At 52.6% G+C, this 53,831-nt stretch carries 49 protein-coding genes; 9 read left to right on the forward strand and 40 right to left on the reverse strand.

Annotation, left to right across the window (positions count from 1 at the left end; translation table 11 throughout):
* A partial coding sequence (locus tag R3177_RS01145; RefSeq protein ID WP_318969209.1) for a CHASE3 domain-containing protein occupies positions 1-505 on the reverse strand: 505 nt, incomplete at its 3' end.
* Between the two features lie 200 nt (positions 506-705).
* On the opposite strand from R3177_RS01145, the gene R3177_RS01150 reads away from it, so the two are divergent.
* Both R3177_RS01150 and R3177_RS01155 read left to right on the forward strand, forming a co-directional pair.
* The gene (locus R3177_RS01150; RefSeq protein WP_318969210.1) at positions 706-1,689 is read left to right on the forward strand and encodes an FAD:protein FMN transferase; all 984 of its coding nucleotides are present in this window, start codon (positions 706-708) and stop codon (positions 1,687-1,689) included.
* Positions 1,690-1,820: 131 nt separating this feature from the next.
* Positions 1,821-2,633 (forward strand): substrate-binding periplasmic protein, encoded by an 813-nt coding sequence (locus R3177_RS01155; protein WP_318969211.1) that lies wholly within the window; start codon positions 1,821-1,823, stop codon positions 2,631-2,633.
* A gap of 4 nt (positions 2,634-2,637) precedes the next feature.
* Here the strand turns inward: R3177_RS01155 and R3177_RS01160 are convergent, their stop codons facing one another.
* The 20 genes from R3177_RS01160 to R3177_RS01255 all read right to left on the reverse strand — a co-directional run bounded on the left by R3177_RS01160 (position 2,638) and on the right by R3177_RS01255 (position 24,622).
* A complete protein-coding gene (locus R3177_RS01160) occupies positions 2,638-4,215 on the reverse strand; it encodes a hypothetical protein (protein WP_318969212.1) in 1,578 nt (525 codons plus the stop codon).
* Between the two features lie 25 nt (positions 4,216-4,240).
* Positions 4,241-6,661 (reverse strand): LamG domain-containing protein, encoded by a 2,421-nt coding sequence (locus R3177_RS01165; protein ID WP_318969213.1) that lies wholly within the window; start codon positions 6,659-6,661, stop codon positions 4,241-4,243.
* A 2-nt stretch (positions 6,662-6,663) separates the two neighbouring features.
* Complete coding sequence (locus R3177_RS01170) at positions 6,664-7,872, reverse strand: hypothetical protein (RefSeq protein WP_318969214.1); 1,209 nt, start codon at positions 7,870-7,872, stop codon at positions 6,664-6,666.
* Positions 7,873-7,889: 17 nt separating this feature from the next.
* Positions 7,890-8,825, reverse strand: a complete 936-nt coding sequence (locus R3177_RS01175) for an AgmX/PglI C-terminal domain-containing protein (RefSeq protein WP_318969215.1) — start codon at positions 8,823-8,825, stop codon at positions 7,890-7,892.
* On the reverse strand, positions 8,822-9,346 hold the full coding sequence (locus R3177_RS01180; protein WP_318969216.1) for an ExbD/TolR family protein: 525 nt from the start codon (positions 9,344-9,346) through the stop codon (positions 8,822-8,824). The genes R3177_RS01175 and R3177_RS01180 overlap by 4 nt, the downstream gene beginning before the upstream one ends.
* Positions 9,343-9,867 (reverse strand): biopolymer transporter ExbD, encoded by a 525-nt coding sequence (locus R3177_RS01185; protein WP_318969217.1) that lies wholly within the window; start codon positions 9,865-9,867, stop codon positions 9,343-9,345. The genes R3177_RS01180 and R3177_RS01185 overlap by 4 nt, the downstream gene beginning before the upstream one ends.
* Positions 9,851-10,510 (reverse strand): MotA/TolQ/ExbB proton channel family protein, encoded by a 660-nt coding sequence (locus R3177_RS01190; protein WP_318969218.1) that lies wholly within the window; start codon positions 10,508-10,510, stop codon positions 9,851-9,853. The genes R3177_RS01185 and R3177_RS01190 overlap by 17 nt, the downstream gene beginning before the upstream one ends.
* Before the next feature lie 12 nt (positions 10,511-10,522).
* The gene (locus R3177_RS01195; RefSeq protein WP_318969219.1) at positions 10,523-10,891 is read right to left on the reverse strand and encodes a hypothetical protein; all 369 of its coding nucleotides are present in this window, start codon (positions 10,889-10,891) and stop codon (positions 10,523-10,525) included.
* A gap of 3 nt (positions 10,892-10,894) precedes the next feature.
* A complete protein-coding gene (locus R3177_RS01200) occupies positions 10,895-11,638 on the reverse strand; it encodes a tetratricopeptide repeat protein (RefSeq protein ID WP_318969220.1) in 744 nt (247 codons plus the stop codon).
* The gene (locus tag R3177_RS01205) at positions 11,625-14,501 is read right to left on the reverse strand and encodes a tetratricopeptide repeat protein (protein WP_318969221.1); all 2,877 of its coding nucleotides are present in this window, start codon (positions 14,499-14,501) and stop codon (positions 11,625-11,627) included. The genes R3177_RS01200 and R3177_RS01205 overlap by 14 nt, the downstream gene beginning before the upstream one ends.
* Entirely contained in the window at positions 14,501-16,357 is a 1,857-nt protein-coding gene (locus tag R3177_RS01210) for a hypothetical protein (RefSeq protein ID WP_318969222.1), read from the reverse strand. Before R3177_RS01210 ends, R3177_RS01205 begins: the two co-directional genes overlap by 1 nt.
* Positions 16,354-16,887 (reverse strand): AraC family transcriptional regulator, encoded by a 534-nt coding sequence (locus R3177_RS01215; RefSeq protein WP_318969223.1) that lies wholly within the window; start codon positions 16,885-16,887, stop codon positions 16,354-16,356. The genes R3177_RS01210 and R3177_RS01215 overlap by 4 nt, the downstream gene beginning before the upstream one ends.
* Before the next feature lie 12 nt (positions 16,888-16,899).
* Complete coding sequence (locus R3177_RS01220) at positions 16,900-18,039, reverse strand: DUF3570 domain-containing protein (RefSeq protein ID WP_318969224.1); 1,140 nt, start codon at positions 18,037-18,039, stop codon at positions 16,900-16,902.
* On the reverse strand, positions 18,026-18,274 hold the full coding sequence (locus R3177_RS01225) for a DUF4266 domain-containing protein (RefSeq protein WP_318969225.1): 249 nt from the start codon (positions 18,272-18,274) through the stop codon (positions 18,026-18,028). The genes R3177_RS01220 and R3177_RS01225 overlap by 14 nt, the downstream gene beginning before the upstream one ends.
* Entirely contained in the window at positions 18,240-18,731 is a 492-nt protein-coding gene (locus R3177_RS01230) for a TlpA disulfide reductase family protein (RefSeq protein ID WP_318969226.1), read from the reverse strand. The genes R3177_RS01225 and R3177_RS01230 overlap by 35 nt, the downstream gene beginning before the upstream one ends.
* 16 nt (positions 18,732-18,747) lie before the next feature.
* The gene (locus R3177_RS01235) at positions 18,748-19,389 is read right to left on the reverse strand and encodes an outer membrane beta-barrel domain-containing protein (RefSeq protein ID WP_318969227.1); all 642 of its coding nucleotides are present in this window, start codon (positions 19,387-19,389) and stop codon (positions 18,748-18,750) included.
* Positions 19,359-20,090, reverse strand: a complete 732-nt coding sequence (locus R3177_RS01240) for a hypothetical protein (protein WP_318969228.1) — start codon at positions 20,088-20,090, stop codon at positions 19,359-19,361. Before R3177_RS01240 ends, R3177_RS01235 begins: the two co-directional genes overlap by 31 nt.
* A complete protein-coding gene (locus R3177_RS01245) occupies positions 20,091-22,697 on the reverse strand; it encodes a hypothetical protein (protein WP_318969229.1) in 2,607 nt (868 codons plus the stop codon).
* 327 nt (positions 22,698-23,024) lie between these two features.
* Positions 23,025-24,068 (reverse strand): recombinase RecA, encoded by a 1,044-nt coding sequence (recA, locus tag R3177_RS01250; RefSeq protein ID WP_318969230.1) that lies wholly within the window; start codon positions 24,066-24,068, stop codon positions 23,025-23,027.
* Positions 24,069-24,121: 53 nt separating this feature from the next.
* Positions 24,122-24,622 carry a nicotinamide-nucleotide amidohydrolase family protein gene (locus R3177_RS01255; protein WP_318969231.1) on the reverse strand — a complete coding sequence of 167 codons (501 nt, stop codon included), beginning with the start codon at positions 24,620-24,622 and terminating at the stop codon, positions 24,122-24,124.
* A 32-nt stretch (positions 24,623-24,654) separates the two neighbouring features.
* On the opposite strand from R3177_RS01255, the gene mutS reads away from it, so the two are divergent.
* Positions 24,655-27,261, forward strand: coding sequence for a DNA mismatch repair protein MutS (gene mutS, locus R3177_RS01260; RefSeq protein ID WP_318969232.1), 2,607 nt, complete (start codon positions 24,655-24,657; stop codon positions 27,259-27,261).
* Positions 27,258-28,427: a benzoate/H(+) symporter BenE family transporter gene (locus tag R3177_RS01265; RefSeq protein ID WP_318969233.1), complete on the forward strand. Its 1,170-nt coding sequence runs from the start codon at positions 27,258-27,260 to the stop codon at positions 28,425-28,427. The genes mutS and R3177_RS01265 overlap by 4 nt, the downstream gene beginning before the upstream one ends.
* Before the next feature lie 24 nt (positions 28,428-28,451).
* On the opposite strand, the gene R3177_RS01270 is transcribed toward R3177_RS01265, so the two are convergent.
* From R3177_RS01270 to R3177_RS01320, 11 genes are all read right to left on the reverse strand, one after another.
* Positions 28,452-31,121, reverse strand: coding sequence for a M14 family metallopeptidase (locus R3177_RS01270; protein WP_318969234.1), 2,670 nt, complete (start codon positions 31,119-31,121; stop codon positions 28,452-28,454).
* Between the two features lie 188 nt (positions 31,122-31,309).
* Positions 31,310-32,311, reverse strand: coding sequence for an RNA polymerase sigma factor RpoS (gene rpoS / locus R3177_RS01275; RefSeq protein ID WP_318969235.1), 1,002 nt, complete (start codon positions 32,309-32,311; stop codon positions 31,310-31,312).
* A gap of 99 nt (positions 32,312-32,410) precedes the next feature.
* Positions 32,411-33,337 (reverse strand): peptidoglycan DD-metalloendopeptidase family protein, encoded by a 927-nt coding sequence (locus tag R3177_RS01280; protein ID WP_318969236.1) that lies wholly within the window; start codon positions 33,335-33,337, stop codon positions 32,411-32,413.
* Positions 33,315-34,205 carry a DUF368 domain-containing protein gene (locus R3177_RS01285; RefSeq protein ID WP_318969237.1) on the reverse strand — a complete coding sequence of 297 codons (891 nt, stop codon included), beginning with the start codon at positions 34,203-34,205 and terminating at the stop codon, positions 33,315-33,317. The genes R3177_RS01280 and R3177_RS01285 overlap by 23 nt, the downstream gene beginning before the upstream one ends.
* Positions 34,206-34,237: 32 nt before the next feature.
* The gene (locus R3177_RS01290) at positions 34,238-34,876 is read right to left on the reverse strand and encodes a protein-L-isoaspartate(D-aspartate) O-methyltransferase (protein WP_318969238.1); all 639 of its coding nucleotides are present in this window, start codon (positions 34,874-34,876) and stop codon (positions 34,238-34,240) included.
* Between the two features lie 2 nt (positions 34,877-34,878).
* The gene (surE, locus tag R3177_RS01295) at positions 34,879-35,631 is read right to left on the reverse strand and encodes a 5'/3'-nucleotidase SurE (RefSeq protein ID WP_318969239.1); all 753 of its coding nucleotides are present in this window, start codon (positions 35,629-35,631) and stop codon (positions 34,879-34,881) included.
* A gap of 52 nt (positions 35,632-35,683) precedes the next feature.
* Entirely contained in the window at positions 35,684-36,742 is a 1,059-nt protein-coding gene (gene truD / locus R3177_RS01300; RefSeq protein WP_318969240.1) for a tRNA pseudouridine(13) synthase TruD, read from the reverse strand.
* Positions 36,739-37,221, reverse strand: a complete 483-nt coding sequence (gene ispF, locus R3177_RS01305; RefSeq protein WP_318969241.1) for a 2-C-methyl-D-erythritol 2,4-cyclodiphosphate synthase — start codon at positions 37,219-37,221, stop codon at positions 36,739-36,741. The genes truD and ispF overlap by 4 nt, the downstream gene beginning before the upstream one ends.
* Positions 37,218-37,958 (reverse strand): 2-C-methyl-D-erythritol 4-phosphate cytidylyltransferase, encoded by a 741-nt coding sequence (gene ispD, locus R3177_RS01310; RefSeq protein WP_318969242.1) that lies wholly within the window; start codon positions 37,956-37,958, stop codon positions 37,218-37,220. The genes ispF and ispD overlap by 4 nt, the downstream gene beginning before the upstream one ends.
* A complete protein-coding gene (ftsB, locus tag R3177_RS01315; RefSeq protein WP_318969243.1) occupies positions 37,955-38,260 on the reverse strand; it encodes a cell division protein FtsB in 306 nt (101 codons plus the stop codon). Before ftsB ends, ispD begins: the two co-directional genes overlap by 4 nt.
* 101 nt (positions 38,261-38,361) lie before the next feature.
* Positions 38,362-39,021 (reverse strand): hypothetical protein, encoded by a 660-nt coding sequence (locus R3177_RS01320; RefSeq protein ID WP_318969244.1) that lies wholly within the window; start codon positions 39,019-39,021, stop codon positions 38,362-38,364.
* Positions 39,022-39,126: 105 nt separating this feature from the next.
* Between R3177_RS01320 and R3177_RS01325 the strand changes: the two genes are divergently transcribed.
* A complete protein-coding gene (locus R3177_RS01325; RefSeq protein ID WP_318969245.1) occupies positions 39,127-39,651 on the forward strand; it encodes a DUF1569 domain-containing protein in 525 nt (174 codons plus the stop codon).
* A 58-nt stretch (positions 39,652-39,709) separates the two neighbouring features.
* On the opposite strand, the gene eno is transcribed toward R3177_RS01325, so the two are convergent.
* Both eno and R3177_RS01335 read right to left on the reverse strand, forming a co-directional pair.
* Positions 39,710-41,002, reverse strand: coding sequence for a phosphopyruvate hydratase (gene eno, locus R3177_RS01330; RefSeq protein ID WP_318969246.1), 1,293 nt, complete (start codon positions 41,000-41,002; stop codon positions 39,710-39,712).
* A 59-nt stretch (positions 41,003-41,061) separates the two neighbouring features.
* Complete coding sequence (locus R3177_RS01335) at positions 41,062-42,699, reverse strand: CTP synthase (protein ID WP_318969247.1); 1,638 nt, start codon at positions 42,697-42,699, stop codon at positions 41,062-41,064.
* A 305-nt stretch (positions 42,700-43,004) separates the two neighbouring features.
* On the opposite strand from R3177_RS01335, the gene R3177_RS01340 reads away from it, so the two are divergent.
* The 4 genes from R3177_RS01340 (at position 43,005) to R3177_RS01355 (ending at position 48,114) form a co-directional block, all read left to right on the forward strand.
* Complete coding sequence (locus R3177_RS01340) at positions 43,005-44,819, forward strand: GGDEF and EAL domain-containing protein (RefSeq protein ID WP_318969248.1); 1,815 nt, start codon at positions 43,005-43,007, stop codon at positions 44,817-44,819.
* A gap of 164 nt (positions 44,820-44,983) precedes the next feature.
* Positions 44,984-45,754 carry a hypothetical protein gene (locus tag R3177_RS01345; protein WP_318969249.1) on the forward strand — a complete coding sequence of 257 codons (771 nt, stop codon included), beginning with the start codon at positions 44,984-44,986 and terminating at the stop codon, positions 45,752-45,754.
* A gap of 235 nt (positions 45,755-45,989) precedes the next feature.
* Positions 45,990-46,568 carry an NnrU family protein gene (locus R3177_RS01350; protein WP_318969250.1) on the forward strand — a complete coding sequence of 193 codons (579 nt, stop codon included), beginning with the start codon at positions 45,990-45,992 and terminating at the stop codon, positions 46,566-46,568.
* 88 nt (positions 46,569-46,656) lie between these two features.
* Positions 46,657-48,114: an HDOD domain-containing protein gene (locus tag R3177_RS01355; RefSeq protein WP_318969251.1), complete on the forward strand. Its 1,458-nt coding sequence runs from the start codon at positions 46,657-46,659 to the stop codon at positions 48,112-48,114.
* A gap of 60 nt (positions 48,115-48,174) precedes the next feature.
* On the opposite strand, the gene R3177_RS01360 is transcribed toward R3177_RS01355, so the two are convergent.
* From R3177_RS01360 to R3177_RS01385, 6 genes are all read right to left on the reverse strand, one after another.
* Positions 48,175-49,464 carry an APC family permease gene (locus R3177_RS01360; RefSeq protein WP_318969252.1) on the reverse strand — a complete coding sequence of 430 codons (1,290 nt, stop codon included), beginning with the start codon at positions 49,462-49,464 and terminating at the stop codon, positions 48,175-48,177.
* A gap of 78 nt (positions 49,465-49,542) precedes the next feature.
* Positions 49,543-51,846, reverse strand: a complete 2,304-nt coding sequence (locus R3177_RS01365; RefSeq protein ID WP_318969253.1) for a DUF5916 domain-containing protein — start codon at positions 51,844-51,846, stop codon at positions 49,543-49,545.
* A 164-nt stretch (positions 51,847-52,010) separates the two neighbouring features.
* A complete protein-coding gene (locus tag R3177_RS01370) occupies positions 52,011-52,949 on the reverse strand; it encodes a YihY/virulence factor BrkB family protein (protein ID WP_318969254.1) in 939 nt (312 codons plus the stop codon).
* 26 nt (positions 52,950-52,975) lie between these two features.
* A complete protein-coding gene (locus tag R3177_RS01375; protein WP_318969255.1) occupies positions 52,976-53,173 on the reverse strand; it encodes a hypothetical protein in 198 nt (65 codons plus the stop codon).
* A 42-nt stretch (positions 53,174-53,215) separates the two neighbouring features.
* Entirely contained in the window at positions 53,216-53,443 is a 228-nt protein-coding gene (locus R3177_RS01380; RefSeq protein ID WP_318969257.1) for a DUF2945 domain-containing protein, read from the reverse strand.
* Positions 53,444-53,480: 37 nt separating this feature from the next.
* On the reverse strand, positions 53,481-53,831 hold a 351-nt coding region (locus R3177_RS01385; RefSeq protein ID WP_318969256.1), incomplete at its 5' end, for a DUF3140 domain-containing protein.

Here is a 53,831-nt window from a genome sequence, read left to right on the forward strand (position 1 = left end):
CCGAGGCCGAATCATCCAGCAACCCTTTCATTTTTTTCAGATGATACAGCGCATTACCACCGTAAGAATCCAGTCTGCCGGGCGATTGCTGCCGGGCAGCAATCACGGGCTTAGCCACTTCATTCAGCCATTGATTAAACAGCTCTTCAAGCTGAGCAATTTCAGCAGTAGCGTCGGGTCTTAATGCTTTTAACCTGTTTGCAGTGTCAGTAAAGCGCTCTAATGCCTGATGATAAGGCCCTAAAAAATCCGACTTACCGGTAATAACGTACCCCCGCTCGCCGCTTTCAGCATTGAGCACCGCATTGAGCAGCATGTTGCGCAGCGCAATTGACATGACACTTTGCTGAACCTCCGTTGACTTAATCTCCAGCAGGCCAAGACTGCGATGCACCACATAGGATGACATACCAATCAGCATAACAGGCAGGATAAATCCGGCCATTAACTGGGCACGAAGCGGAATACGACGCCAGAATTTCCAGCCACCAGAGCGCTGATTCATAATAAAAGCCTAAACTAATTAACACGTTAAATATAGCTGATAACCCAGTTGCTGTCAGATACAGAATCGTTCGAGCTGCGATATGACTGCCAGAGCAAAGCAGCGGCCCGCTGCATAACAAAATGAGCAGCTGCCTGGCATTGAGTAAAGCCGCCTACTCTGCAACAATGCTGGTATTGCCGATACAGCCTGGATTCAACGTGTCACGATTCAAGTTTAAAGTTAGCAACTGCCTGTATTATCTGGCAATGTTTATCATGCTAAGTGCACCCGCCAGCGCCCAGTGGCACCGGCTGCCGTTTCAAACTATGGGCACTCAGGCCTATGTTGAGCTGTGGGCTGAAGACGATAATCTGGGCAAGGATTTGCTTATTGCCGTGCAGAATGAATTCGAACGGATTAATCAGCAAATGAGCCCTTACATTGCAAGCAGCGAGCTTAGCCTGCTAAACCGCGACGCCGCCAGCCGGCCGGTTACCGTTAGTAGCGAGCTTTACCAGTTATTACAGCAGGCAGAGCAGTTAGCGAAGCTCAGTGATGGTGCTTTTGATATCAGCTTTGCATCAGTTGGGTTTAGTTATGACTACCGGCAGCATATTAAACCGAGCGCAGAGCAACTGGATACTCAGCGGCCACTGATTAATTATCGGCATATAAAACTGCTGCCTGATAATCAGGTAAAGTTTGCTAAAGCTGGCGTTAAAATTGATTTGGGCGGCATAGCCAAAGGTCATGCCGTAGAGCAAGCCGTTGGTTTGCTGGCAAAAGCCGGTATTAAACATGCGCTGGTAACGGCCGGTGGTGATACCCGCCTGCTGGGCGATAAGCACGGCCGGCCCTGGCTGGTCGCGATTAAACACCCTCGTAAAAACGCAGATATCGTAGCGCAGTTGCCACTGACCGACAGTGCCATCAGCACCTCAGGTGATTATGAACGGTTTTTTATTGAAGACGGTGTGCGCTATCACCATATTTTAGACCCGAAAAGTGGCCAGAGCCCGTCCGGCCTGATGAGCGTAACGGTTATCGGGCCCGACGCCACCGCTACTGACGCTTTATCGACAACATTATTTGTTATGGGGCTTAAGCGCGGTATGGCGTTTATCGAGCAGCAGGCCGGATTTGAAGCCATTTTTATCAGCAGTGAACATCAGCTCTATTTTTCTTCCGGTCTGGCGCAATAATACCTGGTGTCGGGAACAGAGGCTTGCCGTCAGCGAAAAGCCCACTATACTGGTAAAACTGCTGAAAATTCAAACAACCAGATAAAACTCAGTAGTCAGAAGTCAGACTTTTTTATGACAGCGGAAACCTGATGCCAACAGCTGCGTTTAACTTTATTGTCCTTTTTCTGGCACTGTCAGCAATCTGGCAGCAGCACGCCGTCGCGTGTCAGCTCAGGCTGGGCGTTGAAACCCATTTCCCCCCGCATATTATTCAGAAAGAGCAGGGCTGGACCGGGCTTAGTATAGAATTAGTGCAGCGTCTGGCCAGAGAAATAGACTGTCAGGTTGTGCTGGTAGGCAGTCCGTGGCTGCGCTCTATGCGGCTGATTGAACAGGGTGAGCTTGATATCGTCAGCCATCTGACCTTCAGCCCCGAACGACAACAGATTTTTGCTTTTATCGGCCCGCATCACGTTGAGCAGATTTATCTGGTGGCCGATCCGACAGCTATTCCCAGCGTGACATCGATTGAGCAGCTGGCTGATGAAGTCGATCTTACTGCTATCGCCATGCTGGAAGGGGCATACTACGGAGAGGATTTTGCCAGACTGCAAACCCAGCCCGGTTTAAAACGACAGCTGGTTTATATCAGTAATAACCTTGATAAAATGGCGTTGTTAAATGCCGGCAGAGTCAATGCGGTACTGGAAGATATCTCCGTTCTGCGCTACTGGCAGAGTGAACACAGCACCACTGCAATACGCTACCAACCGCTACTGGCCATTCATAAAGGCCCGGTGTATTTTGGTTTTAATAAAAAAACCCTGTCAGATAAACAACTACAGCAGCTAAACAGTGCCTGGCTGAAACTGCACAGCAATGGCGAGCTGGCGGCTATTGTGGCCCATTATCAGCAACGTGATAATGCGCTACAGTTACCGCCTCCCCAGCCACAGCTATAATCGGCTAGACAATAGGCGCAAAGGCAGTCAGCCGGTCCTGGCTGGCAGCATTGCCCAAACCATGAAACGGTGCAACCTCAGCTAACCGGCCCTGCTCACCATGCAGGGCCAAATAATTAAGCATTACCGTCTGTACCAGTAAGTTAACATTGTTAGCCGCCATTGATGAGCCGGTTTCAACCGACGCATCCGGGCGCATAAAGCCAATTTGCTGATGCCGGGCCTGCTCTGCAGTACTGCCTCCCAACAGGGATGGCCGGCCGTTCGGGCTGTAGACCAGAATGGCAGAAGCAGCAGTGGACGAGTTATCTCCGGTCCACTCGCCTTTACCACGGCCATTTTCACTGTCGTCAATCCTGCCGTTACTGGCCACTGAACCATCTGAGTATAAGTAAATCATCAGCGGTTGGTTGCGTCTGGCGGCATATTCCAGACAAGCCCCAATACAGCGGCCGGCCCGTAAATCACGCAGCTCGCCGGTGCCGCGCTCGCCGGTATGATAATCATAACCTCCTATGGTCACAGTACCGGCACCGGCAAAACCATTTACCACCAGTTTCATCACTGAGGCTGTTTTACGAAACTCAGCATCGCCGTTAAATTCAGCACTACTGAAAATACCGCCATCACCGACAATATCCGGATCAGCCGCCGGGTCTAACGTGGCAGGGTTGCCAAAACGGTCGGCCAGATCAGCGCTTTTTACATAGCCGCAGCGCACCAGATCTTTAATCACCGCATCGCGGCTGATACCTGTGTTAACGCTGGCCAGCTTACTATCACTTAAACGCTGGATAGATTCCATTACCGCCACGGCATCATCCTGATTTAACAGCCCGAATAAATCGCCGACATCAACCAATCCCGTGACATCACTTGGCCGGTCAATTTTAGTTGGTCGCCATTCCGGGTTATAAAACTCAGCGGGGGCCATCGAATTAGCACCGGAATCCGAATTACGTGAGCCAATCAGCGGCATCAGCGAACCATTGGCACCGGCTTTGGCAATGGCAAACATTGGGTTATGCGGATTATTACCGGTGTCGTTTTCTGAGCGCGATGGAATAACAGCGCCATTGATCATCGCCTGAGTGGCCATGCTGGTCCGCTCAAGAATACCGGCCAGCATCTGCGAGTCACTATGAAACGCCAGCCCCAGCTGATCGTTGACAAAGCCCGCTACCGGATTGGCGGCATTAACTGCAGTAGGCACCATATCGGCTGGTAATCCCAGCTTACTGTAGCCCTGGGTAGACAGAAAATCGAGCTGGCCCCCGGCACCGCCCACCAGAATATTTGAACCGGCGATATTAGCACCGCCGGCTAAATCGAAACAGATAAACGGAATTTTACCGGCGCCCTCGACATTAATACCGCATTGATTCTTCAATAACTCCAGATCAGGCGATAAATCAGCAAAGGCCTTGGTCGGATTGGCAAACAAACTGAATACCGAACCCGTGGTCAGAATGCCCGCCCCGACACTCAGGCCGCAGGCAATAAAGTCGCGCCGGCTTATCGGCCGGCTATGGCAGGCGTGTAGCAGGGGCGCATCCGGGTGTAACGCTTTTTTTAATTTCATCACTGAGCTCCTTGGTATACCAGCATTAGTACACCAGCATCTGGGCACTGGCCAGCACAGCGGTGCAGGCTGCTTTGGCAATAGTCTGAGTGCGCTGGCTATCACAGCTACCATTGCACTGACTCAGACGGTCTATCAGATTATTCAATTCAGTCCTGGCTGCATTGCTATTGAGCGCTGTCGCCGGTTGCAGTGGTGCAAACCGGGTCAGTAACGGACTGATTAACGCATCACGGTTAGCCGGGCTGAGTGTGTCAGCGGGGTCAGCAGCAAAGTTGATACCCGGAAACCATGCACTGCGCAGTGCAGTATTGCTGATCGCAGCGTTACAATAAGCAATTCCCAGCTGGGTAATCGCCATTTGCTGGGCAGATATAAAAGTTTCAATATCACTCACTGCCGGTAACTGGCGGGTAATAGTCTGGTAAGTCGTCAACACAGCCGGTGAGGCCTGGGATATGCCGGTCAGCTGACTCATACTGGCATGAATAGCAGCAAAAGGCCGGATGCCGATATCGCTGCTGCTTGAATTAGCCTGGCTGATTTGCTGCAGCGGGAATGCCGGCTGTGAGCGGACATTGCTGTACTGGCCTATCCGGCCAAACGACAGGAAAAACTCGTCGCTGGCAGCACCGGCCTCAGCCGCAATAATGGTGCCAAGTGCGGACATCGGCACGGCTTCAGCAAGCGCTGTACCGCTGTCGAAGCTGAAATCCTGCCGGATCCAGGCCTGGCCTGACGTTACTTCACGGCCATTGATCGCCAGGGCCATGTCGCTAATGGTTAAATCAGCTGGCAAAGTCGCACCCTCCAGATTAATCAGGTAGGGCTGGCTGAACAAATAGGAGTAATTATCAAACTGCGCCACTTCAAATACCACGTAGGTTTGTGGCAGATCAATTAAGTGGCCGATAGCGAACGGCAGGTAAAATTTCTGGCCCACCCCGATACTGAAATTCTGGGCAACCTGGTCCGGGGTCAGTGCCCGGTTATGAATGGCCAGCAAGCGGATACTACCCTGCCATTGCCGGCTGCCATCGGCTTCATTGCCCAGCATCAGCGCAAAACTGCGATCCCAGTTACTTATTGCGGCAGGTTCACCCTGCACTCCGCTGTCCTCGCCATTTACGTAAATGCGCTGACCGTTAACCGGATCCTGGGTCAGCACCACATGTTGCAGGCTGGCCTGCAGCAACTCATCGGCATCGGCGGTACTCAGTGCCGGCATACCGGCAAAGTCACTATTGGCCCGGCGTAATAAGAAGTCGTAATTGTACTGGGTCTGGCCAAGGGTAAAATTACGGCTGATAGCACTGCCGGCGTAACTGACTATTGCTGCCGGTCCTTCCTGAATGACGTTAGCCGGAATAACCCAGGCTTCAATGGTCATTTCACCGGTGGCACTGATCAGTTCGGTCAGTTTGGCGCTACTTTGGGTCGACGCCTGGGCGCGGCCGCTGTTAATCTGCAGCCCCCATCCTGTCAGCCAGGCAAAATCGCCCTGCAAGGTTAAGTTTGCTGCTGGTTCAACCCCAGAGGTGTCAAAAGCCTGATTGCCCTCACCTTCCTTAAACTGATAAAACGCGATCTGGTTGCTTTCATACCGGCCGCCACTGGAGGCCACGACACCATCTGCCAGGCGCAGCGCTTTTGACGGCACCAGTTGCGGATCTAACTCAGTAGCCGGTACCGCATCGCTTATTGCGACAATAGCCGCCAGCATAACCGCCGCATCATTGCTGCAATCTGACCAGCAATTATGAAACTCACCACCTAGGCGGGCCACCAACCGCGACAGCTCTGGCCGGTCCAGATTAATCAAATTGCGACTGGCCTGATATGCCGCATCGATATCGCTGGCGGCAAAAAACGGCGCCTGGGCGACACTGGCATCCGGAGCATGACAGCCGGCACAGTGCTGCTGGACCAGCGGGTAAACCTCAGCGGCGAATAGCGCAGAACTTTCCGGTAATGCTTTACTGGCTCCGGGATCACGGATAACCGGTGCAACCAGGGTAACAGCGGCCTGCTCAGCACCTGAATTATTGCCCCAGTTTCTAAGCCACTGGCTAATCGTGTCGGCGCAGGCAGTATTGCTGCTCAGCCAGCAGTTGTGACCACCAGCCACTTTTTGCACGATGGCCGATTGCGTCGGATCAGCCAGGTTTACCAGAGGCATAGCCGCAGCGTAAGCCAGGTTAATATCATCACGGCGCACAAAAAACGGTGCGGTGTTGCCCTGCTGATGACAACTGCCACAGCGGTTATCGGCTACCAGATTGTCCCACAGGTTTAACTTAAATTGCTGTACATCGGCAGTCTGTGGGGCCGGACCATTGTAATTATTCGAATTATCCTGCACCGGCGGCGGCGGGTTTTGCTCTACTTCTGTGCCACCACAGGCCGTCAACATGATACTCAGCACAACCAGAAGCAATAGTCTCATGGTTACTCTCCCATACAGTAAGTGGCAGTGTCGGCAAACACCTGCTTTAAGTTATAACCGCTCTGACTGAACCGCTCGCTGCTTTGCTGAATGAGGTTAACATCGGCCAGCGTTTCCGGGGGCCGCAGGCAGGTGGTCTGGAATGCTTTTTTCACCTGACACTGAGCAAAGGCAACAGAATGCGCCAGCTCCTGCCCTAAACTTTTTGCGCCATAGCCCTCACCGGGTAAACTGCTATCCCAGCCAAGCGCCTGATTGCGGCCCTCACGCCAGTAATTTTGCCAGTGATCATTTTCTGTTTTATAGCCAAACGGAAAGTTGCCCGCGTTAATATGGTATTTTGGCTGCACCCGGCTGCCAGTCTGGCTGTTACTGGTGCCACTTTGCTGATAAAACAGCCTGCCGTTGTCCCCATTTTCATCGCTGAACTGGTAATCGTAATAAGCAAAGGCCTGTGCTAACGGATCCATACCGGCATGACAGCCGATACAGCGGTTGTGAAATATCCGGCTGTCCCCGCCGGGGCTGCGGCTGACATCCTGGCGAATGCGGTCTGCCGGGGTACTGGTATCTTTTAATGGTTCCAGATCGGTACACAGCTGGCTCATTAAAGTAAAACGCAACATCGCACGATTGGTACCCAGATAGAAAAACGCTTTGGCGCCGGCCCGGCTGGTCATTACACCGGCGCTGGCTTCAAAGGGGATACCCAGTAAACTGCTTTGGGATCTGGGCTCCAGATGTTGCTGCAAGTCGATTCCCTGCTGGTCAAGCGCCAGATAATGGGCATTATTGTCAGCGGCATAAGGCGGCAAGCCTAAGCTGTCTGCCCCGACATACAATACGTCAGTTTGCAGGATCTGCCGGAAATCAGCATTATCTCTGACCAGACCAATAATGGTGGCACTGTAGTCGTTTAACGGCTCAAAAATATCCTGGTCACGATTGGTGGCAGGCGTGGCAAACAGTTTCAGCGTGGTCCGGTAAAAGTCCGGGTGTTGCATTGCCAGTTCTGCTGCAGCCTGCGCATTACCCTGGCCGATTAAATCAGCCATCTGTTGCAGTGTTGCTGCATCCGCAGGCACGCCGGTCAGGCGGTCATGCAACCGGGTTGCCTGCTCCAGCGGGCCGGCGGCGAGCATGCCACTGAACCCTGCAGCAACGGCAACCGTCAGCAGGCGGGTCGCCAGCAGCTTAATATTGCTTTGCATATCTCTCTCCTGCCCGGCTAGCCGGGTAAAAACGCTATAGTCCACTTCGAACGGGTCGGCAGCACATCTGCCGCACCGAAATTCACGGCCTGCAGGCGCAGTGTCAATTGCCGCTCCAGCCGTTCATCTTTTAATTCACTCTCGACAATACTAACCTGTTGCAAGCTGCCATCCGGGTTAATAACCAGTTCAAACACGACTTTGCCCTTAAGCAGCGGATTGGCCCGCAGCGCCCGGTTGTAAAGGGTGTACAGGCTGCTTTTATTGGCTTCCAGCGTCTGGCGGATACTGGCTTCGGAGCGTCCGCCCTGGTTAGCGGCGTCATTGCTGGCGTTGCCGGTGCTATTAGCAGACACCGGGGCAGCTGACGCCAGACCGCGCAGCTCTGCCTCGGCCAGCTCGGTACTCGCAGCCCGGTTCAGATCAGCCCTTGCCACATCGGCACTGACCGCTGCCGCCGCTTTGGCGGCTGTTTTAGCCAGCTCAGGGTTGCTGATCCGCTCAGGCTCGACGGTCGCAGCACGTTGCTGGCCCTCCCGCTGCAATTGTGGTGCCTGCTGATTAACGGTAAAAGTCTGGCGCAACGCGGCCAGCTCATCCTGCATTGCCAGCAGGCCTGCCTGCTGTGCCGTTGCCCGTGCCTGCTCCGGGGTGACGGTTCTGGCTTCTACGACCTGCGGCTCAGGTTCAGGTTCCGGTTCCGGCGCGGGTTCAGGCTCCGGCTCGGGCAGTGCGATGGGCTCCGGCGGGGTAATGTCCCGCTGCTCCAGCATTACCCTGGCCAACTGCGGCGGTAACTGTTCTTGTTGTTGCCGGCTGCGTTCAGGTACCTGATACAGCGGTACTGCAATCGACAGCAACAGCAGTAACACCAGACCGCCGATAACTGCCCTGCTGAAAAACTGATCTTCCTGCTGCCAGCCTGTGCCAGCTTGCCAGCTTAGCGTCGTCATGGCGTTGCCTCCAGGGCGCTGCTGCGCTGCTCTACTGCCAGCGATACATCCCGGTACTCGGTGGCGGCACTTATCGCCATCAGTCGCCGCAACACAGCATACGGCGTTGTGGCATCGGCCAGAATCGTCAGCGGCCGGCCCAGAGCCTGCTGCTCAGCCGGCAATGGTGCGGCGCGCCCTGCCAGATAGGTCAGTTCCTGCTGCACCGCTGTTGCCAGCGGCTCCTGCCATTGCTCGGGTGGCTGCTGCCAGTCGCCCCGCCATACCGCTTTGCCCTGCACTAATACGCCGTTAGCGGTTACGGTTAACAATACCTGCTCCCGCGGTAATTGCTCTGACACAGACTGAGGCAACCGCATCTCTTTATTACTGGGCAATACCACCACATCAGACTGATTAACCATCAGGAAAAACACTAAAATGGTAAAAATATCCATCAGTGCAACCAGGTTCAGCTTCGAGCTTTGGGCCAGCCGCTGATTTTGCTTGACCATTCGTCTGGCACGAAATGATTGTTTCATTCAGGCCCCTCGCTCACTGCATCCGGTAACTGACCAAGCGAAATCACCGGGAATAATTCTGCATCGACCACCGAGGCCGCTACCACGGTTTTAAAAGCCCGAACCGTATCCATGGCGCTGACCAGGGTCTGGTAATCGAGCGTTTCCGGCGCCAGAATAGTGATATCCCGCTTGGTTATATTTTGCTGCTGCCAGGTGAGCTTCAGGTCCTGCAAAAAAGCTGATAAAGCGATAAAATCTGGCTGGCCCTGCTCGTTATGGGCGAATTCACGTAACAGCTGGCCTGCCGGATAATTCAGCCTTAACTGATCTGGCCGTAATTCCAGTTCCAGAATTTGCGGTTCATCCTGCTCCTGCTGCAGCAGTTGCTCGGTTTGCGGTGGCAATTGAATGTTCAGCACCCTAATCTGGGTAAATACCAGGCTTAACAACAATACCGGTACCAATACGATCATCAGATTCATAAAGGAGGTAATGTCGAGTTCAGCCTCATTCAGGCTGACTTTATGCTTTCTGATCATCCCGGCCACCCGTAAAACGTTGTCCGATACTGTTCATTAATTTGATGCCCGCCATTTCCATGGTATCGACAATGCTGGCTGTTTTGCTTTGCAGCAGCGCATGGACAAATACCAGCGGAATCGCCGTCATCAGACCAAAAGCCGTGGTATTCATTGCCACGGAGATACTGGATGACAATAAGCTGGCTTTTTCGGAAGGGTCGGCATTAGCGACCGCTGAGAATGCGGCGATTAAACCAACAATAGTGCCAAGCAAACCTAGCAAAGTGGCGACATTGGCCAGCGTGGCCAGAAAAGGGGTGCGTTTTTGCAGGCGCAGGCTGTATTCCAGCACGACTTCCTCCATCGCATATTCCATATCTTCGCGCCGGTGCGACGACGTTAGCCGGTTAACCCCACTGGCCAGCATCAGGCTAAGTGGTGTCTGATCTTTATCAGCGTACTGCACAATAGCCTGGGTATCTGCTGTGGCAATAGCCGGTTGCAGCTGACGATAGGCCCGCTGATTACTGGCGTAAACGGAACGGAGAAACCACCAACGTTCAATGGTGATGGCGATCCCTAAAATCAGAATAAAAGCGATAGGGAAAATAAAGTAGCCCCCTTCCTGCAAAAACCGCACTATGCTATTGACGAAATCCATGCTGTAAACCTCTTAATTATTTTCTGTTGATACGGTACCGGCAGGTTGCTGCTGGAGCGACTGTGCCTCGATAAAACGGAGAAACTGCTGGCGGTCCAGCGGTTGTATTGGCTCTGGGGGCACCTGAATGTCGGGGGCCGGGATCCGGATCTGGGCAATACTGTCCTGCCATGGCAGCACATATAACGTTCGGGGTTGCTGCTGATTACCACTGATCGTCGTGCTGATATTAACCTCTACGGCTGGCCGGCTGGCAGCAGACGGCATTTGTGATGGCGCCGGCTGCGGCGGTTGAGCTGCAGCATCGGTGACCTGCTGTGCCTGACTGGTGCTCATCAGCAATAAACACAGGGCGCAACTGCCCGTTCTGATCCACTTCATTAGTTACTCCTGCTGCTCCAGCAAACGCAACCAGGCTTCTGCCATAGGGTCGCCGGTAAGCTTTTGATATTGCTGATAGTGATGCCGGGCCTGTTCTGGCTGCGCCAGATACAGCTCATATAAAAACCCGAGATTCTTATGAGCACTGGCAAAATCACTGCGCTGGGCTAAGGCCTCAAGCCAGTAGCGTCTTGCCTGGTTAAAATTGCCTTGCTGGCGGGCAATAACCCCCAGTAAATTTGCCGCTTCAACATAATCTGGCCGGCGTTCCAGCAGCGGCGTCAGGGTCCGGAGCGCCTGTTCAGTTTGCTGCAGCTGCCAGTAAGCCACCGCCAGATTGTAATGAATACCCGGTGCGTCCGGCAGCTGCTGGGCCAACGGTTCAAGCAGGGTAATCGCCTGGCGGTAATCGTTCTTTCGCAGTGACTGCTTGGCCTGCTCAAACTGTTGCGCTAGTTCCGGTTGCAACTCAGGTTTTGGCGTAACCGGGGCAGTTAAACCAGGTTCAGTAACCGGCACTGTGATCTGACCGGGTGAGTGCTGTTGCTCAGAAAGGTGCTCTGCAGGCTGTTGTTGCGGTTCGGCACGAGAAGTCATCTGGTCAGCAGCCTCAGGAGCAGCATCCGGTGCGCTTAACTGCGCACAATGACTGAGCGATAACAGCAGCACCAGCGCCGTGCCCCCTCTTAATAACAGCTGGCTGGCCAGCAACAGGTGAGACCTGAACCGGCAGTTAGTAAGCTTCATCAGCAAGCTCCAGGTAAACCGCGGGTTTACGGTAACGGGCCGGCGATAACTCAGCCAGCTTGTGAAAACTCTCAGCAACCCATTTGTCATACAGTGGCTGACTGACCAGCGCTGCATTTTGCTGGTATATTTCAATGGCCAGCTCTTCAAACGGGTAAGCCTGCTCTTCGAGCAGCAACTCGTATTGTTCCAGCGCCAACGCATCCAGCCCTTTGGGTCGTTCAGAATTTAGCAGTGCCGCCGCCATCTGCTGATACAGTTCGCCAATCTGGTACTGAGCCTGACTATAAAAATCGGCAACCTGCCAGCTCATACTGGTTTGCAGCAATTTTATCGCCGTTGTCATATGGGTTTGCTTTTTCTTTAAATTGTCACGCAGTGGCTGGCGTAAAGTAACACCGTTAAATAACGTACTGTTATGCAGCCCCAGTTGTAATGCCGCATCAGCGGCCAGATACCGGCTGCGCTCAGTGCCATCTTGTTGCTGGCTGGCCAGCTGTTGTTCGGCGTTAACAATACGCTGGTACCAGAAATTACGCCGGCTGAGATCATGCTGCGCCTGATACAGCTCAACCAGCCTGGCGCGCGCTTCCTGTGCCGGCAAATGAGGCTCTGGGTACTGATTAGCATAGCTGCGGTAGGCCAGACGGGCGGCGTCAACGTTACCGGCCTGCCAGTAGTAATCTGCTGCTTTGTATAACAGCGCCTGCTGCTGCGCTCCCGCGTCAAGCGCGGCGACCTGCTGGCTGAGTAAGTCAGCAGCACTTTGCCAGTCTGCTAATTGCTCATAGCTGCTTAACAGCGCACTGCGGATGGCCGGCAGTTCCGCACTGTCCGGATAACGAGACTGATAAGTCTGCATCAGGCTGATGGCTTGGGGATACTGCTGTTCTGCCAGCAGCAGGCTGATTTGCTGGTAAGCTGCGCTTTGATGATACTCCGACTCTGGCAATGCTAATAACCGCTCTATATGCTGCAACTGCTCAGCGGCAGAAATACCGCCTTGCTGCGCCTGCTGATATACCGCCGAAGCCAGTTGGGTACGAAGTAAGCGCTCTCTGGCAGCCCCAGCGCTGCCGTCGATGGCTATCGCGTTATCTGCAGCATAAATAGCCAGCAATTGCTGCAGACTCTGCTCTGCCCGGCTATAGTCCTGTTGCGCCAGCGCGGTCTGGCTGACAATAAACAACGCTTCGTTCACCAGTTGCCGGTTAGTCAGTTCCGGGTGCGGCCAGTCGATGACGCGCCGGGCATAGTCTGCCACGTCGCTGTAGGCTTTTTGCTGATAAATGTCTGACAGTTGATTCAGGGCAACCTGCTGCGCCGCCTCGTGGCGACTGTGCCAGCGGACAAACTGCTGCTGTTGCTGCCACCAGTTATCCTTTGCTGCGCGGCTGGCATTATCGGCTTTAGCCAACGCTTCACTTAATAACAAGGCGCGGTAAGCAGCCTGCTCGGCAGTAAAGCTCTGTGCATTAAGCGCCGTCGTCGGGTAACCGAGCTGCTGATAGGCAGCAAGTGCCGCCTGTTGCTCACCACTTTCTGCCAGCGCTTCTGCCAGCAGATAACGGATATCATCCGGCCAGAGCAGGCTGTCTTGCCGCTCAACCTCTGATAACAATGGCTGCACCATCAATAATTGCTGCCAGTAGCGGACCAACTGACCAAACAGTGCGGGTTTGGCACTGCCGCTGGCCTGACGGGCCAGCTGATAACCTTTGCGGCCAAAATAATCCAGGTATTGTGCCAGCTGCGGTGCCAGCTCTGCCTGTTCGGCTGGCCGGGCTTGCTGCCAGAAAGCGCTGGCCGGACCAAACCGGTCGATAAAGCCCTGTTGCGCCTGCTGTGCTGCGTCAGCTTCGGCGTAATCCAGATGGTGCTGTATCAGCTGCAGTTGCATCCGGCCCGCTTCCACAGCCAGCGGCTGGTCAGCAATAAACGTGCGGTAAGTGTCAAGCGCGGCCTGATCCAGCTCTTTCTCAAATAAAAAACCCGCCAGTGCCTGATATAACGCCGCCTGATAGGCAACCGGCCGCTGCTGTGGCGGACCGTCGCGATAAGCAGCCCGCTGCAGCAGTGCCAGCAGGCTTGCCGCCTGCTGCTGATAACTGAGCGAGATGCTCAGTATCCTTGTCAGCTCCTCGCGCAGACTTTGCTGCTGATCAGCTATCAGCCGTTGGTGATAGGTCAGATCCAGTGCCTGTAAGAAAGCATCATCGGCCAGCGCATATTGCTGCAACTGGAAATGACTCCAGCCGGACATATACAACGCATGCTGACTGAGCTCCGGCCCGGCCAGCATCAGCACCTGTTCAAACGCAGCTAAGGCTTGTAAATAGTCGCTCTGGCTGTAATAAATATCGCCGATGCGAAACCATAATTCAGCAGCAAACCCGCTTTGTGGATATTGCCTGAGCAGCGCCTGCATCTGTTGCTGAGCCGCCTGACTGTCCCCAATCAAGTCAAGCGCCCGGGCCAGCTGATAATGGATCAGTTCGTTATTGGGGTCCTCTGGAAACTGCGCCAGCAAAGCACGGTATTCCGCAATTAACTTCAGCAGCGCCTGTCGCTCAGCGGCCGGTGTCAACTCGGCTAATTCCAGCTCCCGGGTATTAAGCTGCGATAAGCGGTAAAGCACTTTTTGTCTTACCGTCGCTGCCGGCGCCATTGCTAATAATTGCTGATACACCTGCTGCAGCTGAATGGCAGTTACCGGCCCGGACTCAGGCAGCGCCGCCTGGTTAAACGGAGCCAGTTCGGCCAGTGTCGGGCGGCGAACCATTTTATCGGGCGCACTGCCACAGCCTGCTAACAACGAAAAAACCAGGAAAGGGGGCAGCTTGCTAAACATCAGATGGCGCATTAGTGGCCCTCCTGTGAGGTCAGCAATAGCTGTTCCATCACCCTGGCAATGGCCTGGGTATTTAACCGGCGCAATTCAAGAAGTTGCTCACGCTCAGCCTGCTGTAGCTGGGCCAGGCTGCTATTAAGCCGGGCCAGCATCTGTTGCTGCTCGGTGGCCAGCATCCGCGCAAAGCGGCTTTCCCGGTCAGTCAGGGTCGCCAGTTGCTGCTGTTGCAGCAGTAAGCGTTCGGTTTTGCCATCCAGTTGGGTTAACCGCGCTAGCGCCTGCTCAATGTCAGTCAGCTCTGCAGTCAGTTGCTGCTGCTGTTTACTCAGTTGCCAGTGTCGCTCAGCACGGTTGTACTGATAATGCCACTGCAAAATGCCCGTCAGCCGCTCTAGCCGTACCCTGGCGGAACTGACATCGCGGCCGGCCGCAGTCAGTGCCTCGACCCGCTGTTGCGCCTTGCTTATCGTAGTTTGCCACCTGGCAAAATCCTGTTCAGCTGGATCCAGCCACAATTGCTGGGCCATTGGTTGCGATTTGGCAGCCGCTATCTGGCTGCTCAGCTGCTCGGCCTGCCATTGCAACGCTTGCTGGCGCGCGGTTAAGCCCGGCAGTGCCGTGTCCAGTAATTGCCGTTGCTGGGCAAGTTTGAAGCGGACAACCTCAGCGAGATTTTCCAGCCGGTTTAACCGTTGTTGCTGCAGTTGCTGCAATTGCTGTAAGCCTTGCAGCTGACTGCTCATATGAAACAGTGCTGGCTGCTGACGAAGCTGATAACGCTGCCAGCCAGTGAGTGTGTCAGATTTTGCCAGCGCCGTCAGGTTAACCGGTCGGGCATGCTCACTGTTATCAGCCAACTGCTGCTGATAATACTGATCCGCCCAGCGATATGCCGCCAACGCATCCTGCTGAGCCAGCGCACGCTCAAACTGATTACCCAGCTGGTGCGCTGCCAGCCAGCTGGCGACGGCATAGGGATAACGGGCAATCAGCTGCTGCAATACGGCCAATAGTGTGGGAATTTGCCGGTTTTCTGTCAGGATGTCCCGATACAATGTCATCGCAGCCAGAGTCAGTACGCTGTTACTGGCAAAATTGCGCAGTACCCGCTGGGCATCAGCCCATTGCCCTTGATCCACCAGCAATCCCGCCTGTAATAATTGCAGATAATCGGCAAGTGCCTGACGCTCCGTATTATCATTCAGTAACGGCGCTGGCCCGCCCCAGCTGAATAACTGTGACCAGAAACCGGTTTGCTGCGGTGGCTGTAATTCGTTATTCAGCTTTGCCAGTAACGATAACGCCTGCTCAGGTTGCTGTTGCTGGCGTAAAGCCAGAATGTGATTGATCACCACATAAGGTAATTCACGTTGCCCGGCAAGCCGGTCAAATACCTCTGGATCAGTTGTCTGGCTGGCCGGCCAGTTCAGTAACTGTTTTAGCAGCTCTGCCTCGCCAGCCAGTTCGGCCAGCGGTGGGCTTAACTGGTTCAGATACCGGGTCGCCGCCGTATTTTGCTGCTGCTCAAGCAAATAACGGCTGTACTGCAGGAGCGCAATATTACGCAACTGGCGTGGCAGCGTGCCGCCGAGCGATTGTTCGTCCAGCAGCGTCTTCAGCAATGCTGCTGTGGCAAAGGGCATATCCAGCTGTAATAAAAGGCCGGCTGTCAGCAGACTGGCTTTTGCCGGGTCTTGCGGTGCCAGTGATAACTGCAGCAGGGCCTGATAATAATCATCCTGATAAAAATGCCAGGCGGCCAGGCGGTACTGTTTCTCGGTGCGCGCAAGCGGCTCAGCGACAGCAGCTAGTGTCAGGCCGCTGCCCAACAGTAACGCAAGCAGCCGGGCTGACAGGGTTTTGCTCAATTGCCCGACCATACTTCCACACTGAAATCAGGTTGATAATCAGCACTGCTGTCTGCAATTTTCAGCTCCAGCAATACGGCTTCATCTGCTTTGGTAAAACGGTGGCTGACGGCCCGCCGGTAGTCACGATCATCCGGACCTTTTCCGACAAAGACTGCCGTTAAGGTATGTTCACCGGCCCGGATATTGCCCTTGTAAAACGGCTGTATGGCACCACGCTGCAAGCCTTCGCGCTCACTGCTGGTATAAAGGTGGGCAGCCACCGGCTTATCATTCAGCTTTAACTGAATACTGTCCAGCTGAAAAAAATGCCCGGCGTCAACAGACACATAGACCGCCAGTTGGGTTTGCGGGGGAAATAATAATTCTTCTTCCAGAATAAACAGCTCACGGTTCAGCGCAATAGCCTGCTGTTTTAACTGTTCAATTTGCTGTTGAGCTGATGAGTCGGTTGTTGCTGCACGGGCTGACAACGGTACCGTCAGCAACATAACGCTAAACAGTACGGAACTGACTAACTGACATCTCATGCGGCAACCTCATTAAAAATAAACACTGAAAAAAGCTCGGTAAACATTGGCAGTTAACCGATACAAGGGTTCAGCGCCCGGCTCTGCCCCCGTTACGGTAACATTACGAAAATTATTGTAATTAAAGCGGATATGATCCCACTCCAGGTTTAACTCCGGTTTGGCAGTGGGCCACCAGGCCCAGCTCGCGAACCGATAACTGGCACCGACGCCTACACTCAGGTTGTTAAAATCACTGAGCTCTTTGTCTCTGGCCATAAAATTCTGCTGGTTGGCAAAATCAAATAAATCCGCATAAAACGATGCCTGACCCTGCTGATACCAGCGCAGATGACTGTCCAGCACCCAGCGCTCGGCGAGCGGATGAACATATTCAAGTTCTGCGTCAAAGGCCCGGATATCCCAGCTATCCTGATAGTGCCGTAGTGATGCCGTCAGCGCGGCCCGGTACGGTAAATAAAACTTGTTAACCAGCCCCAGGGCAAAACTGTTGCGGGTATTGGGATAGCGCTCAAACTGATAGCCATAGCCAAGCTCAGCCATCGGATCACGATACCGTACACTGCGATACGGGTTATTCAAAAAGCCCTGTTCCATATCCACTTCCGCATTCAGCGCGCTGATCCAGCGGGTGGTCAGTACCTGTGTTACCCCAAAGCTGTAACTGTAACGGCGTAACTGCTCACTGAAACTGGCATCGCCGTTACGGCCAATCTCATCATCTCCTGCTGCAGCAGTCAGACTTAAGGTCGTCATGCCGCCAAACGTATCATGGGCGACACCCAGCGACACCGATTTAGCGTTGTAGTCATCTTCGTCGCTTTGTGCATAATTCACTGACAAAATGCTGTTACCTGTCAGATAATCGACGCCAAGCCTGCTCTCTATCCTGGTTTCACTGTAAGCAGATGCAGTTGCCACCACATCAATTGATGCCCCGGACACCGTATCAACATAATAGAAACCGGAAACAGAGACCTGCTCACCCACCTTACTGCGTAACATCAGCGCCGGGCCATCAATCGACACGCCACCGCCCTGGTAACTATGATGCATTAAGTCAATCCGGTTATCGGGCAGTACGGCGGCAACCAGCGAACTACTGAATGCCAACCCCGGCAGCGCAGCCAGCAGGCTCTTAATTACAGCCACAACCGCCTCCGCCACTGCCATCGGCGCCTTTGGCCGCTTCCCGTGAGTCTCTGACATGGGCACTATGCTGGATGGCCACCGGATGACGGCCAAAGGCCATTATCGGATCGGCAAGCTCGGCCCGTTCATAGGGTTTTACCCAGGGCTCAATACTGGCGCAGCCGGTCAGGCTGACAAACAGCAGAATAGCTGTCAGCGATTTAATTGCGCAGCAGGGTTTTAATATCATTTTCATATTTCTGCTCATAACCCGGCTTATAACCCCGATGGACACTGTGCACATTGCCGTCTTTATTTATGATGACTGTGGTCGGCATTGCCTGAACCTGATAACGTTCCGAGACACTGTTTTCAGTATCAAACAGGATGGGAAACTCAACCCGGGTCTTGCTCAGGTACTTCTGGGCTGCAGTGCTGTCTGCTTCGACATTAACGCCCCATATCTGGACACCCAATGGCTGATACTTGCTGGCCAGTTTATCCAGTGCCGGCATTTCCTGCAGACAAGGACCACACCAGCTGGCCCAGAAATTCAGCACTATGATGTCGCCCCGTTGCTCTGCCAGACGCAGATTAACGCCGGTTAACGCTTTGAGGGTAAAATCAGGCGCTGCTGCCTGTGATTCAGCGCTGGCATTGCGGACACTTAATGACAGCACAGTTAACAACAAACCTAATAACAGTGTTTTCATACAACTTTCCCGTTTATTAAAAATAGACCGCAAGGCCCAACGCCATACTCAGGTTATGGGTCGTTTTACTTTCCGCCAAAATTGTGGTTTCAAACACGTAATCATTAACCACTAAATCCAGTGCCAGCCAGTCGGTCAGATACAGCCTGAACTGACTGCCAAATTTGACGGCAAAAACAGTGTCACCGGCAAAATCAACATTGCCAGCGCCAGCAAACAACGACCACCCGGTGTTAATTGCATAATCACTGCCCAGATATACCTCCCCTGGCAACAACACATAGCCAAGCTCTGCGCCATAGAACTGCCATTGCCGCTCATCATCGGTTAACAGGGGCGCTGCGCCACTTAGCCGCTCGTATGAGGTCAGCCCGGCCTTTGCCAGGGCATACTCAGCGCTGACATAAAAATCTTCGTTAATGTGATAACTGAGTTGCACTGCAGCCAGGCCACTGTTACCAAAATCCTCTATCGCTAATGCCCCGCCACGCAGCGCAACAGCAAAATTCTCGGTATCCAGTCTGGCAGGTACCACGTCAGACTGAGTGATCTGCGGCTCAATCCGGGGGCTGTTTTGATTGGCCTGCAGCGCAACAGCAACCGGGCTTTGCCACAATAAAACACTGGCTAGAACGCCAGGCGTAATCCAATTAACCATGTATTCGTCTCTTCATTAACGTCGCGGTCGGTACTGACCAGCGCTCTGCGATAACGCAGATTAGCCTGAACCCGCCGGGTCAGCGGATAATTTACACCCAGCTCGATTGTTGCCAGCGGGCTTCGTCGTTCCGGGGTTTGCACCAGCACGGTTCTGGGGCGGGTCAGCAGTACTCCACCACCGAGCGCCATATAAGGTGACAGCTGCCAGTGCGGCCAGGGGCTGATACTCAGTTGCAGTAAATACTGCTGACTGCTGGCTTGCTGGCCACTGCCCTGCCCGGCGCTCAGTTCCAGCGCCACGACATCTGAAAACAGGTAACCGCCGCTTAACTGATAAAAACTGGTACCCGCGAAATCACCGGCAGCCAACCCCAGCTGCCAGCTTGTCACTGCTTGATCTGCCTGCCACAATTCGCCAACACTTTGCGCGCCGCCAACCTGATACAGATGTGTAAGCTCTGAGGCTGGTAACCATAATTCCTGCTGCCGGTAGCGCACTTTAATCCAGGCTGTTCGTTGCTTCAGCAATAGCAGGCTGTCATTATTCAGCGCAACCTGTACTATCGGATATCCCCGGCCAGGCCCGGTCCGAAGATCGATAAAGTCTTTCTGAACAACAACCTGCTGTCCCTCCAACCCACTTTGCTGTGCCAGAACCGGCGCAACCAGCAGCAGCCATAACAAGCCAAACCAGCGCATCTAGTCAAACTCCACGGCAAAAGGTGAGTTGTAATACTGGGCCCCCATATCAAGCCACTGGCTGATTAAACGCAGTTCCGCTGCCGACAAATATCCCTGATGGCTGCCGCCCTGACTGAACTGGCTGAAAAACCGCTGGCTGGCCAGCGCCCCGCCAACCCGCATGCTTGCCGGTATCGTGACTGCCACCATCACCGGTATCGGATTGCCATTTTCATCCAGGATCAATTCGCCATTGGCATCGCGTAAAAACACCAGGTTGCCATCAGCATCGACTTGCTGCACCAGACGGTCAACCAGCACACCACCAATGAGCTCCTGTTCATTATCATTACTGAGTAATTCCCGGTAACTGGCCATCTGCTCCGGTTGCAGATCTGAAGGCTGTCCGGTCAGTTCCAGCTGTGCCGATGGCACAGTCGTGGCGCCGGCACTGTCAGTCCTGCTGTGACAACTGACACAGGTGTGGTCACGAACTAACTCGTTAGTTAACGGATCGAACTGACGCCGGTCCAGCTGCCATAACGGCTGAATATGGGCCGGATAATCCACTCTTAACCGACAGGCGGCCTGCCAGCGGTTAAAACACGCCAGGCCAACCGGTGTTGGTGTCATCAGATCAGCAAACTGATTCAGTTCTGCCGGATCAGGCTGGCGTAGCGCCGGATCAGTCCAGATATCCTCGAAATCCAGGGCTGCACTTAAGGTCTGTTCACCCAGCAAACGCGCCATGGTTTGTGCCATCGTCTCACCCGCATTAGGCGGCAATAACGGGTTGGCATTAGGAAAGGCGGCGGCAGCGTTGAGCGGACCGGGGTTAATGCTTGGCCATTCACCATTCTGCCTGCCATGGGGCCGGGTATTACTGGCCGTATGACAGCCGTTACAACTGAGGGTTTCGCCAGCTGCCAGGGTTATCCACTGCTGGTGCGGTGGTGACACGGCCTGGCCTTCAGCGTTCAGTAAACTCAGCGCCAGCGGCACATTTGCCGGCACTTTAACCCGCACTGAGCCATCAGGCTGCACCGGGGTGATACCTACCAGCTCCCGCATTAACTGGCGGCGGTTTACCCCAAATGCAAAATTAGGCACTTCCCGAACCTCTTCAGGCGGAATAGGTACACCGCGGACCAGACTTAAATAACGAACTGGCCGCTGGGCAGCAGTCGATTGCATCGGATCGGCCAGTTGCGCGACTGGCAATACCGCCTCACCGCCAATGTCGTATACACTGCGAATGTCCAGAATCGCTTCACCGGCTTCAGCCAGCATCGGATTGGCATCCGGGTTGTCGGGCAGAAAGGCTGGTCGCGCAAAGGCCTGAAGTACAACGCCTTCGGTTAATAATTGCTGGTCGACCCCGGGCTTAACCGGCACCTGAGTTTGTTTTGCCAGATCAAACAGCCATAAGCCAAAGCGCGGGGGCGCCAGCGGGTAGGCTGCCGGCTCATTAACCAGTTCACAGCTTGTCAGCTGTTGGTCGACCACAACCTGACAGGGGGCCCAGCTTACCAGAAACCGGTCAGACCCATCCTGTAATGCAAATATATTCTGCACCAGCCCTGCTGATTCCGGCCGGCTGGAATTATCGAAGTCCCAGGGTAACAGCGGGGTTTGTGCCGGCAGATTCAGCACTTCCTGATACAGCGGTTGCTGGTTATCACTGGCAAGCGCCAGCGCAATTTGCACCGGCAGCACGTTCAGTCCGGTTTGCTGACGGCTGCTGAGTAAGGCAGCGACCTCGCCGTTAGCCAACAGTAAAGGTTTGGCAAATTCTACCTGACTGTTATCCGGCCCCGTCTGATGAGAATGCCAGCCATATACCAGCTGATTCGCCGCACCGTCCGGCCGCATCTGATACCAGTTAAACATATTACGGTCAGCCTGATTATCCCAGCGGCTGTATAATATCGTGCCATCGGGCCGGACAACCGGATACAGGTCATGACTCAGGTTAAAGCTGATTTGCTCAATGTCAGTCCCGTCGGCATTCATCACATGTAAATTAAAAGCGGGCCCCTGCAAATCTTCATGCAAGCCACTGTACTGAGGCTTAAATTCATCCAGTAATATTTGCCGGGCTTTCTGTTGCCGGCTCGAGCTGAAAATGATCCGGCCATCGGCCAGAAAACCCGGGTTAATATCATGGCCCTGTTCTGCGCGCAGTGGATCAGTAATAACCGGCGTAACGCTGTCGGTGCTGCGGCTGTAGCGCCAGATACTCCAGGTAGGTTGCAACTCATCGGGTACGTCGGCCAGCTCTGGTGGCCGTATCGCAAACAACAGCGTATCGCCGTCGGGCGACACCACTAAATCTTTTACGTCATAAGGCGCATCGCCAAATACATCAGCCAGCAACTCACGTTCAGCCGACTGGGCAAAGGCATTTCGTTTAATAATCAGCCGCGCCCCCGGATTGAACTGCTCGGGCGCGGTCAGGCTGCGCTGGTAAGGCTCCCCATCTTCACCGGTTAGCGGTCTTGCTACAAAGGCCAGTGGATACTCCTGTGCCACCGGATCCTGAGGCTCGTCTTGTACGCTGATGTCGGCATTGCAACCAACCAGACAGCATAAACCGGCCAGCAGCAGTAAGATGTGTTTTATCATTATTAGCAGTACCCGCCACCGAACCCGATGACCACAAGATTAATTGACTAAATGTTAATAAATTAAGTTTTTTAGTAAAAACAGGCTTATCAGATTACCGTTCGCCATATAGCAGAGCAAGACAAAATTTTTTGCTGCTGACCGGCCAGTTCGTTATCATACCTTTAACAGAAACTGTGGTTTTAGCGTCGTTTGTCGCTTTATTCGCAGCCTCAATGATTTAAGCTGCATGTTAAGAATCTTAACGCCGCGTTTTGGCCCGTTTAATGGCGCTTAAAAAAACAAAAAAGCCAGCAAAAATGCTGGCTTTTTTCTAGTACAAAAGTATTACAGGTCAGCTTCAAACTCTGCAGGGATGGCTTCCTCAATCACTTTTTCGCCTGGTTTTAATAACAGGCGGCTACGCAACTCTTTTTCAATCTCGTCAGCCACGGCCGGATTATCAGTCAGAAACTTCATCGCATTTGCCTTACCCTGACCAATCTTATTGCCCTGATAGGCATACCAGGCACCGGATTTGTCTACCAGACCCTGGGCCACACCTAAATCAATCAGTTCGCCATGCTTATTGATGCCAGCCCCGTACTGAATAATAAATTCAGCCTGCTTAAACGGCGGTGCCACTTTATTTTTTACCACTTTGACCCGGGTTTCATTACCGGTAATCTCATCACCGTCTTTCACTGAACCAATCCGGCGGATATCTAATCGTACTGAGGCATAAAACTTCAGCGCATTGCCCCCGGTGGTCGTTTCCGGATTACCGAACATCACGCCAATTTTCATCCGGATCTGGTTAATAAAAATACACAAGGTGTTAGAGCGCTTAATATTACCGGTAAGTTTGCGCAGAGCCTGCGACATTAACCGGGCCTGTAAGCCCATGTGGCTGTCGCCCATGTCACCTTCAATTTCAGCTTTAGGCGTTAACGCCGCAACCGAGTCAACCACCACAATATCTACTGCCGCCGAGCGCACTAACATGTCACAAATTTCCAGTGCCTGCTCGCCGGTGTCCGGCTGTGATACCAATAAATCTTCCACTTTTACGCCCAGTTTTTTGGCATAAACCGGATCAAGCGCATGTTCTGCATCAATAAAAGCACAGGTTTTACCGGCCTTTTGTGCTTCAGCAATCACCTGTAATGTTAGCGTGGTTTTACCGGATGATTCAGGACCATAAATCTCGACAATCCGGCCATATGGCAAGCCGCCTATGCCAAGCGCAATATCCAGGCCCAGTGAACCGGTTGATACTGAGGCAATATCCAATGCCGTGCTGTCACCCAGGCGCATAATCGAACCTTTACCAAACTGACGCTCTATTTGAGTAAGGGCTGCGCCCAGGGCTTTTTGCTTATTGTCGTCCATTGTTCACTCCAGAAAATTCGGCTTGCATAAACACTGTATGCTCGTACAGTAGTCTAGTTTGGCAAGGCTGTCAATAATAAGATGCAGCGCTTCAGCGCATAATCAATTGCCTGTTGGCGCACCTGGCCGCGATCGCCCGAGAAATGCTGTAGCTCACTGCTCAGCTCACCATTAAGCCAGAAACTAAACCAGACAGTCCCGACCGGCTTGCTGGCTGAGCCACCACCGGGGCCGGCAATACCGGACACCGCAATCGCCAGCTGGGCATTAGCGGCGACGGCGGCCCCAGCTGCCATTTCTTTCACCGTTTCATCGCTTACCGCGCCAAATTGTAATAAAGTGGCACTGCGAACACCCAACAGTTGCTGTTTTGCCTTATTACTGTAAGTCACAAAGGTACGGTCCAGGTAAGCGGAACTACCAGCAACAGCGGTTAAATAGTAAGCGATACCACCGCCGGTACAGGATTCAGCAGTGGTGACAAACCATTTTTTCCGTAATAATAATGCGCCCAGCTCGGCAGCCAGTTGCTGAGTATCGGTAGCAGTTACCATAGCCAATCCAACAGGAAAATCAGAATTACATTATGCCGTCAGACCAGAAACCGGAGCAAGCCCTAACCAGTCATACCCCGATGATGCAGCAATACCTGGCACTGAAAAGTGAGCATCCGGCGATTTTGCTGTTTTACCGGATGGGTGATTTTTACGAATTGTTTTTTGATGACGCCAAAAAGGCGGCCGCGTTGCTGGATATTTCACTGACAAAGCGGGGCCAGAGTGCCGGCCAGCCCATTCCAATGGCAGGTGTGCCCTACCATGCCGTAGAGGGCTACCTGGCCAGGTTAGTACAGTTGGGTGAATCGGTGGCCATCTGTGAACAGATTGGCGATCCGGCGACCAGTAAGGGGCCGGTTGAACGCAAAGTAGTCCGGATTGTAACGCCGGGTACCGTTACCGACGAAGCCCTGTTAAACGAGCGGCAGGATAATTTACTTTGCGCCATTTGTGAGCTCAATGGTCAGTTTGGTCTGGCTCAGCTGGATTTAAGTGCCGGGCGTTTTTTAATTAATCAGGTCACTAGTGCTGCTGATCTGGCCGCATTGTTACAGCGTCTTAATCCGGCAGAATTATTGTATCCGGAATTATTAAGTCAGCCTGAACTTTGTCTGGGGCGCAAAGGCGCAAGGCGCCGGCCACAGTGGGAGTTTGAGCTTCAAACCGCAAAACGCCTGCTGTGTCAGCAGTTTGGTACTAAAGATTTAATCAGCTTTGGCGTCGAGGATGTCCCGGTGGCACTGATGGCTGCCGGCTGCCTGATGCAGTATGTTAACGATACCCAGCGTGCCAGTCTGCCGCACATCCGGGCTATCGCACAGGAACGGGCTGACGATTATATTGTGCTTGATGCTGCCACCCGGCGTAATTTAGAGCTGACCCAGAACCTGAGCGGGGGTTATGACAATACCCTGGCTTCGGTGCTGGATCGCAACCAGACTGCGATGGGCTCACGCTTATTAAAGCGTTGGATCCATGCGCCGCTGCGTAACCAGACAGAGGTTAATGCCCGGCTTGAAACCGTGCAGGAGCTTACCGACGATGTCGACAGCCTGCAGCCGGCACTTAAAAATATTGGCGATATTGAGCGGGTGATTGCCCGGCTGGCGCTCAGAAGTGCCAGACCACGTGATTTCGCCAGGCTGCGCCAGGCACTGGCGCAGCTGCCAGAGCTGCAACACGCACTCTGCCATGCTGATACCACATTGTTACAACAAATTTGCCGCGACAGCCAGCCACTGCCAGAACTGCAGCAACTGTTAACTGCCGCTATTGTCGAGGTTCCGCCGGTTCTGATCCGCGACGGCGGGGTGATCGCAGCAGGTTATAACAGCGAGCTGGATCATTACCGGGCGCTGGCAACCGGGGCCACCGATTATTTAGAGCAACTGGAACGACGCGAACGCGAACGCACCGGCATCGCCTCATTAAAAGTCGGCTTTAACCGGGTGCACGGCTATTACATTGAAACCGGCCGCAGCAGCGACACCAAGGTGCCAGCAGAATATGTCAGGCGCCAGACCCTGAAAAATAACGAACGCTATATTATTCCGGAACTGAAAGAATATGAGGATAAGGTGCTGGGCAGCCAGAGCCAGGCACTGGCGCTGGAAAAACAGCTTTATGAGCAACTATTTGAGCGGGTCAGCCCGTTTTTAACTCAGCTGCAGCACTTGGCGCAGGCGCTGGCACAACTGGATGTGTTATGCACCTTTGCCGAACGCGCGGTCAGTCTGAATTACTGCCGGCCGCAATTAACCAACGTAAGTGGTATTGAACTGGAGCAAGGCCGTCATCCGGTGGTGGAGCAGGTATTAACAGAGCCCTTTATCGCTAATCCACTCAGCCTGAATGCTAGCCGGCGGATGCTGATGGTGACCGGGCCGAATATGGGCGGTAAATCCACCTATATGCGCCAGGCGGCACTCATTACGCTGATGGCCTATATTGGCTGCTATGTACCGGCCAGCCAGGCAGTTGTGGGCCCGGTTGACCGGATTTTCACCCGGATTGGTGCGTCAGACGATCTCGCCTCCGGCCGCTCAACCTTTATGGTAGAAATGAGTGAAACCGCCACTATACTGCATCACGCCACCGAACACAGCCTGGTACTGATGGATGAAATTGGCCGCGGCACCAGTACCTATGATGGCTTAAGCCTGGCCTGGGCTTGTGCTGATTATCTGGCTACCCGGATTAAAGCCCTGACGTTATTCGCTACGCATTATTTCGAGCTGACGGAACTGGCGAGCACGCTGGATGGCGTAGTGAATGTTCACCTGGATGCAGTAGAACATGGTGACGACATCGTATTTATGCACCATGTGCAGGATGGTGCGGCCAGCAAAAGCTTTGGCCTGCAGGTTGCTCAACTGGCCGGAGTCCCCAAAGCCGTCATTAATCAGGCAAAACAAAAATTATACCAGCTAGAACAGCAAGGCCGGCTGCAGCCATCAGTCAGCAAGACAGCAGACATGTCCCCGTCTCCCCTAAAGTTGCAGTCACAGCTGCCATTGCTTGCTGCCCCTCACCCTGTGGTGCAACAACTGGCAAGCCTTAACCCCGACGAGCTCAGTGCCCGTCAGGCGCTGGACTTACTGTATCAACTTAGCCGCGATGCCAGGGAAAACGCATGATAGTCAAGGACCTGAGTTTATCGGCTATCGTTGCCGGTTTTGTCGCCGTACTGGTTGGCTTTGCCAGCTCAGTCGCTATTGTGTTTCAGGCGGCCAGTGCAGCCGGTGCCAGCAATGAGGTGATGGCGTCGTGGCTGCTGGCACTGGGTATCGGGATGGCGGCGACCTGTATTGGCCTGTCCTGGTATTACAAAGCCCCGGTAATAACAGCGTGGTCCACGCCAGGTGCTGCCCTGCTGGCCACCAGCTTGCAGGGGCTGACTATTGAGCAGGCCACAGGCGTGTTTATTTTTACCGCTGTGCTCGGGCTTGTCATCGGCATCAGCGGTTGGTTTGAAAAACTCACCCGGCTCATTCCACTGCCGCTGGCCAGCGCCATGCTGGCGGGTATTTTACTGCAGTTTGGTTTTGCTATTTTTAACTCTATGCAAAACCAGTTGCTGTTAGTCGGCAGCATGTGTCTGGTCTATTTAATCGCCAAAGTGTTCTTTGCCCGTTATGCCATTTTACTGGTCATGTTAAGCGGCATTATCATCGTTGTTGCTGGTGGCAGCCTTGATTTAACGACGGTAACCCTGAGCCTTGCCCGGCCGGTATGGGTTACCCCGGAGTTTTCGTTCAGCGCCCTGATGGGGGTCGGTCTGCCACTATTGCTGGTAACGATGGCCTCACAGAATATCCCCGGTGTCGCCGTTCTGCGAGCCAGTGGCTATCAGACGCCGGTCTCACCGCTTATCAGCAGCACGGCGCTCAGCACACTGTTACTGGCACCGTTCGGCGCGTTTTCAATTAATCTGGCAGCGATCACTGCGGCAATTTGCACTGGCACTGAGGCCCACCCACAGCCGCAAAAGCGTTACATTGCCGGCATTGCTGCCGGGCTGTTTTATTTACTGGCAGGATTAGCCGGTGCCACTGTGGTGGCGCTGTTTGCGGCGTTTCCAACAGAAATGGTGGCAGCGCTGGCTGGCCTGGCCCTGATCAGCACCATTGCCGCTAACCTGGCGAGCACCACCAGCGACCCAACGTATCGCGATGCCGCCGTCATTACGTTACTGGTTACGGCTTCCGGTGCCAGCTTCTTCGGTCTGGCCTCCGCATTCTGGGGGTTAATCGCTGGCGCGCTGACGATGGCTATTGCGCAGCATCAACGCGCCAGCAATTAAGCCGGCCCGCTTGTTACTGCCTGACTAGCGCAACGGGCTGGCATGCGCTGCCCCACGGAAAATGGCATTAATATAAAGTAAGTGCATGCCATCAACATAGGCGCGGAAATTAGGCTCCTGGGTAAAACTGATAACCTGACCTTTACCGACCTGCTGCACCATCACCAGCGGCTTATGGGCAATTTGCTCACGGTTTTCCTGCCAGACAAAGCCGCCTGCCAGTAATTGCTCTGCCGCTGCAAAGCTGACTACATTGCGCCCGGCGGCAATGGTCAGCGGCTGATACACCTGATTACCCACATACAGACTGTTGACAGTATCGGGGACACCAGCTGTTAACCAGTGCTGCTGGTCTACCTTAGCACGGGCTATGAAACCGGGTACCCAGTCCGGGTCCGCTTTCTCAGGTACCAGCCATTGCTGGTAGTCTTCCGGGTTTTTAATGATGCTACCGGCCACCCTGATGTCTTGTTCCGCCTTTTTCGGCTCCCCTTCACGCACTTTATATTCGCGCTTGCTGCTAAGTAACGGCTTGTCACCTGCCAGCAGGACATCGGTGGCATTACCCAGCGCAATTAGCACACCACCGCGTTCAACAAAGCGGCGAAGGGTGGCCAGACCGGCATTCCCCAGTGCTTGCTGATAGCTGCCGCTGCTCGCGGGCACCACCAGTACCTGGTAGTGACTTAAATCTGCACCAACCAGCTGGGCTGGCCGGATAGCCGTTACCGGATAGTTTAAATTGCGCTCGACAATAAACCGGGCGCTGCCGGCACTGAGCGGGTTAGCAGGTTCATCCCACAGCATAGCAATGTTCGGCTTATGCAGCGTTTTGACATTAACAGAGCCAAAGTTGGGGCCTTCGGTCACCCAACTGCTATCTATACCGGTGACGGTTGCGCCGCTGGCGGCTGCAAGCTGTGGCATCTGCTGCGCCAGTTGCGGAGAGTTATCTGCATGAGTGATAATCAGGCTGCCTGCCGGATACTGCTGGCCGTTCTGATGGGTAAACGGCAAATCACTGCTCTTGACTGTTAACCCCTGCTGCAGGGCTGCACTGGCAAACCGGGCTGCCGCCATATCACCCCATGGTACAATATAGCCGTAGTCCGGCGCCGGATTAATCAGCGTTCCGGCCAGGATCCGATCACTGCTTACCACCGTGGTAGCGACACTCACTGCCCTGTCGCAGCTGTCTGCCGGCAGGTTATACATCAGAGGCAGTGACCAGGCAGTCACATCGTAGATCTGATCGGGCAGATTATTAGCGCGGCGCTGCTCCTGTCTGGCAATAAATTCTTTATCCATCGGCACGGTATCGTCCAGCAGCGTGCGGATTAAATGATACGTTGGCTGGGCAGTATTGATCACATAACTGCCCGCCTGATAACTTCGACCACAGGCTTTAAACGACGCTGTTGCTTTGCCCACGGTAATGCCATGTTCAGTCAGAATTGCCGTTAATTTTATATGGCCGGCATGGTCGCGCTCTGCCGGGAAAATATAACTGCGCACCGGGCCGCTGCTACCTTGTTTAATTGCATCCCTGCGGTACTGATAAAAATTATTCAACAGCTCTGATGCCCGCTGGCTGGCGGTTTCAATAGTTGCCATAAAGGCCACAAAATTGCGTTGCACGCCATCGGCAAAGGTAAGTATGTCACCATCCGCCTTGCGATATCGGTGACCGCGGGCTGACGCCATTTCGTAAGTCATGGCAATACTCCCCTGATAAAGCGGCCAGCTGGCGCCATAGCCGGGGTAAAAAGCATCAAAAATTTCCCGGGTAAAATAGTCATAACCAAACTTATCAAACCACCGGGCATTATTCTTGCCAAGCCACTGCAGACTCTGGCGCTGGTTTGGCTGAATATGCGGGTTGTAAGGCTCGGCTTCCGGGCTGAAGTAATAGCCCATATCGCCCCCCATTTCGTGCGAATCAACAAACAACAGGGGATAAACCTGCTGTAACACTTTCACCCGGCCCCGGGTTTCCGGCTGGGTTAACGAGATCCAGTCCCGGTTCATATCAAATAAATAGTGATTGGTCCGGCCATTGGGCCAGGGTTCATTATGCTCTGCTGACAGCCGGTCAGCCGAATGTGCCAGGCCCACAGTGGCATAATAGCGGCTGACAAAACGGTCATGACCGTCGGGGTTTTGCAGCGGATCGATATATACCAGGGTATTTGCAAGCAGCCTGGCGGTATGGTCACTCTGATCGGCCAGTAAATGATAGGCCAGTGCCATTGCTGATTCTGCCGGGCTTATTTCATTGCCATGCAGGGTATTTGCAATCCAGACACTGGCTGGTAACTGGCTAATTAGCTGTGCAGCATCGCGCTCGCTTAAATGTTGCGGATTGGCCAGTTGCTGCATCTTCTGCTGGATGTCTGCCAGCTGACTTATGTGCTGCTCACTGCCTATCACCACATAGAACAGTGGTCTGCCCTGCCAGCTCTGGCCATAAGGTACCAGTTTAATCCGCGTTGGCTGGCTGGCTGCCAGCTGTTCAAAATACTGTTTGATTGCTGCAGGTTCAGAGATACGGCTGCCCAGGGGATAGCCCAGCACCTGCCCGACCGATGCCACAGCCTCGCTGTAATCACTGTCTGGGAAAACCGGTACTGCCGGACTGGCCGTGGCGAATACCCCTAATGCTGCGATAAGCGCAGTACGTGCAATTAAAGACATGAATAACCCTTTTTTATATTTCCGAGCTGACACCAGCGTTACGCTAAGTGCCAGCAAATAAAGATGCAACACTCAGGCGGCATGATTGCGACCAACCGGGCCAATGTTAAGTCAGGCGTTTAGTCGCGTTCCAGTTCCCCAACAGAAACGGGCGCCTGAGCGCCCGTTTCTGTTACTGATCACTGCCGTCAATCCTGGAACAGGGTTTCTATATTTAAGCCCTGATGCGTCACAATCTCTTTTAAACGACGCAGTGCTTCTACCTGGATCTGCCTGACCCGTTCCCGGGTCAGACCAATTTCATGGCCAACATCTTCCAGGGTGGAAGGCTCATAACCCAGCAGGCCAAAACGGCGGGCCAGTACCTCACGCTGTTTCGGATTCAGCTCGTCAAGCCACAATACCAGATGCTGACGGATATCTTCATCCTGCAATTCATTTTCCGGGCCCTGCTCTTTTTCATCCGCTATGACATCCAGCAACTGCTTTTCAGATGCTCCCGCAACCGGCATATCAACTGAAGTTATTTTTTCGTTTAACTTCAGCATTTTACGTACCTCTGCCACTGGCCTGTCCAACGCATCGGCAATTTCTTCCGGTGTCGGCTCATGGTCGAGCTGCTGGGATAACTCCCGGGCGGCACGCAGATAGATGTTCAGCTCTTTTACCACATGGATCGGCAAGCGGATAGTGCGGGTCTGGTTCATAATGGCCCGCTCAATCGTCTGACGGATCCACCAGGTGGCGTAGGTAGAAAAGCGGAACCCGCGCTCGGGGTCGAACTTTTCAACAGCCCGGATCAGGCCAAGATTGCCTTCTTCAATTAAATCCAGTAATGCCAGGCCCCGGTTAATATAACGACGGGCAATTTTAACCACTAACCGCAGGTTACTTTCGATCATCCGCTTGCGGGCGGCTTCATCCCCTTTCAGTGACAGCCTGGAAAAATAAACTTCTTCTTCAGCGCTTAACAGCGGTGAAAAGCCAATTTCTCCCAGATATATCTGAGTGGCATCCATCGATTTCTGACTGTCATCTTTGGCAAAGACTTCATCAGCGACGACTTCCTCCCCGGCTAACTCTGCAACATCTGGCTCCATTTCTTCGTCCAGTGTCGCAACATCGTCTACCAGGTCATCGTCTTTTAATACTTCATCTGTTGCTACAACTTCATCTCTTTTAAGTCCCATATCCTTTCTCCCACGTCTGCCGGGTATCGGGCCTGACTTAGCTACCTTTCTTCCCTAATGTTTGTGACATCACGCTAACCTCGCGGGTTAGTCTGGTTATCAGGGCAAATATCGTAACGGGTCGACTGACTTGCCTCTGAAACGGATTTCAAAATGCAAACGGCTGTCAGTCGCTTCGGTACTACCCATTTCTGCAATTTGCTGACCCGCGGCAACCTGTTGCCGCTCTGCTACCAGAATCCGTTTATTGTGGGCATATGCGCTCAGGTAATCGTCATTATGTTTAATAATGATTAAATTACCATACCCACGCAGTGCACTGCCGGCATACACCACCTGGCCGTCAGCAGCGGCATTAATCCGGCTACCTTCCCGTCCTGCGATATCCAGTCCTTTATTGCCATGCTCCAGCGTTGAGAATCGCGAAACTATTTTGCCTTTTACTGGCCAGTGCCATTGCACCTTGTTTCCAGCTGAGGTATTATCCGCGGTTTTTTTGCTATTTAGTGCAGGCGATGACTGACCATAACGTGTTTGGTTTGACGACGCAACCGGTTTAGCAGCTTTTACTGAACTATTTGATTTTGTTTGGTTTGAGTTAGTAGCTGCGGCGCCACTCTGGCCTGAGCGGCTTGTGCCGGCCACGGCAGGTCGGTCGGCGCGGCGGCTGGTTTTGGTTGTTGCAGACGCCGCAAGCTGTAACGTCTGCCCGGGATAGATCGTATAAGGGCTTGTTATGCCATTACGGCCGGCCAGCGTCCGGACATCCAGCCCGGCCCTAAATGCAATGGCATAGAGGGTATCCCCCCGTTGCACCACATACTCACTGGCGTTCAGGCTGCCCCTGTTCCGCTCACGGTAGGGGTTTTCTCTGAGTTCGAGGGTGGTCACCGGCGCCGGCCCCGAGCTTGAGGTGCAACCACTGAGCCCGCTTACCAGCACAACAGGCAGGGTTACCATCAGCCACCAGCCAACTATCCGGTTAATACGCCACTCCTTCTGTTCAGACGCGCTGCGGTCCGCCACGATTAAACAGGCGATCTAAATTCATCAGCAGCGTGATCAGCACCATACCGGCCAGTAATGAACACAATGCCAGCAGTAAATCATGATTTGCAATCTGTTGCTGATACTGCCATGGGCTTAACATTTGCTGATTGTGCTGCCAGGGCCAAATCCGGTATAACGCACCGATCACCACGCCGATTAACAAGGCCAGGGTTGCATCATGAAAATGCTTTAACAGCCAGTTAAGCAGTTTAGAAAAACTCAGTAAGCCTACTGCACAACCCAGAGCAAATAACGCAATAATACCCAACTGCAATTCAGTGACCGCCAGCATAACCGGGCCATACATTCCTAGGATTAACAGAATAAAAGCACCGGAAATCCCCGGTAAAATCATGGCACAGATAGCCACAGCACCGGCCAGAAAAAACATATAAGGTGCCGGCTCCAGTTGCACCGGTGCCAGCATACCAATTGCCAGAGCAAACAGTACGCCAGTGCCACATAACACCAAGCGTAATACTGACCATCGTACACTGCGCAGCAACACCGGCAATGAGGCCAGGATTAAGCCAATAAAAAATGCCCATAGCGGTACCGGCCGGTGTTCCAGTAAATAACCAATCAGATTAGCCAGTGAGAATATACTCAGCAGGATACCGCTGAGCAGACAGACTAAAAAGGTGCCGTCGATATGCTGCCATAATGCGGGCAGACGCCCGCGCAGCAACAATTTTACTGCTGTCATATTTACGGCACTGATTGCAGCCAGTAATCGCTCGTATATCCCCAGAATAAAAGCCAGGGTGCCACCTGACACGCCGGGAACCACATCAGCGGCGCCCATGGCCAGCCCTTTAATAAGCCACTGTAAATAATTTTTCATAATCCGTTGATACCGCCTTATCTGCCTTGCTTTTAACCTAATTCACCCGGCACCAACGGCACAAACCGTACTGCCTCAATGTCCTGGCTGCTGAACGAATCAGCATGCCGTTGATATACTCTGAGTACCTGCTCCTTTGCACCCACCGGAATCACCAGCCGGCCGCCGTCTGTAAGTTGTTGCAGCAGCGCGGCTGGCACCTCAGCTGGTGCCGCCGTAACAATAATACTGTCAAACGGCGCTTTGCTCGGCCAACCCAGCCAGCCATCACCGTGTTTCATCGACACATTATGTAAATCAAGCTGTTGCAGCCTGCGCTTGGCCTGAAATTGCAACGCTTTAATGCGCTCAACCGAGCAGACATGACTGAATAAATGGGCCAGGATAGCCGTCTGATAACCTGAGCCAGTGCCTATTTCCAGTACTTTGCCAGGCGCTTTATCCTGCAGCAGAAGCTGGGTCATCCGCGCGACAATGTAGGGCTGAGAGATAGTCTGGCCCTGCCCAATCGGCAAAGCGGTATTTTCGTAGGCTTTGTGGGCCAGCACCGCTTCGACAAAGACATGCCGGGGCACCTGCGACACTGCCTGCAATACGGCATTGTCGCTGATCCCCTCGCTGCGTAGTTTCTGTGCTAATACCGCCGCACTGCGGGCTGTTGCTACTGCCATAATTACAACCGGATCCCCGCTAACCATTGTTCCAGCGTTTCCATACTTTTATACGCTGACATATCGACATGCAGCGGCGTTACTGAGGCGTAACCATTGGCAATAGCATAAAAATCAGTGCCCTCACCGGCATCCAGCTCCGGCCCTAACGAGCCATACCAGTATATTTTCCGGCCCCAGGGATCAGTATCGCTGCTCATGGTTTCTGCTTTATGTCGTCTGCCAAGCCGGGTAACCATAATGCCTTTCAGTTCACCGAGCGCTATGGCCGGAACATTGATATTCAGGATCTGGTCAGCTGGCAGCGGGTGTGACTTCAGCTTTTTTATCACCTCTACGGTGACATGCGCAGCAGTGGCAAAATGTGCTTCTTCCCGACCGGCCAGGGAGACGGCAATGGCCGGTAAGCCAAGATGGCGGCCTTCGGTTGCCGCGGCAACAGTACCGGAATACAAAACATCATCACCGAGGTTGGCACCGTGGTTGATGCCGGCCACCACTAAATCAGGGGTAAAATCCAGTAACTGACTGATCGCCAGATGAACACAGTCGGTTGGGGTACCGTTGACAGCAATAAAGCCATTATCAAGGGTTTGAGTGCGCAGTGGATTTAATAAGGTTAATGAATTACTGGCGCCGCTGCAATTGCGATCCGGGCCCACGGTAGTCACTTCAGCTATTTCTGTTAGCGCCTGCTGTAATACCTGAATGCCTTTGGCATAAACCCCATCATCATTACTTAATAATATTCGCATAGCGACTCCCACCTTGTCCTTAATCTGGTACCGGACATCGTACTTTGCATATTTACTCCAATTCGGTCAGGGACCGGCTACCATCCCGGTAGCTGGCCAATTCTCGCAGCACACTGGTGGCAAAACAACCCGCAGCTAACGCAAATGTCAGCGTAACACTATTACCTGTGACTGTTGCAGTCAGTTGGCGGGGTATCAGCCTGATACTGCGCCTTGCGCCTTGCAGCCGGTAGTCAATCAGGCCCAGACACCACTTCTGATACGGTGCCAGTGCCTGCTGCTCAAGCTGTTCAGCCTGCTGGCTGACCGTCGCGCCAGCAAGCCCCACCAAAGGGGCCGTCGGATGAACATCGCCATCGTGCAGTCGCTGTTGCAACGTACTGTCGGCGTTCTCCACCCGAAAAATGGAACCACTGCCATCTAACTGCAGAATATCACCGTCCAGCACCTGATTAAATACACCCTGGCGTATCCGGGCAGACAGCACCTGATTAAACAGATAGGAACGACTGGCAGACAGCGCCAGCCCGCGGGTTTGCCGATCAGCTATCCTCAGGCCGGCAAACAGGCTGTCGGCCAGTGACAGATTAGCGCCCGCCCGGCCAAAACGTTGCTCTCCGTAGTAGTTCGGCACGCCCGCCCGAATCAGCTGCAGGCGCTCAAGCAAAGCATCAGGTTCGCTGATATCAGTCAGGGTCAGTTGAAAATGATTCGCCCGCAATGCCCCTAACCGTAATTTCCGATGATGCCGTACCACCTGCAAAATGCGACTGTCGTCGATGTGCCAGTCCTGCCAGGCCAGTTCCTGCTTAATCGGCCATTTAAAGCAAAACCACTGGCGGGTCAGGGCATGACGGTCCTTTAAACCGGCATAACTGATATCCCGCATCCGCAGGCCAGTCAGTCTGGCCAGCTGTCTGGCCACATACTGGGTGTTCTGTCCCCGCTTTTCAATTTGCAGCAGCAGATGTTCACCACTGCCACTGGGCTCAAAGTTCAGTTGCTCATCAACAATAAAGTGTTCAGGTATGCTGCGGATAGTGGCCGTAATACCGGGTTTGCCATATAAATATGGCCACTGCGCTAACGGCGGGCACAGATCCACACTCATTGCTGCTGAACCAGTAATACCACGGCTTCAGCCGCGATACCCTCTTTGCGCCCGACAAAGCCCAATTGCTCGGTGGTAGTTGCCTTAACATTTATTTGGTTGATATCCGCCGCTAAATCAGCAGCGATATTCTGGCGCATGGCCAAAATATGCGGCGCCATTTTCGGTGCCTGCGCCATAATCGTCACGTCCAGATTGTTAAGCCGGTAGCCTTTACTACTCACATCACTAAATACTTTGCGCAGCAAAATACGACTATCAATGCCTTTAAACGCCGGATCAGTGTCCGGGAAATGATGACCGATATCCCCCAGTGCCAATGCCCCCAGTAACGCATCAGCCACGGCATGCAAAACCACATCGCCGTCAGAATGGGCCACTAAACCCAGCGTATAATCAATTTTCACCCCGCCCAGCGTAACCGGGCCGGGACCGCCAAAAGCATGAACATCAAAACCATGCCCTATCCGAAAAGTCATTTACCTGTTTGCTCCCGATGTTGTTGCTCCAGATCCTGTTGAGCAAGAAAATAGGCCGCCAGCGTTAAATCGGCCGGGTGAGTAATTTTAATATTGTCAGCCTGGCCTTCCATCAGTAATACCGGCTGACCAGCCCATTCCATGGCCGACGCTTCGTCAGTGATAGTCTCGCCGGCGGCCAGTGCTCCGGTGATTGCCTGGCGCAGCTGCCGGGTTGGGAAAAGTTGTGGTGTAAGGGCATGCCACAGCTGCTCACGGGTCACCGTCGCTGCCACCATATTACCTGCTGTGGTGGTTTTTCCGCGTTTCATCGTGTCGCGCACCGGACAGGCCAGAATACCGCCCTGTCCTGCTTTTAAACAACGGCTGATTAATCTGCTGATATCATGCTGCCGGATAAGCGGCCGGGCAGCATCATGCACCAGGACCCAGGGATAAACTGCCGGATGAATTTGCTCCAGGGCATTCAGCACAGAGTGCACCCGTTCGTTACCGCCGGCCACCCGCTTAATGGCGCTGCCGGCAATAGCGGTCGCGGCAAAATAAGGGTCTGCTTTATCAAGCGCCAGCCAGACGGCGCTAATCTGTGGCTGGCAAAGAATCCGGCCGACACTGTGCTCCAGAATGGTTTTGCCGTTGAGCATTAAATACTGCTTAGGAACGGCTGCCTGCATACGTTTACCCACACCGGCAGCAGGGATGACAGCAGCAATCGCCTGAACGGGCCCTGCTGTCATGGCTTATCCTTTAAAGAGAACGGTTCTGGGTCGGTTTGTACTATCCGGAAAAACACTTCGTCTTCACCTATCAACCCCAGCTCGTTCCGGGCCCGCTCCTCAATGGCTTCGAGCCCTTGCTGCAGATCCGTCACATCAGCCATTAACATCCGGTTGCGTTTTTGCAATTCCTGATTACTGGCACGCTGGGTGGCAATTTCATCCAGCCGCTGCAAATAGTCGGTAACGCTATACTGGCCAAACCACAAGCGATATTGCAGCAGGCAAAACAGGATCAGCAATATTCCGGTTAAAAAACGCATAAGCCAGCTTCGGTTAATAATATCGCTTTATTATGCTGGCTTGCACTGACGCTGCAAAGCCCTAATTGCCGTCAAAGCATGAAAAAATGACCAATTCAGAATTATTTCAGGGGGTGGGGAGGCGGATAGGGTTTGGCAAAGTTCTGCCAGTTAAGCCGGCTGGTTAATAACAATTCCCTTAAACTCAGTACTCTGGGCGCTTTTCTTTCATTATTCAGCCATTGATGACCACAACAGGCTGCGGTCATTATGGCTTTATTCGGCTTTAATAAAAACTTACTGGCATTATTGTGTTCAAGCGGAGTGCCGTTATAACTGAACCAGCCATGTTCATTGCAATGAAGCCGTTCACCGGCAATATCCAGCTCATCCACCGTGTCCAGTACAATGTGTTCCAGCGTCAGCTGTTCTGCATATAGCGGCACAATCAGACCCGGCCTGGCCGACTTATGATAGAAACTGGCAATCGGATCGGCCTGCTGTTTGCGGGCCGGACAGCTTGCCGGCTGTTTGTAATACCAGGAGGCATTCTGGCTGTCGAGCTTAAGCTCACTGTGACAGGTTATAATATTGGCCGCTGCCCGCCGGATATAAAATGGTAAGGCAGCCAGGCGTTTTTGCAACAGCGGGAGTTGCTCCGCGCTCATCTTCGCCAGGCGCAGCAGTTCGCGCTCATACAAAGCGTTGCAAAGCTCGGTATAAGTCTGGTTATCGCTGGATACCTGCCAGAAATGTGGCTGGTTGCTAAGAGGCTCAATCATTTGCTGATGTTAGCCAATCGGCTGCCCCTTGTAAAAGCAAAAGTAGCGCCGGGCTTACAAAAAATGCTAGTTTAACGGTTCTGAAAAGCCTGGTAGCCCTAACGTATGAATCGCCGTCAATTTATCAAAGCCAGTGTGCTGACGCCCATTGCGCTGATTCTGACAACCAAGCTGGTCGCCACCCTGCGCCCTTACCCGCTGTCAGATATGCTGGTGCAACTGAAAGCACTGCCAGCGGAGCGCTTAACCAGCAACGGGGTCTGGAATGTCAGCCAGATTTTGCAGCACTGCGCCCAGAGTATCCATTATTCCCTGTATGGCTACCCCGAAGCGCGCTCGCCGCTTTTCCAGTACACAGTTGGTAAGCTGGCTGTTAACGCGTTTTCGGCAACCGGCACGCTGCATCACCCGCTGGATGAAGCTATTCCCGGCGCCGCAGAGCTTGAACCCGCGCTGCCAAATGACGTGGCACTCAGAGAGCTTATCTACACAGTACAGCAGTTTATGGACTGGCAAGGCCCGATGCAGCCACACTTTGCCTTTGGCAGTCTGACCAAAGCACAGTACTACAGCGTGCATTATCTGCACCTGCAAAGCCATTTGGCTGAAATCAGCCTCAGTGCCGGTTAAAGAATAAAGCCACCAGACGGTGGCTTTATTCATTCGCTAACCTGAATTTAGTCAGGTATTACTGGCCTTTAATTTCGCTGCGGCCTTTATACGGCGCCTTGTTACCTAATTGCTGCTCAATCCGCAGTAACTGGTTATATTTGGCTACCCGGTCAGAGCGGCACAGTGAACCGGTTTTAATCTGGCCGGCGGCGGTGCCGACGGCTAAGTCAGCAATAAAGGCATCTTCAGTTTCACCGCTGCGATGCGAGATAACCGCAGTAAAGCCGGCGTCTTTAGCCATTTTTATCGCAGCCAGAGTTTCGGTTAATGAGCCAATCTGGTTAAATTTAATCAGGATTGAGTTACCGATACCCTGCTCAATACCGCGGGTTAAAATTTTGGTGTTGGTAACAAATAAATCGTCACCGACCAGCTGCACTTTGCTGCCAATTTTATTAGTCAGATCTTTCCAGCCATCCCAGTCGCTTTCATCCAGACCATCTTCAATTGAAACAATCGGGTAACGCTGGGTTAAACCGGCCAGGTAGTCATTAAAGCCAAAGGAATCAAAGCTTTTGTTTTCGCCACCCAGCACATATTTACCGTCTTTATAAAACTCAGTCGCTGCACAATCCAGTGCCAGCGTGACATCTTTATCCATCTGGTAACCGGCTGCTTTTACCGCTTCAACGATGACGGTTAGTGCTTCTTCGTTTGATTTTAAATCCGGGGCAAAACCACCTTCATCGCCCACCGCCGTATTTAAACCGCGCTTTTGCAGCTCTTTTTTCAGGCTGTGAAAAATCTCCGCGCCCATCCGAAGTGCTTCAGCAAAGGTTTTGGCGCCCACCGGCTGCACCATAAATTCCTGAATATCAACGTTGTTATCGGCGTGCTCGCCACCGTTAATGATATTCATCATTGGTACCGGCATACTGTAAACGCCTGGTGTACCGTTTAAATCGGCGATGTGCTGGTACAATGGGATTTTCTTATCTGCCGCTGCGGCCCGGGCCACTGCCAGTGACACGGCCAGAATGGCATTGGCGCCCAGCTTGCTTTTGGTTTCGGTACCGTCTAGATCAATCATGATCTGGTCGATCTCGGCCTGCTGATAGGCATTCTTGCCTTTTAATGCGTTCTGAATAGGGCCGTCAATATTGGCGACCGCTTTAGTGACGCCTTTACCCAGATAACGGCCTTTATCACCGTCGCGTAATTCTAACGCCTCGCGGGAACCGGTAGAGGCACCTGATGGTGCACAGCCCCGGCCCATGGCGCCGCTGGCTAAATACACATCGGCTTCCACCGTTGGGTTACCACGTGAGTCCATAATTTCACGGGCAATAATTTTTACAATCTCAGACATGCTATCTATCCCCTGTTCTAAAACGAAAAAGCCGGGATATCCACCCGGCTTAGCAAAAGTTATACGCGTTGCTTTTTCTGGAATTTGTATGCCGCAGCAACAAATGCCTGAAACAGCGGGTGACCATCACGTGGCGTCGAATTAAATTCCGGGTGAAACTGACCGGCAACAAAAAACGGGTGCGACGGAATTTCAATCATCTCCACCAATTGGTTATCGGCCGATAATCCGGATACCACTAAACCGGCTTCTTCTAACCTGGGCCGTAAGTTATTATTCACTTCATAGCGGTGGCGATGCCGCTCCTGAATAACCGCTTTGCCATAAATCTCGCGCGCTTTGGTGTTATCAATAAGGTTACAGTTCTGGCTGCCCAGGCGCATTGTACCGCCTAAATCCGATGAATCAGAGCGGGTTTCCACCGAACCTGCCGCATCCAGCCATTCGGTAATTAAGCCGACCACCGGATATGCCGTGTTCTGATTAAATTCAGTGGAATGGGCACCATCCATACCTGCAACATTCCGGGCATATTCAATCAGCGCCACCTGCATACCCAGACATATACCCAAATAGGGCACGCCTTGCTCCCGGGCATATTGTGCTGCGATAATCTTGCCCTCTATGCCCCGCTCGCCGAAGCCACCCGGTACCAGAATACCATCCAGCCCGGCCAGCATGGCTACACCTTTGCTTTCCACATCCTGTGAGTCGATATATTTAATATTGACACTAACCCGGTTTTTCAGACCGGCATGGCCTAAGGCTTCGTTCACAGATTTATAGGCATCAGGAAGCTCAACGTATTTACCCACCATGCCGATAGTAATTTCGCCGGTCGGGTTCGACTCCTGGTAAAGCACCTGTTCCCATTCCGCTAAATCGGCTTCCGGGGCGTCGATATAAAAGCGGCGGCAGACTAAATCGTCCAGGCTCTGTGATTTTAACAATGCCGGGATCTGATAAATGCTCGATACATCTTTTAATGAAATAACGGCTTTTTCTTCAACGTTGGTAAATAAGGCAATTTTCGCCCGCTCATTGGCCGGAATTGCCCGGTCTGAACGGCATACCAGAATATCCGGCTGAATACCTATCGAGCGCAGCTCTTTGACTGAATGTTGGGTGGGCTTGGTTTTAATTTCACCGGCGGTACCTAAGTAAGGCACCAGGGTCAGATGCATAAATAAGGTACGCTCACGGCCCACCTCAGTGCCCAGCTGGCGAATTGCCTCTAAAAACGGCAATGATTCAATATCACCGACAGTGCCGCCAATTTCTACAATAGCAATATCGTAACCATCAGCGCCGCGTACCACCCGGTTTTTAATCTCGTTAGTAATATGCGGAATCACCTGAATCGTCGCACCAAGGTAATCGCCGCGGCGTTCTTTACGCAGCACTTCGGCATAGATCCGACCCTGGGTGAAGTTATTCAGCTTGGTCATTTTGGTGCGGATAAACCGCTCGTAGTGGCCCAGATCCAGGTCGGTTTCAGCACCGTCTTCGGTGACAAAGACTTCACCGTGCTGAATCGGGCTCATGGTACCCGGGTCAACATTAATGTAGGGGTCAAGTTTGAGGATAGTAACCTTTAAGCCACGCGCTTCCAGGATTGCCGCCAACGATGCCGCTGCAATGCCTTTACCTAACGAGGAAACCACGCCACCCGTCACAAAGATATATCTTGTAGTCATGAGACCCCTGAGACAATAGTAATCAATAAAAGAATACCAAGGTTGCAAAACACCAGACCCCCGTTGCATTAACACAGGAAGGTGACAGGTGTGCAAGAATTGGTATCAGGACGGGCGGAAAGTATAGCAAAAGCCTGCCAGCCACTCAACGTAAATCAGCAGCATCAGGTCTGCCGGTTATTGAAATGTGATGCAATTAGCTGTCCGGCTTCAGCCTGTCGATAGCGCAAGCCAACGCCACCGCCAACCCAGATCGGCTTAGATTATGCTATTTTTACGACAGGAAATTAATTCGGAGGACACTGATGCCCCAAGATAACGCTGCCCACAAAGAGAACGCCAGATTAGATGCTCTTGACCGGCTGCAGATTATGCACTCAGGCTATGAGCAACCCTTCGATCGTATTGTCCGTATGGTGGCAAACTTATTTGATGTGCCTAATGTTGGTATTCATCTTCTCGATGACAGTAACCAGTGGGTAAAAGCGTTTGAAGGCCAGCGGTTTGCCTGTCCCCGCGATCAAAGCGTCTGCCAGTTTATTCTTGAAATTAATGAGCTTATGGTGATTCCCGACCTGCGCGAAGATGTGCGCACCCGCGAGCTGGCTATCGTCAGCGGTCCACCTCATTTGCGGTTTTATGCCGGTATGCCCTTAATTACCAGTGATGGCTATACCGTCGGCACGCTGTGTCTGATTGATATGCAACCCAGAGCCGGTCTTGATAAAGCTCAACAAACCCAGTTTCAGGAGTTTGCAGCGCTGATAACAGAGGTCATGGAGCTTCGGGTCCACTATCAGCGCACCGCGCAAGCACTGCATAAGGCAACAGAGTTTGACGCCGTTACCGGACTTTATAATCGGGTGGCGCTTATCCGCGAGGGCCAGCGATTGCTTGGCCAGGCAGGTAATGACGCGGCCACTGCTGTCATCAAAGTGCGGCTGGATCGGATGAATCTGGTACTGGGCTCTTTCGGTCAGCAAGGCGGACTGGCAGTAATGCAGACTATTGCCGGGCGGTTATCTGCATTATCAGAGCCCCCTGTCTTACTGGGGCGTGGCAATGGCAATAATTTTGTTCTTATCCGTATTGGCACTGATACTGACAGTCAGGCAACCCTGGAACTATGGTTGAATGACATGGCAAGTCGAATTCTTACTGCCGTAACTCAGCCGATCGCATTAGCGGAACACAGCATTAATCTTACGGCATCATTGGGGTTGGCGCTGATGGACAACAATACAGCGGTTTATCATGTGGTTGACGCCGCTTCTGCCGCCTCGCTTGGTAGCCGTGAATTGGGGGGGAATCAGGCACGACGTTTTTCCGCCGAAGAATTTTCGGCCTTTCGTGACAGAATCAATATTGAGGCTGAACTTAGAAAAGCCTTTTCAGAACAGTTATTTGAGCTTCACTATCAACCAATTATTGATATGTCCGAACAGGGGCAGATCAGAGGTGCCGAAGCACTAATACGATGGCCCCGGCCAGGCAATCTGCCAATCGGCCCCGACCAGTTTATTCCGGTAGCAGAAGAAATTGGCATAATAAGCGAGCTGGGGCTTTGGGTTTTCAGTACCGCCTGCCGCGATTTGGCTAGCTGGCAGCAGGGCAGACAACTATGGATCGCTGTCAATTTATCACCGGTTCAGCTTACTGATCCGCAGCTTACCGATAAACTGGTCAGCCGGGCTCAGGCTGCCGGTGTTTCCTGCAGCCAGATTAAACTGGAAATTACCGAAGGTGCTTTGGAAACCGAGTATGACAGTGTCAGTAAAACACTCAGAGAATTACATCAGGCGGGCTTTATGCTGGCTGTCGATGACTTTGGCACCGGGCATTCATCAATGAACCGGGTTATCCGCATGCCGTTTGACGCACTGAAAGTTGACCGTGGTTTTGTCAGTGACTGCCCCGATGGCGCAGGTGCGGCGGTCGTCACGTCAATGGGAGCATTAGCCGATCAGCTTAATATGGAGCTGATAGCAGAGGGGGTTGAGACAGCATCACAAGAGGCTTTTCTGCTGCAACATGGTTACCGGCTTGCTCAGGGTTATCGTTATGCCCGGCCAATGCCGGCTGACGCTTTCAGCAACTATCTCAATACATCACCTTCTTAGTCTATTTAGTCTTTAAAAAATTCTGTTAAGGTTAAATTAGTCTAAAGAAATAGGGCGTTCTGGCACGGCTTCACTATCCTTAACAAAGCCCGGCCTGGCCGTAGTGTTATTGTTGTTATCTGTCATGCCGTGGTCAGGTTAGCTAACATGAGCAGGAGATAATGATGAACATACGGAACATGCTGTGCCAGATAACAGTCTGGTTTTTAGTATCACTGTTGCTAAGCACCGGTAACGTGCAGGCACAGGAAAAAGAAATGCTGGCAGAAATGTGGCAAATGACCCCCAAAGCCGGCATGAATCAGGCTTTTGAAAATAACTTTAAAGCCCACATCGAGCACAGGCAAAAACTCGGAGATCCACGACAGTGGCATGTTTATACCCCGGTCTTGGGTGATGAGCTGAATAAGTATCTGATCCGCAGTTGTTGTTTTGAGTGGAAAGAGATGGACAGTTATCAGCAGTGGGTCAAAGAAAAAGATCCGATGACCCACTGGAATAAAAACGTCGATGACAAAGTGGCGCATTATGGCCATTATCTGGCTGTGATGGATATGGCTAACAGCCACTGGCCAGATGGGGTGACAGCCAATTATGTTGGTGTAACCTACTATATGATAAAACCCGGTCACGGTAGTGAGGTTAAAGCAGCAGTAAAGATTATCAGTGATGTTGCCAAAGCGCATAACTGGCCTTATCACTGGAGCTGGAGTTATACCGTCAGTGGTGAACCCGGCATGCATCTTGCCATTCCGTTTGAGAATTATGCCGGTATGGCGCCGCCTGAACAAAAATTTAACGCCTTAATGGTGAAACATCTGGGTGGTGAAGATAAAGCGAAAGCTTTCTGGCAAACCTGGGCAAGCCATTTTGATAAGACGTCTTATAACATCTACTATCATAATAAAGCGTTGTCGGTCTACCATAAAAAATAATTAAGCCAACCGTTAAGGTACCCGCCCGGGTACCTTTTTATCGCATACAGCCTTATGGGTGGCGCTCCAATATTAACCGGTTTGCCCGACGGCAACTGCTATCGCCAAAACCCGGGCGCCATCTCTGTCTCAGCTATTAAATTCTGGAAAATAGCCTACGCTTAGCCAAGGGATAATGTCATGTTTTACCGTTATAGCCTGACAATAACGGTAACGAAGCCAAACGGAGACTGTCATGTATATCTTACTGACCGGCCTGCTGATATTTTTTGCCTGCCACACCTTTCGCTGGCTAACACCATATTATCGGGACAGGCTTATTTCACTACTGGGAATGCGGGGTTATAAGGCGCTGTATTCTGTTATTTCGTTAATAGCACTGATTTTTATTATCTGGGGTTACAGTCTGAGCAGGGCTGACCCGGTGCTACTGTGGTTGCCCCCGATCTGGACCCGGCACTTGGCGGCATTGCTGATGCTGCCGGCTATGATATTGCTGATAGCAACCTATTTGCCCGGTACTTATTTAAAGGCCAGGTTACACCACCCTATGCTACTGGCCGTCAAAACCTGGGCACTGGCCCACCTTATCAGTAATGGCACCCTGGCCGACGTCATCTTGTTTGGCAGCTTTTTGATCTGGGCTATCGCCGGTTTTATCTATTGCCGGCGGGAGGACAACCTAAAAGGATTTTCTGCGCCCCCGGGACGGGTCAGGCGGGATATGCTGGCGTTATTTTCCGGGGTATTTTTGTACTTCGTATTTACTTTTTATCTGCATGAACTTTTAATTGGCGTCAGACCTTTTACCTGAGCCGTTTTTTAGGCATGCTGGCAATCAGCTGATATTACGCTAAAACAATAATATTAAAGCAGCATGCCCTAAGGAAATAATAAAGACGATGCGTGATGATATAAGACGCCCTGCGAACCAGTGGATAGAACTGCTGGCAGAAAAAGAATTACCGGCGATCACGTCTATCGCAAGCTTGCTGGATAAGTTTTCTAATGACGATACGTCCTCTATTCCGAAACTGAGCAAAGCGATCCTGCACGATCAGGCTCTCTCATCCACTTTGCTGAAGGTGGTCAATACCACTCATCATGCCTCAATCAGAAAAGTGACCACCGTATCGCGGGCGGCGATTGTTCTTGGTATTCAGGCAGTTAAAAATATTTGTCTGACCTCTAAAATTTTAGAAGGCTTATTGCAGGCGCAAAACTTGTCGCCCGATGTCTATGATCGGCTGTTAATGCTGATGGCCAATGCCTTTTACGCTGGTTTATTAGCCAAAATGATGGTACCCGATTACAGTGATGACACTCAGGAAGAAGTGTATCTGGCAGCAATGCTGTATCACATTGGCGAAACCTCATTCTGGAGCACCGGTAGCGAGCTGACTGAACAACTGATTAAAAAAGTCGATTTGCCAGCGGCCGAATTCGAGCAACACTGTTTTAATATTGTCGGCGTCAGATTTCATGAACTCAGTGCCGGGCTGGCCAAAACCTGGAATCTGGGCGATTTGCTGATTAAGTCATTGGATCAGCCAGAAAGCCGGGCAGTGGAAATGCAAAGTATTAGTCTGGCAAACCGGCTTAGTGCAGCGATAAATTCACCGGTCGGCAATAAAGCAGAGTTAGCCAGAGTACTGCATGATATTTCAAAAATAATGAAAATAGACCGGCGCCAGCTAATTGAGCGAATCGAGCAAACCCGGTTGTTTGCGATTAATCTGCTGGGCTCTTATGGTGCGTCGATTTTAGAGGACCATATTAAAAGCCTGCCGAAAAATATCGATTTTTTGCGCCACGATGAAACACCGCTGCAGCCAGCGGTATCGTCAGAAAAAGCAGTACTACTGACATTGCAGGAATTAACCCGGCTTACGATGACCGGGACCCATATTAACGAACTACTGGCCGTGACGGTGCGTCATATCGCTAAGGTTATTGACTTCAGCAGTTGTGCCTTCTGGATATTAAGCAGTGATAAATCAAACGTGGAGTCACGCTTACGCTATGACAACCACGGTCAGATCGACTCATACCGGCGTTCTTTGTCGTTACGCCAGACCAAGAATCTGATCAGTCTGGTCATAGACAAAGACAATGCTATTGTGGTCAATGACCACACCCAACCCAAATGGCGTAATTTTATTACCGCAGAAATAGAACAGTTAATTGGCAAAGGCGCCGTCGCTATTGCCCCGGTTAAAATCAGCAATAAAGTTATCGGTATTATCAGTGGCCAGTTCTCCCAACCGGGTAAAAAAATAACCGATGAGCAGTTCAGTCAGTTTTGCTTTATTATCGAACATTTAAATATGTGTCTGATGATTAGTACCCAGAAAACCTGATCAATATACAACGAAAATCCCGTCTTACTGTTGTGTTGTAAGCGTCAGCACCGGTTTGGTTCAGCCCCCCCATACCGTCAGCTTTGCCAGCTGTCCAAGCAGCGTCACGCCACAGAGTATGGCACCTAGCACTGGCACAAAAAAGGGAATATCGGGAACATCTTCAGGCTGACTGTGTCGTTTCAGACGAATAAGCGACAGGTTAACGCCGAGAAAAACAGTAAGAATTGCAAAGCTGGTCATTGCCGCCAGCGACTTCAGCGGTACCAGTAACGCCAGCGCTAATACCACCACGGTGATCATCGTCGTGGCCGGAATGGGGGTGTCGGTTACGTCATTGATCCTTGCAAACAGCCCGGGCGCGCCGCGACCGTCACGGGCAATATCCAGCAGCAGCCGCGACGCGGCGACAATCTGGGCAAGCGCGCCGTTAATGATCACAAACAGGCTGGCAATAGCGATCGGCATACCTGGCCAGCCATACAACTCCACCGCTTTGACCAGGGGAGCGGGTGCCTCTGCAATTACCGTTAACTGGCCACTGCCCACCAGCGCCGTCGCGATCAACAGATAAAACACAAAGACGATACCGAATGAGATCATCATCGCCAGGGGCAAAGTACGTTTTACATCGCGCACTTCTTCAGCAGTCTGCGCCATATCGCCAAAACCAATAAACGAATATACAGCAAGAAAAGCGCCTGCAAAAAGCAGGTTAGCGCTGCCCCACAGCGATGCAGAAGCGTCGCTGTTTTGGCCAGCCGCTGCAACATCAGTGCCTGCCCCCATTCCTAGTCCGGCCAGCACCTCGTAAGGCCCTGCGACCAGCGCATCACGTAAGGCCCACAGCACAGCAAGCAAGGCTGCAATACCAACAAGCGTGGTTGCCGTCATCAGCCAGGCGCTTTCTTTCATGCCGGCAATGGCAACGCCACCCAGCACGACAACAATGCTTAGCGTGACCAGCCACCCCGGTATCTCAGCGAAGCTACCGAAATAGGCTACAAAGCCGGTAACAATAGTGGCAGCCGAGACTGTGTTAGCTGTCATCAGGACCCAACCGGCCGCCGAGCCCAGCCAGCGCTTGTCGAATCCACGCTGCAAATAGTCGATAGGACCGCCTGCAGTCGGGATCCGGGCGCCCATCTCAGCAAACGAAAGCGCCGATGTCATGGCCACCAGGGCAGCAAGCAAATAGGCAACCGGTGTCAGACGGCCGGCTTCGGCCAGCACCTCGCCCACGACCACGAAAATACCAGCGCCCAGGATGGTGCCCGAGCCATAAAATACCAGCGGCCAGAGCCCGACAGAGCGATCCAGCCTCAGTTCGTTTTTTCCTGCCTGCGTCATAACCGGCGCCGTATCCTTAAAAATCAAAGACTTTAAGCTTAGCAGTAATGAACTGGCTGGCAACTTGTCCGACGGCCGTTACAGCTGCCAGGCGTAACTGAACTTTAAGAAAGCACTGCGCTCAGACGGTGATAGGCGGCTGAGCTCATCGTTCTGCAGACTGCCGTCACTGTAGCCGACAAAAAATACCGTTTGCGGATTGACCTTATACGAGTACAGCAACTGCTTATTCAGCTGACGGCTTTGCGCATCCAGCCGTGCTTGCCACTGTGGCTGATAGTTCTGTAATTCGCGCTGCAAATCGGTATACAGTAATACCAGGCGCAACGCGCTGCGGTTTGAAAACTGATAGGTCAGCCGCAAATCGGTTAAATTAGCAGTAAATACCCTGGCCGACCGGTAAGCCATGGTTGTTAAATTATGCCTTAACGACAGCTCCAGATGCCGGCTGAACGAATAACGGCCCTCCAGCTCGACCCGGTTTTGATCAGACAAACGGTTATTGGTTAAATCAAGCGCAGTGCCATGCTGCCAGAAAGCGAAAAACACCATCCCGGCGGCCGGGGTAACCTCGGCCAGCACCGACCCGCCCTGCTCATCAAACCGTTCGGTATTGCCGCTTATCGCCAGCGAGTTATTATCCAGCCGCTGACCAACCCGCTCGCGCTGATAGCCGCCCAGTTCAAGATAACTGCCCAACGGGCCGAAAATGCCGGCATAGCCTTCTGTTTCGCGTTCAATAAATTCGCCCGCGGCATTATGGGTGGTGTCCCAGTCACCGGTAACCCGCACCCGGTTAAACAGGCTGTCAGCCGCCAGATACCAGATGTACTCACCGCCGGTGGTAAATTTGTTCCAGTCGGTTTCGGGCATAAAACCTAAATCAGCCCGAAACGCTTTACTGCGCGCATCATAGCGGCCAAACCAGCGCCAGGTGCGCTCTGAATGCTGATAATTTACCCGGTAAGCCCGGCCGGTTAACGGCTGCTCAGTGCCATAACGCTGCAATGCTTCACCACCAAGCGCCATCTGCTCGCTGTTAGTCGTCTCGCTGTACAGCCATTGCAGGCTTAAGGTGTCTTTTGCCGTTAAGCGGATAGTGGCATCCAGCCCGGTCAGGCCGTTGGCATAGTCTCCGGCTTCGCGCCAGGTGCCAATTGCACCGACGCTGATGCTGTTGCTATAGGCAAAACTATATCGCGCCGCCAGATTGCGGCTGGCATTGTCTAACACAGCAATATCTGAGCCCAGGTTACCGGGTAATACCAGGGTGGTACTGTCATCATCGGCCGTAAAAAAGCCAAAGGTGTGTGCGCCGGTGCGGCCGGTGATCTTGGCGCCGATATTTGGCGCGCTGATATTGCGGGTATGCACCAGATTGTAGGGCGTCGCAAAATAGTCGGCATTTTCGGTAAAAAATGGCCGGCTTTCAGCGTAAAACAGGGTAAACGGATTATTGACCGATAACTGCTCTGCATCAGCTTCCACCTGCGAGAAATCGGGGTTTAACGTGGCATTTAACGTAATATCAGGCGTAACGGCCCATTTACCATCCAGGCTAAGCTCAATATTATTGTCCCCCTGCCAGTTTTGCTGCTGATGGACATTGCGCTGCTCGCTGCGTCCCGCCACGACCGACGGCGCAATAATGACATTGGTACTGCTTCTGGCCCTGGCAAACCCCTGATACGCCGGCATCTGGCATACCCAGCATTTATTGGCATGGCTTATTCTGGCACTGGACAGCCGCAGCCGCTGATCGCGTGGCATAAAGCGGACAAACTCCAGCGCCCAGGTTTTCAGGCCAGCTTGCGGCGGAAAATTCATTACCGTAAACGGGATCGCCATCTCCACCACATACCCGTTAGCGGTCAGCTGGCCGGCCGCATGCCAGAAGCCATCCCAACTGGATGATTCATGGCCGGTCTGGGCATTTTCAATTGAATCCGCCTGGCTGCCCAGCGGGTTGGCAAAAAACTGATATGCCAATTGCTGATTGTTATACGGGTCTATTTTTACCCCAACCACATCATCATTCCAGATGTTATCGCGGTTACGATAAAACGCCCGGATTAACGCAGGCTCTGGATCAGGTGCAATAAAGCCGATATACAAAATCTCGCCATCGTCAAAAACCAGCGCTTCAGTGGCAATATCAGAGATACCCTGGTCACTGGGCAAGGTAATAAAATTAATATTAATTCGTTTGGCATTCTGCCATACCGATTCATTCAGGTTACCGTCCACTGCCATCACATCGCCGGGCAGCAAGGTCGGGATCTCTGACGTCTGCGCCTGACTGAGGCCGCTAAGCAGTAAACTGCTGACAGCACAAAAACTAAAAATGGCAGCGGATAGGACGGAACAAAATGTGGACGGCATGAATTTCCCGAAATGCGAGAGCGCGATTATCTGCGGTTGGCAATAGTGCGCGCATCATACCGGTTTATTTAAAATTGACAGCCAAGGTGCGTTAAACAGGCAATATTCAAAGGTGTACTGAGGCTGTACTTTGTTTTGCGGCCTGTTTTGCCGATTTTAACCGCTCAGCTTTGTGACACCTCATCAATAAGTTTGCGCTGAACACGGACTGCAGTGCTTTTCGGCCGAATCGGCTTGCCCCGGCCTTCCAGATGCGCCCGGGTAAATGCCGCGCCAAACAGCAAGATCATCGACGAATAGTTTACCCAAAGCAGCAATAGTGCCAGCGACCCTGCAGCACCATAAGCCGATGCCGTCGCGGTGTAGGCAAGGTAAACCGAGATCAGCGAGCGGCCCGCGGTAAATAACACTGCCGTTATAAAAGCCCCCAGCAGCACATCGCGCCATGACAACAACACGTCGGGCAATATTTTGAACATCGCGGCAAACAAAAGGGTTATCACCAGCAGTGACAGCACAAGCTCCATCCCCACCATTGCCCAGCCAGGGACCGGCAGCCAGTCATCAGCAAATGCCATAATGCTGCGCAGCGCCACCGATAGCAGCAGCGAAACCAGCATAATAAAACCAATCGCCAGAATAATGGTCAGCGACAATAAGCGGCTTTTAATAAAGATCCACAGGTTGCTTTTCGAAGGCCGTGGCGCGACATCCCAGATTTGATTCAGCGACTGCTGCATCTGGGCAAACACGGTGGTAGCACCGACGATGGTGGCCAGGATCCCGATTAATGCCGGCCAGATACCACTCTGATCAATCTGTGAATTCGCAACAGCCGTCTGTACTACCCCGGCAGCTTGCGAACCAAAGGTGCCCTCCAGCTGGGTGAACAATTGCTCCTGCACCGCACGCTCGCCAATCACCAGCCCGACCAGCGCCACCACCACAATTAAAATTGGCGCAATGGAAAATACGGTGAAAAACGCCAGTGCCGCCGCATAAATAAAGGCCTGACTACCCAGCCAATAACTGCCTGCAGCGCCCAGAATGCCTAGCCAGTGCTGAACAGCGGCGGGCAGTTTGTTATAAATGTTAGCAACCATACTCAAAAAATATCCCTGTCTGTAATTTAACCATAACGGTAATAAAGATAGATAAGCGACGCCAGTACAAACAGCAACATGGTGCCTGCCTTGCCGGCTATGATTCCTTTTGTGGTTGACATCCCTCTTGGTATTAAGACTTTAGCGACAAACAGATAATTTAAAAATGCGGATACAAGCGCAAATGCTGCCAGCACCAGCGCGGTATGCGTCACAGCTGTCATGGTTTGCTCCTGTATTGTTACCCTATGCCCTTTGTCACTGCATCAGGCCGGGCTTTGCCGGATTTCCGATTGCAGCTTCAGCACTTTATCGCCATCCTGCTGTTCGATTAAATACGCAGGGTTATCATCAGTGCCATTGCGGGTCACTTCAGATCCTTTAAGCGTCCGGGTGACTTTCTGCCGGAAAACCTCACGGATATAGCCCTCGGCAGTGCCTTCGCCCCAGTCCCACTGCACTTTGGTATTGGTCTGATAGGTGTCGGTCATCATCTTACTCACGGGTTACTCATCTTAGTGGTATCTACCGTTAATCCTGGCTTAGTGGATCATGGCCCCAGTTCATTAAAGAATAGCGCCAGGCGCTGTGCTGTACATCATCCTCGGGCCCACCCTGGGCAAGATGACGTTTAATATAACCGACAACCTTTGCCATATGAGACCATTGCTCGTCGGTTAAGTCGGCTTTGTTGGTACGCTTAATCTGAACAATCTTTCTGCCTGACTTGTGCCCTGTTGATTCGCCGTTGTCAGTATCTCCCACGGTTTTGCTATTTTCGGTTTGCAACCAGTCTTCCAGTTCAGCCGGCGCCATATTGACCAGTTCACGCCACTCTTGCCATATTTGTTCTCTGGATTTATCTGAAGACATTACCTTTTC

The organism is Arsukibacterium sp. (genome assembly GCF_033722355.1).
Taxonomy (GTDB): domain Bacteria; phylum Pseudomonadota; class Gammaproteobacteria; order Enterobacterales; family Alteromonadaceae; genus Alishewanella.

Bases quoted from the DNA above. Each gene is read 5' to 3' on its own strand.
- R3177_RS01155 (WP_318969211.1), top strand. From the start codon at position 1,821: ATGCCAACAGCTGCGTTTAACTTTATTGTCCTTTTTCTGGCACTGTCA.
- R3177_RS01160 (WP_318969212.1), bottom strand. From the start codon at position 4,215: ATGAAATTAAAAAAAGCGTTACACCCGGATGCGCCCCTGCTACACGCC.
- R3177_RS01165 (WP_318969213.1), bottom strand. From the start codon at position 6,661: ATGAGACTATTGCTTCTGGTTGTGCTGAGTATCATGTTGACGGCCTGT.
- R3177_RS01170 (WP_318969214.1), bottom strand. From the start codon at position 7,872: ATGCAAAGCAATATTAAGCTGCTGGCGACCCGCCTGCTGACGGTTGCC.
- R3177_RS01175 (WP_318969215.1), bottom strand. From the start codon at position 8,825: ATGACGACGCTAAGCTGGCAAGCTGGCACAGGCTGGCAGCAGGAAGAT.
- R3177_RS01180 (WP_318969216.1), bottom strand. From the start codon at position 9,346: ATGAAACAATCATTTCGTGCCAGACGAATGGTCAAGCAAAATCAGCGG.
- R3177_RS01185 (WP_318969217.1), bottom strand. From the start codon at position 9,867: ATGATCAGAAAGCATAAAGTCAGCCTGAATGAGGCTGAACTCGACATT.
- R3177_RS01190 (WP_318969218.1), bottom strand. From the start codon at position 10,510: ATGGATTTCGTCAATAGCATAGTGCGGTTTTTGCAGGAAGGGGGCTAC.
- R3177_RS01195 (WP_318969219.1), bottom strand. From the start codon at position 10,891: ATGAAGTGGATCAGAACGGGCAGTTGCGCCCTGTGTTTATTGCTGATG.
- R3177_RS01200 (WP_318969220.1), bottom strand. From the start codon at position 11,638: ATGAAGCTTACTAACTGCCGGTTCAGGTCTCACCTGTTGCTGGCCAGC.
- R3177_RS01205 (WP_318969221.1), bottom strand. From the start codon at position 14,501: ATGCGCCATCTGATGTTTAGCAAGCTGCCCCCTTTCCTGGTTTTTTCG.
- R3177_RS01215 (WP_318969223.1), bottom strand. From the start codon at position 16,887: ATGAGATGTCAGTTAGTCAGTTCCGTACTGTTTAGCGTTATGTTGCTG.
- R3177_RS01225 (WP_318969225.1), bottom strand. From the start codon at position 18,274: ATGAAAATGATATTAAAACCCTGCTGCGCAATTAAATCGCTGACAGCT.
- R3177_RS01230 (WP_318969226.1), bottom strand. From the start codon at position 18,731: ATGAAAACACTGTTATTAGGTTTGTTGTTAACTGTGCTGTCATTAAGT.
- R3177_RS01235 (WP_318969227.1), bottom strand. From the start codon at position 19,389: ATGGTTAATTGGATTACGCCTGGCGTTCTAGCCAGTGTTTTATTGTGG.
- R3177_RS01240 (WP_318969228.1), bottom strand. From the start codon at position 20,090: ATGCGCTGGTTTGGCTTGTTATGGCTGCTGCTGGTTGCGCCGGTTCTG.
- R3177_RS01245 (WP_318969229.1), bottom strand. From the start codon at position 22,697: ATGATAAAACACATCTTACTGCTGCTGGCCGGTTTATGCTGTCTGGTT.
- recA (WP_318969230.1), bottom strand. From the start codon at position 24,068: ATGGACGACAATAAGCAAAAAGCCCTGGGCGCAGCCCTTACTCAAATA.
- R3177_RS01255 (WP_318969231.1), bottom strand. From the start codon at position 24,622: ATGGTAACTGCTACCGATACTCAGCAACTGGCTGCCGAGCTGGGCGCA.
- mutS (WP_318969232.1), top strand. From the start codon at position 24,655: ATGCCGTCAGACCAGAAACCGGAGCAAGCCCTAACCAGTCATACCCCG.
- R3177_RS01265 (WP_318969233.1), top strand. From the start codon at position 27,258: ATGATAGTCAAGGACCTGAGTTTATCGGCTATCGTTGCCGGTTTTGTC.
- R3177_RS01270 (WP_318969234.1), bottom strand. From the start codon at position 31,121: ATGTCTTTAATTGCACGTACTGCGCTTATCGCAGCATTAGGGGTATTC.
- rpoS (WP_318969235.1), bottom strand. From the start codon at position 32,311: ATGGGACTTAAAAGAGATGAAGTTGTAGCAACAGATGAAGTATTAAAA.
- R3177_RS01285 (WP_318969237.1), bottom strand. From the start codon at position 34,205: ATGAAAAATTATTTACAGTGGCTTATTAAAGGGCTGGCCATGGGCGCC.
- R3177_RS01290 (WP_318969238.1), bottom strand. From the start codon at position 34,876: ATGGCAGTAGCAACAGCCCGCAGTGCGGCGGTATTAGCACAGAAACTA.
- surE (WP_318969239.1), bottom strand. From the start codon at position 35,631: ATGCGAATATTATTAAGTAATGATGATGGGGTTTATGCCAAAGGCATT.
- truD (WP_318969240.1), bottom strand. From the start codon at position 36,742: ATGAGTGTGGATCTGTGCCCGCCGTTAGCGCAGTGGCCATATTTATAT.
- ispF (WP_318969241.1), bottom strand. From the start codon at position 37,221: ATGACTTTTCGGATAGGGCATGGTTTTGATGTTCATGCTTTTGGCGGT.
- ispD (WP_318969242.1), bottom strand. From the start codon at position 37,958: ATGACAGCAGGGCCCGTTCAGGCGATTGCTGCTGTCATCCCTGCTGCC.
- ftsB (WP_318969243.1), bottom strand. From the start codon at position 38,260: ATGCGTTTTTTAACCGGAATATTGCTGATCCTGTTTTGCCTGCTGCAA.
- R3177_RS01320 (WP_318969244.1), bottom strand. From the start codon at position 39,021: ATGATTGAGCCTCTTAGCAACCAGCCACATTTCTGGCAGGTATCCAGC.
- R3177_RS01325 (WP_318969245.1), top strand. From the start codon at position 39,127: ATGAATCGCCGTCAATTTATCAAAGCCAGTGTGCTGACGCCCATTGCG.
- eno (WP_318969246.1), bottom strand. From the start codon at position 41,002: ATGTCTGAGATTGTAAAAATTATTGCCCGTGAAATTATGGACTCACGT.
- R3177_RS01335 (WP_318969247.1), bottom strand. From the start codon at position 42,699: ATGACTACAAGATATATCTTTGTGACGGGTGGCGTGGTTTCCTCGTTA.
- R3177_RS01340 (WP_318969248.1), top strand. From the start codon at position 43,005: ATGCCCCAAGATAACGCTGCCCACAAAGAGAACGCCAGATTAGATGCT.
- R3177_RS01345 (WP_318969249.1), top strand. From the start codon at position 44,984: ATGAACATACGGAACATGCTGTGCCAGATAACAGTCTGGTTTTTAGTA.
- R3177_RS01350 (WP_318969250.1), top strand. From the start codon at position 45,990: ATGTATATCTTACTGACCGGCCTGCTGATATTTTTTGCCTGCCACACC.
- R3177_RS01355 (WP_318969251.1), top strand. From the start codon at position 46,657: ATGCGTGATGATATAAGACGCCCTGCGAACCAGTGGATAGAACTGCTG.
- R3177_RS01360 (WP_318969252.1), bottom strand. From the start codon at position 49,464: ATGACGCAGGCAGGAAAAAACGAACTGAGGCTGGATCGCTCTGTCGGG.
- R3177_RS01365 (WP_318969253.1), bottom strand. From the start codon at position 51,846: ATGCCGTCCACATTTTGTTCCGTCCTATCCGCTGCCATTTTTAGTTTT.
- R3177_RS01370 (WP_318969254.1), bottom strand. From the start codon at position 52,949: ATGGTTGCTAACATTTATAACAAACTGCCCGCCGCTGTTCAGCACTGG.
- R3177_RS01375 (WP_318969255.1), bottom strand. From the start codon at position 53,173: ATGACAGCTGTGACGCATACCGCGCTGGTGCTGGCAGCATTTGCGCTT.
- R3177_RS01380 (WP_318969257.1), bottom strand. From the start codon at position 53,443: ATGATGACCGACACCTATCAGACCAATACCAAAGTGCAGTGGGACTGG.